This window comes from Herbidospora yilanensis (genome assembly GCF_001570565.1).
In the GTDB taxonomy this organism is placed as follows: domain Bacteria; phylum Actinomycetota; class Actinomycetes; order Streptosporangiales; family Streptosporangiaceae; genus Herbidospora; species Herbidospora yilanensis.
Genome location: NZ_BBXE01000017.1, coordinates 170,648 through 226,936, shown reverse-complemented (window position 1 = coordinate 226,936; position 56,289 = coordinate 170,648). Strand labels below are relative to the sequence as shown.

Genomic DNA, 56,289 nt, shown 5'->3' with positions numbered 1-56,289 from the left:
TCACCGCGCGCAGGGTGAAGTCGCCGCCGGTGAACGCCGCGAGGGCCGTGTCGAGCAGGCGGCGGATCGTGGCCTCGCCGCGGGCCTGCCTCACGCGACTCCCGACAGTTTCCCGGCCTGCTCCCACAACCGCGGGCCGAGGTCGCGGTCGACGGTCATCGGGATCTCCTCGAACTCGTTGTAATAGCGACCGGTCGTGGTCGCGGCGGTCAGCGCGACCACCGGGGCCGCGCCCTGGTCGGGAGTCTTCCAGAACCGCTTGGCCACTTTGAGCAGCAGCCCGACCGGCCCGCCCCGCGCGCCCAGGCCGGTGTTGATCACGCCGGGGTGCACGGCGTCGATCGTCACGCCGCGCGCCCGCCAGCGCTCCGCGAACAGCGGCAGCGTCTCGACGTTGCAGCGTTTGCTGTCGGCGTAGGTGCGCAGGGGATGGAAGTCCCGGCCGTAGGGGGTGCGCCCGGGGTCGATCCTCCCCTTCACGTAGAGGCCCGCGCTGACCTGCACGACCCGCGTGAGGCGGTCTTCGAGCAGCCGGTTCAGGGTGTACGGGGCCAGGTGGTTGATCGCGAACGACTCCTCCAGGCCGTCGGCCGTGAGGGTGAGCCGCGACGGCCACAGGCCCGCGTTGTGGACCAGCACGTCGATGTGCGGGCAGGCCTCCGCCAGCCGCTCGGCCACCTCGTGCATGCCCGCGACGGCCGACAGGTCGCCGACGACGAGATCGGCCTCGCCCGGCAGCGACCGGAGGGCCTGCTCTCCCCGCACGGCGTCGCGCGCGACGACGACCACCCGGTGTCCCTGCCGCGCCAGTTCGGCGCAGACGGCGTATCCGATTCCCCGGTTTCCTCCGGTCACCACCACGTTCATGGCGACAAATTAGAACAGTTCTCTAAATCTTCTTCAACAGGCCGTCGACGGCGGCCAGGGCCAGCGTCTTGTAGCCGACGGAGTCGAACAGCACGGTCACCCGGTCGGGCTCGGCGCTCATCACCGTCCCGGCGCCCCAGGCGGTGTGCTCGACCTTCGACTGGAGCGGGAAGGGGCCCTCGCCCACCTCCTCGACCACCCTGTGAGTCAGGCCGTGACAGGTGTCGCAGGTGCCGCAGGAGCGGCCGTAGGGCTGGCCGAAGTACTCCAGGAGGAACCGGCGGCGGCAGCCGGTCGTCTCGGCGTAGGCGCGCATCATGTCGAGGCGTGACTCGTCGACGCGGTGGCGGGCCTCGTCGAGCTCGACGGCCTTCTCCACGGCCCGCTCGGCGGTGAGCCGCCGCCGGGCCCAGCGCAGTTCGCCGGGGGCCAGCGCGCCCGCGCGCTCCAGCAGGTTGGCCAGCGCGGTCAGCCGGGTGGTGCCGACGCCGAGCAGGTCGCGCAGCTCCCCGGCCGGGACCGGCCCGCCGTGCTCGCGGACCAGCACCGCCACGCGCAGCAGGAGCTCGGGGTCGGCCCGGCCGCCGGTCTGGAACCGCCGCAGGCCCAGGTCCTCGGGGCGGTAGAACAGGACCGCCTCGGCGGGGCGGCCGTCCCGTCCGGCGCGGCCGATCTCCTGGTAGTAGGAGTCGGGAGACTCCGGCGGGCCCGCGTGCAGCACCCGGCGCACGTCGGGGCGGTCGATGCCCATGCCGAAGGCGGAGGTCGCCACGACGACGTCCAGTTCCCCGGCGGCGAACCGCGCGTGGGTGCGGTTGCGGTCGGCCGTCTTCAGCCCGGCGTGGTACGGCTCCGCCCGCCTGCCCTCCAGCAGCGCGCAGTACTCCTCGGCGTCGCGCCGGGTCGGCACGTAGATCAGCGTCAGCCCGTCGGCCGCCAGGGCGTGCTCGACCAGGGCCCGCCGCCGGTCGTCCTCGGAGGTGAACCGCCGGGCCGACAGGGTCAGGTTCGGCCGGTCGAAGCCGCGCACGATCTCCACCGGGTTCCGCAGCCCCAGCGACCGGACGATCTCGGCCCGCACGTTCGGCGCCGCCGTCGCGGTCAGCGCCACCACGGGCGGGTGACCGAGCTTCTCGATCACCTGGCCGAGCCGCAGGTAGTCGGGCCGGAAGTCGTGCCCCCACGACGACACGCAGTGGGCCTCGTCGATCGCGACCAGCGACGGCCGGGCCGCCGCCAGGCGCTCCACCACCTCGGGCTTGGCGAGCTGCTCCGGCGACAGGAACACGAACTCGGCCGTGCCGGCGGTGACCTGGTCGAGGCCCTTGTCGACCGACTGCGTGGAGTTGACCGCCACCGCGCCGGTGCCCGCCTTCAGCAGGCTCATCACCTGGTCGCGCTGCAACGCGATCAGCGGCGACACCACGACCGTCGGGCCGTCGAGCAGCAGGGCCGGCACCTGGTAGACGGCGGACTTGCCGCCACCGGTCGGCATCACCAGCAGCACGTCGCGCCCGGCGACCAGATGCCGCATGGCCTCCTTCTGGCCGGGCCGCAGCCCCTGCCAGCCGAACACGCGCCGGGCCGTCGACCCGAGCCGGAATCTCGCGAGCGCTCTCCTCATGGCCGCCCTCTATGCCCCGCGGCGGGCGGTTCAGGCCGGGCGGGGCGGGGTTCGTTCGGTGACGAGCGCCAGATCGGTCTCGACGGCGTGCGCGGTGGCCTGGAGATGGGCCAGCAGACCGGGCCTGACCCGGCCGGTCATAGCGACGTTCACCGCCGCGACCACCCGGCCGCCCCGGTCGCGGATCGGCACCGCCAGCGCCCGCAGGCCCTCTTCGAGCTCGTCCTCGACGATCGCGTGGCCGTCGGCGCGGGCCCGGCGGATCAGCGCCCGCAGCCGCTCGGGGTCGGTCACGGTGCGGGGCGTCAGCGCCACCGGCTCGCCGAGGTCGGCGTCGTCGGTCAGCAGGACCCGGCCCATCGACGTGGCGTAGGCCGGGAACCGGGTGCCGACCGTGATGTCGACACTCATGATCTTGTACGCCGGCGCGCGCGCCACGTAACGGATGTCGGTCCCGTCGAGCACCGCCAGCGAGGCCGACTCGCCCACCGCCTCGGCCAGCGCGGCCAGGTGGGGCGTGGCCAGCTCGCCCAGGGTCAGCGACGACAGGCGGGCGTAGCCGAGCTCCAGGACCTTCGGCAGGGCCACGAACCGGTTGCCCGCCTTCACCGCGTAGCCGAGCTCGACCAGGGTCAGCAGCGCCCGCCGGGCGGTCGCCCGCGCCAGCCCGGTGGCCTCGGCGACCTCCGAGAGCGTGCCGCCGAGCGCGGTGAGCACCGCCAGCCCCCGGGCCAGCGACTGGACCGGGGTGTCGCCGGGGATCTCGATCGGCGCCGGCGGCGACGGCGTGCGGGCGGCCAGGAGGTGTTCCATCCGGGCGGTGTCGAGCCGGGGGAGGGCCAGCGCGGCCAGCGACTCGACGGTGTGCCGGCTGCGGTGGGAGACCACGCTGACCGCGCACGCCACCCGGCCGCGCGAGCGCACGGGCACCGCGACCGCGATCAGGCCCGGCTCGATGAGCTCGTCGTCGCGGGCCCAGCCCGCGTCGAGCGCGGCCTTGACCCGGTCGCGGAACCCCGGCTCGGCCTCCTGGTCGGAGGCGACCACGGTCCGCGGCCGGGCCGCCCGCCAGCGGGCCCACCCGGCCTCGGTCCAGTCGGCGGCCAGCAGCGCGCCCGCCGCGCAGCGTTCGGCCGGCACCAGGTCGCCCACCCGGAAGGTCAGCGAGCGGCTGCGCCGCCGGGGGAGCTGGGTGACGAACCGGACCGCGGTTCCGTCGGCCACCGCCAGCGACACCGACTCGTCGAGGGTCTCGGCGAGCGCGCTCGCCTCGGGGCCCAGCGCGTCGGGCACGCCGCTGCCGGACAGATAGGCGTTCCCGACGGCCAGGACGCGGGGCGTCAGCCGTACCGACCGGTCGGCCCCGGCCGGACGGGCCAGGCCCAGCGCGACGAGGGTCGCCAGCACCCGGTCGACGGTCGAGCGGGCCAGCCCGGTGGCGCGCGTCAGGTCGCTCGGCCGGCACGGCTCTCCGCCGGCCATCGCCCGCAGCACGGCGAGCCCGCGCTCCAACGGCCCCACGACTGCCTCGGTCATTGACACACGTCCAAAGGGGGTAGCAAACTCCTGAACTACGTCAAATGTGAACAATAGTTCATCAGGCGAACAAGTCCACTCCGAGCAGGGAGAACATGGCGGAGATCCGAAGCCTGCGGGACGCGGTGGCCGGGCTCGTGCACTCCGGCGACACCGTGGCGATGGAGGGGTTCACCCACCTCATCCCGTTCGCCGCCGCGCACGAGATGATCCGGCAGCGGGTGAGCGATCTCACCCTCGTCCGGATGACCCCCGACGTCATCTACGACCAGCTCATCGGCATGGGCGCGGCCCGCAAACTGGTCTTCTCGTGGGGCGGCAACCCCGGCGTTGGCTCGCTGCACCGGTTCCGCGACGCGGTCGAGAACGGCTGGCCGCGCCCGCTCGAACTCGACGAGCACAGCCACGCCGGCATGGCCAACCGCTACGTCGCCGGGGCGTCCCGGCTGCCCTTCGCCGTCCTGCGCGGCTACCGGGGCAGCGACCTGCCGTCGCGGTCCGGGACGATCTCGACCGTGGTGTGCCCCTTCACCGGCGAGGAACTGGCGGCGGTCGCCGCGATCAACCCCGACGTGACCGTGATCCACGCCCAGCGCGCCGACCGCGACGGGAACGTGCAGCTCTGGGGGCTGGTCGGCGTCCAGAAGGAGGCCGCGCTGGCCGCGTCCCGGGTGCTCGTCACGGTCGAGGAGATCGTCGACGACCTGACGCCCGCCCCCGGCGCGGTGGTGCTGCCGTCGTGGACGGTCGACGCGGTGGCCGTGGCCCCCAACGGGGCCCACCCCTCCTACGCGGCGGGCTACACCGTCCGCGACAACGGCTTCTACCAGTCGTGGGACGCCGTCTCCCGCGACCGCGACGCCTTCCTGCGCTGGATGGACGAGAACGTCCTGGAGGGGGCCCGATGACCTGGACCTCCGACGAGCTGATGACCGTCAACGCCGCCCGCGCCCTGGCCGGGGCCCGGACCTGCTTCGTCGGCATCGGCCTGCCCAGCGCCGCCGCCAACCTGGCCCGGCGCACCACCGAGCCGGGGCTGGTGCTCATCTACGAGTCGGGCACCCTCGGCTCCAAGCCGTCGCGGCTGCCCCTGTCGATCGGCGACGGCGAACTCGCCGACACGGCCGACGCGGTGGTGTCCGTGCCGGAGATCTTCAACTACTGGCTGCAGGCCGGGCGGATCGACGTCGGCTTCCTCGGCGCCGCCCAGGTCGACCGGTTCGCCAACGTCAACACCACCGTCGTCGACCGGGGACCGGGCAGGCCGGAGGGCCGGCTGCCGGGCGCGGGCGGCGCGCCGGAGATCGCCGCAAGCTGCGGCAAGGTGCTGCTCGTGCTGCGCCACTCGACCCGCAACCTCGTCCGGCGGCTCGACTTCGTCACCACCGTCGGGCACGGCGACGGGCCCGGGTCGCGCGCCCGGCTCGGCCTGCCCGGCGCCGGTCCGGTCGCCGTGATCACCGACCTCGGGATCATGCGCCCCGACCCGGAGACCGCCGAGCTCACGCTCACCGACGTGCACCCCGGCACGACCCCGGAACAGGCCGTCGCCGCCACCGGCTGGCCCCTCGCCGTCGCCCCCGGCCTGCGCGTCACCGAACCCCCCACGGAGACGGAGCTGACCGCGTTGCGCCGCCTCGCCCAAGGAGCACCCGATGCCTGAACCGCTGACCCAGGAGACGATCTCCCGGGAGATCGCCGAGCTCCACGAGCTCGCCGCCAAGGCCGGCGGCGGCGACCACCCCTCGCGCGACTACCCGCCCTACCGCTCCAGCGGCCTGCGGCACCCGCACCGGCCGCTCGTCGCCCCGCCCGAGGCCTACACCGAGCTGCGCGGGCCCGTCTTCGGCGTCGCCGACGTCACCCCGCTCGACGCCGACCTCACCCGGCAGCACGCCGGGGAGCCGCTCGGGGAGCGCATCACCGTGACCGGCCGGGTGGTCGACCGCGACGGCCGCCCGGTGCGCGGGCAACTGGTGGAGGTCTGGCAGGCCAACGCCTCCGGCCGCTACCCGCACCAGCGCGACCAGCACCCCGCGCCGCTCGACCCCAACTTCACCGGCACCGGCCGCTGCCTGACCGACGCCGACGGCCGCTACGCCTTCACCACGATCAAGCCCGGCGCCTACCCGTGGAAGAACCACGTCAACGCCTGGCGACCGGCCCACATCCACTTCTCGGTCTTCGGCACGGCCTTCGCCCAGCGCCTGGTCACCCAGATGTACTTCCCGGGCGACCCCCTGTTCCCGTACGACCCGATCCTGCAGTCGGTGACCGACGACAAGGCCCGCGAGCGCCTCGTCGCCGCCTACGACCACGAGTCGTCCCGGCCGGAGTGGAGCCTGGGGTACAGATGGGACATCGTCCTCGACGGCCCGTCGGCGACCTGGATGGAGGAAGGCCGATGAGACCCACCCCTTCGCAGACCGTGGGGCCCTTCTACGGCTACGCCCTGCCCTTCCGCGGCGGCGGCGACCTGGTCCCGCCGGGCCACCCGGGCGCGATCTCCGTCCACGGGTACGTCTACGACGGCGCGGGCGCCCCGATCCCCGACGCCCTGCTGGAGTTCTGGCAGGCCGACGAGTCGGGGAACCTCGACGGGAGGCCGGGCTCGATGCGCCGCGACGAGGTCGACGGCTCGTTCGCCGGGCGCGACGGGGTCACGTTCACCGGTTTCGGCCGCGTGGCGACCGACCTCGACGGGCACTGGGCGCTGCGCACGGTCCGCCCCGGCGGGGCGCCCTACATCGCGGTGTGCGTGTTCGCCCGGGGCCTGCTGCACCACCTGTACACCCGCGTCTACCTGGAGGACGCCGGCGACGCCCTGCTGGCGTCGCTCCCCGGCGACCGGCGCGCGACCCTGGTCGCCGCTCCCGAGCGGGACGGGGTGTACCGGTTCGACATCCGCCTCCAGGGCGAGGGCGAGACGGTCTTCCTCGACCTGGGCTGAACCGGGAGGCTCTGGTGATCACGGGTGACGGGCTCCTCGGCCCGGCCTGGTCCGGCACCCCCGTCGACGGGGCGACCGCCGACCCGGCGGTGGTGCGCGCCCTGCTCGACGCGGAGGCGGCGCTGGCCCGCGCCCAGAACCGCCCGGACCTGGCCGAAGCCATCACCGCGCTCGCGGAGCAGCCGCCGGCGGGCCTCGGGCACAGCGGCGGGAACCCGGTGATCCCGCTGGTCAAGGCGTTGCCCGAAGGCGCCCACGACGGCGCGACCAGCCAGGACGTCATGGACACCGCGCTCATGCTGGTCGCGGCGCGGGCCCGGCGGCCGATCCTGCTCGACCTCGCCTCGGCCGCCGGGGCGCTGGCGGAGCTGGCCCGCGAGTACCGCGACACCCCCATGCCCGGCCGCACCCTCACCCAGCACGCCGTGCCGACGACGTTCGGCCTGAAGGCGGCGGGGTGGCGGTCGCTGGTGCTCGACGCCTACGAGCGGCTCGGCGCGGTGACCCTGCCCGCGCAGCTCGGCGGCGCCGGGGGCACCCTGGCCACGCTCTCGGTCCCGCTCATGGAGCGGTTCGCCCGCGAGGTCGGGCTGGCGGCGCCGGTGCTGCCCTGGCACGTGCTGCGCACCCCGGTCGCCGACCTCGCCGGGGCGCTGGCGTTCTGCTGCGGGGCGCTCGGGAAGATCGCGGCCGACGTCCTGGTCCTGTCCCGGACGGAGATCGGCGAGCTCACCGAGGGATCCGGGGGCGGCTCGTCGGCGATGCCGCACAAGAGCAACCCCGTCCACGCCACCCTGGTCGCCGCCTGCGCCCGCCAGGCCCCGGCCCTCGCCGCGACCCTCTACGGCTCGATGGCCGCCGAGGACGAACGCCCGGCCGGCGCCTGGCACGCCGAATGGGAGCCGCTCCGTACCCTGCTGCGCCTGGCCGGGGGAGCGGCCCGCCACACCGCCGCGCTGGCGGGCGGGCTCCGGGTCCACCCGGCCCGGATGCGGGAGAACCTGTCGCTCACGGGCGGCCTGATCGTCGCCGAACGCGTCATGGGCGCGTTGTCACGGCAGATCGGCGGGAAGGCGGCGCGAGGCCTCCTCGAAACCGCCTCCCGCGACGCGGCCCGCCTCCGCATGCCGCTCGGGCAGGCCCTGGAGCTCGCCTGCGCGAATGCCGAGATATCCGTCGAAATAGGTGAGCGATCGGAGAGTGCCGCGTCCCACGAGGAAGACCGGCGACCGGGCGCGGCCCGGCCGGGCGTGATCCGGCTCGACGCCGGGCTCTTCGACCCGACCGGCTATACCGGCGCGGCCGGGGAACTCGTCGATCGAGCTCTCGACCGTCGCCTCAAGGAGATCGCCGATGTTGAACTTCCGCGTTGACGGGCCCGCGCACGCGCCCGCGCTGATCCTCGGCCCGTCCCTGGGCACCTCGCTCCGCGTCTGGGACGCCCAGGCCGCCGCCCTGTCGCGGCACTTCAGGGTCGTCCGGTACGACCTCCCCGGCCACGGCGGCTCCGCGGTCGTCCCGGGAGCGACCTCGATGGAGTCGCTGGCCACGCTCGTCGCCGGCGTCGCCGACGCGGTGGGGGCGCACGCCTTCCACTACGGCGGGATCTCCCTGGGCGGCGCGATCGGCGCGTGGCTGGCGCTGCGGCACCCCGACCGGGTGCTCTCCCTGACGATGGTCTGCTCGGCCGCCAAGTTCGGCACCGAGGAGAGCTGGCACGAACGCTCGGCGCTGGTCCGGAACGAGGGCACCCGGGCCCTCGCCGACCTGGCGTGGGGCCGCTGGTTCACCGGGAACGCCGACAAGGCCGCCGCCCAGGCCATGATCGACGACCTGCTGGCCGTCGCCGACGAGGGCTACGCCGCGTGCTGCGAGGCCCTGGCGGGTTACGACGTCCGGGCCGAACTCCCGGCCGTCACCGCCCCGACCCTCGTCATCGCGGGCCGCGACGACCCCGCCGTCCCACCGGCCGTGGCGCGGGAACTGGCCGACGGCATCCCGGGCGCGGCCCTCCACGAGCTCCCCGGCGCCGCCCACCTGGCCCCGGTCGAGCGGCCGGGCGCCGTGGTCGCGGCGATGCGCGCCCACCTGCCCCAGGTCGACGGGATGGCGGTGCGCCGGGCCGTGCTGGGCGACGAGCACGTCGACCGGGCGGTCGCGAACACCACCGGCCTCACCGCCGACTTCCAGGACCTGATCACCCGCTACGCCTGGGGCGAGATCTGGACCCGCCCGGGTCTGGACCGCCGGACCCGGAGCTGCGTCACCCTCACCGCACTGGTCGCGGGCGGCCACCTCGACGAGCTGGCCATGCACGTCAGAGCCGCGATCCGCAACGGTCTCACGCCGGACGAGATCAAGGAAGTCCTCCTCCAGACCGCGATCTACTGCGGCGTCCCGGCCGCCAACGCCGCGTTCGCCGTCGCCCAACGCACGCTAGGGAGCCTGGAATGACCCACACCACGGTCGCGATCATCGGCGGCGGCCCGGCGGGCCTGCTGCTGGCCCGGATGCTGCACAACGCCGGGATCGACTCCGTCGTGCTGGAGAGCCGCGACCGCGCCTACGTCGAGCAGCGCCAGCGCGCCGGCATGCTCGAACAGGGCACGGTCGACGCGCTGCGCGACTGCGGCGCGGGCGCGCGCATGGACCGCGAGGGGCTCCCGCACAACGGCATCGAGTTGCGGTTCGACCGCCGGGCCCACCGCCTCGACTTCCCGGCCCTGACCGGCGGCAGCACCGTCATGATCTACGCCCAGACCGAGATCGTGAAGGACCTGGTCGCCCTCCAGCTCGACGAGGGCGGCCCGCTCCTGTTCGAGGCCCAGGCGACCGGCATCGGCGACGGCTACGTCACCTACCGCCACGAGGGCCAGGAGAAGACGCTGACCTGCGACTTCGTCGTGGGGGCCGACGGCTTCCACGGCATCTCGCGGGCCGCCGTGCCGTCGGGCCGGGTCTACGAGGCCGACTACCCCTACTCGTGGCTCGGCGTGCTGGCCGACGTCGCCCCCTCGACCGACGAGCTCATCTACGCCCACTCCCCGCGCGGCTTCGCGCTGCACAGCATGCGCTCCCCGACGGTCAGCCGCCTCTATCTCCAGGTCCCCAACGACACCGACCCCGCCGAGTGGGCCGACGAGCAGATCTGGGACGAACTCGACCTGCGGTTCGCGATCGACGGCGACTGGAAGCTGGCCCGTGGCCCGATCACCGCCAAGGCCGTCACCCCGATGCGCAGCTTCGTCACCGAGCCGATGCGCCACGGCCGCCTGTTCCTGGCCGGCGACGCCGCCCACATCGTGCCGCCGACGGGCGCCAAGGGCCTCAACCTGGCCGTCGCCGACGTGGTGGTGCTGGCGCGGGCGCTGGAGCACTGGCGGCGTACCGGCAGGGACGACCTGCTCGACGACTACGGCGACATCTGCCTGCGGCGGGTCTGGCGGGCCGAGCACTTCTCCTGGTTCATGACCACGATGCTGCACCTGGCGCCCGGCCAGTCCGACTACGACACCCGGCTCCAGCTCGCCCAGCTCCACCGCATCGCGACCTCCGAGGCCGCGGCGGCGGAGCTGGCCCTCAACTACACCGGGACGGTCTGAAACAGCGGGTGACTACGGGAGGAACGCGCAGAGCAGCCGGTCGTCGCCCTCCTGCCACACCGTGCCGATCTCGGCGAAGCCCGCCTTGGTCAGCGCGGTCACGTGGGTCTCCAGGTGGAGCGACTCCGAGCCGTGGTGCGCGGCCATCTCGCGGCGCTTCTCGCGGTCGGCGTGGAGGGCGGTGAGCACGGGGTCCCGCTCCACCGCCGTCCACCAGTCGGCCCAGTTCTCCGGGCGTCCCTCGGGAAACCGCCGGTCGGTGGCACGGCCGGCCAGGGCGCGCTCGAGCGCGGCCAGGCGGGTGCCGTCAGGGGAGGCCATCTGGTCGCCGTTGAGGAACACCCCGCCTGGCCGCAGCACCGTGGCCAGCTCCCGGTAGAGGCCGGTCAGGGGCCCGTCCGGGAGCCAGTGGAGCGCGGTCGTGCTGACCGCGGCGTCAGCGAGGCGGGGCAGCCCCGCGGCCGCGCTCCACCCCGGGACGCGCAGGTCGGCGTCGACGAACCGGAGCCCGTCGTAGGCGGCCCGCCCGAGCGCGGTGAGCAGCGGGTCGGTGTCGAAGCCGACCACGGTCGCCGCCGGCAGCCGCTCCCTGAGCCGGACGCCGAGCGACCCGGGCCCGCAGCCGAGGTCCAGGACGAGCGGATCGGGCCGCCCCGCCGACTCCACGACGGCGTCGATCAGGGTCGCGAAGCGCTCCTCGCGGGCGGGGTGGTAGCCCTCCTGCTGGCGGTCCCAGCGGTCGAGCCACTGCCGGGCGTGGTCACGGGTGAGTGTCACGGCCATCTCCCTTGTAACTGTCGTCTAGGCTTATGTCAGTTACCGTAATCACGAAGGATGTAACTGGTCAAGTGAACTTCAACAGTCACACCGACGCCGTTGTGGCCATGTTCGTGAGCCTGGTGAACGTGCTGACCCCGGGGGAGCGGCGGGGGCGGCCCTACGCCGTGCCGTCCGGGCCCGAACTGGCCGCCGAGGTGGCCGCGGCGCTGCGCGAGCGCGGCGAGATCCCCGAGTCCGACGTCGCCGAGCTGGCCGGCTACGCCGCCGACCTGCGCGCGGCCTTCTCCGGCGACCTCGACCACGCCTGCGCCGTGATCAACCGCGTGCTCGACGCCACCGACGCCCGCCCCCACCTCAGCGGGCACGACGGCGAGCCCTGGCATCTCCACTTCCACGGCACGACCGGCACCTGGGCGGCCAACTGGGCCGCGTCCGGGGCCACCGCGCTCGCGATCGTGCTGGGCGGGGAGTTCCGCGACCGTCTGGGGGTCTGCACGGCCGATCGCTGCGACCGGGTCTTCGTGGACGTCTCCCGCAACGGCACCCGCCGCTTCTGCTCCACGGCGTGCCAAAATCGTACGAAAACCGCTGCTTTCAGGGCGAGAGTGTGACTTTTCGTCATTCCGACGGGGTAACGACGACAGGAACGTTCCGCAAAGGGCGATACCGTCAGGGGCATGCGACTAGGTGTCCTCGACGTGGGTTCCAACACGGTGCATCTCCTCGTGATGGACGCACACCGTGGGGCCCGCCCCCAGCCGGCGTTCTCCCACAAGGTCGACATGAGACTCGCCGAACACATCGACGACCACCACCTCTCCCCGGAGGGCGCCGCCAAGCTCCGCGACTTCGTCGAGGAGGCGCTGCGCTTCGCCGAGGACAAGGGGTGTGAGGACCTCGTGGCCTTCGCCACCTCCGCCGTGCGCGAGGCCCGCAACGGCGAGGAGGTGCTCGCCGAGATCAAGGGCCAGACCCAGGTCGACATCCAGGTCCTGTCGGGCGCCGAGGAGGCCCGGCTGACCTTCCTGGCGGTCCGGCGCTGGTACGGCTGGTCGTCCGGCCGCCTGCTCGTGCTCGACATCGGCGGCGGCTCCCTGGAGATCGCCTCCGGCATCGACGAGGCCCCCGACGCGGCCGTCTCGCTGCCCCTGGGGGCCGGGCGGCTGACCCGCGACTGGTTCACCGGAGACCCGCCCGGCCCCGAGGAGATCCGCGCCCTGCGCCGCCACGTCCGGACCGAGATCGGCCGCCGCGTCGGCGACGTGACCCGCTACGGTCCCCCCGACCACGCCGTGGCGACCTCCAAGACCTTCAAGCAACTGGCCAGGATGGCCGGGGCCGCGCCGTCGAGCGAGGGCCACTACGTCCGCCGCAACCTCGGCCACGAGGCGGTCTCGACGTGGGCCGCGCGGATGGGCGAGATGACCGCCGACCGCCGGGCCGCCCTGCCGGGGGTGTCGGCGGGCCGGGCCGGGCAGTTGCTGGCGGGCGCACTCGTGGCGGATGCGACGATGGACCTGTTCCAGGTGCCGTCGCTGGAGATCTGTCCCTGGGCGCTGCGCGAGGGTGTGATCTTCCGGCGGCTGGACGTCCTGGGGGGTTCCGACCTCGCCCCTGAGTAAGGAATGAGAATGGTCATACCGGGCAAAACGGCCGCATGATCGAGCTACTGGGTGTCGCCGCCATGCTCGCATCGATCCTGGCGATGGCGATCGCGGCACTTCTTGTCATCTCCGTACTGATGCTGCTGGGTCTGGCCCTGATGGCACTGAGTACGAAAGTGCCCGTTCGCCGCGGCCATCGGGAAATATCCGGACACCAGTTAAAACCGTCTGAAAACAGTAGGTTCTTGGGGAGCCGACCTGACAGGAGCACCGGTGAACGACCCCAAGATCGACACGACCGTCCCCCATTCGGCCCGGATGTGGAACTACTGGCTGGGCGGCAAAGACCACTACGAGGTTGACCGGGTGGCGGGCGACCAGTTCGCCACGGCGTTCCCCGACATCGTGGCCATCGCCCGGTTGTCGCGTTACCTGCTGTCCCGCATCGTCCGCCACGTCAGCGCCGAGGGCGTCGACCAGTTCCTCGACATCGGCACCGGCCTGCCGACGGTCGACAACACCCACGACCTGGCCCAGCGCGTCAACCCGAAGGCCCGGGTCGTGTACGTCGACAACGACCCCCTCGTGCTCTCCCACGCCCGCGCCCTGCTCGTCGGCACACGCGAGGGCGTGACCGACTACATGGACGCCGACCTGCGCGACCCCGCCCGCATCCTGGCCGGCGCGGCCAAGTCGCTCGACTTCGACCGCCCGGTGGCCCTGATGCTGATGGGCATCCTCGGCTATGTGGGCCCCGACGAGGGCCCCTACGACATCGTCCGCACCCTGCTGGAGCCGCTGCCCTCCGGCAGCTACCTGGCCCTGTGGGACGGCTCCAACGTGGTGACGGGCGCGGCCCTCGACAAGGCCCAGGACGACCTCAACGAGGGGGCCGGAGCGCCGTACACGCTGCGGAACCTTGAGGAGTTCAGCCGCTTCTTCGACGGCCTCGACCTGGTCGAGCCGGGCATCGTGCCGATCACCCAGTGGCGGCCCGACCCCGACCCCTTCGGCCCGCCCTCAGCGGTCGACGCGCTGGTGGGCGTGGCCCGCAAGCCCTAGAGATCCGCTATGCAGCGCCGCAGGATCCCGCTCGTCGCGGTGGCCGGCTCCGCCTCGGTGCCGGCCTCGTTGAGCAGGTGCAGGTAGGGCTGCACCTCGTGGTCCTTGGTCAGGTACTGCGCGTCGCCGAGCCGCTCCAGGTAGACCACGTCGGGCAGGGCGCCCTGGGCCAGCCGCAGCAGGGTGACCGGCCCGATCCCGCGGGAGACGTAGCCGGATTCCAGGGGGACCACCTGGACGGTCACGTTCGGCAGCCGGTTCATCTCGTCGAGGTGGCGCAGTTGCTCGCGCATCACGGCCGGGCCGCCGACCGTGCGCCGCAGGGCCGCCTCGTCGACGACCGCCCACAGTTTCACCGGGGAGTTCCCGACCAGGATCCGCTGCCGCCGCATCCGCAGCTCGACGCGCTTGGCGACCTGGTCCTGGTCGTAGACGCGGTGGGCGTGGGAGACGACCGCGCGGGCGTAGGCGGGGGTCTGGAGGAGGCCGGGGACGAACTGGATCTCGTACGTGCGGATCAGCGCCGCGTCCTGCTCCAGGCCGAGGCAGGCCTCGAACCAGTGGGGTACGACCTCGCGCAGCGGATGCCACCAGCTCGGCTCGTTGGCCCGTCCGGCCAGGATCATGATCGACGACCGTTCCCTGTCATCGGTGACGCCGTAGAGGGTGAGCAGGTCGGCCACGTCGCGGGGCTTGAAGGTGGCCTGGCCCGTCTCCATGCGGCTGATCTTCGACGCGGAGGCCCGGATGGCGAAGCCGGCGTCTTCGCGGGTGATCTGCCGCGTCTCCCGCAGTTCCCGGAGCTGCGCGCCGACGAGCATGCGCAGCGCGGTCGGGCCGGAGGCGCGGACATCCTCGCCGGCTCCGTGGACAGGCGGCATCGCTTCGATCCCCCAGACGCTTACCGGCTTGAACGGACCCGGCGATAGTGCCATGCCAGACGCCACTCAGTATGACATTTCACGGCATTTACCGAGCTTGTCGGCAAATCAGTCACAAGATACCCGATGAATGCCGGAAATCTGTAGGGAGAATGCACGGTTTCTGACGCCCTATCCAAGAATCAGCGCCAGGACATCCGCTCTATCTCATTCGCGTTCTTCGGTGAGGGCTTCCAGCATCTCGGTGAGGTGGGCGATCTGCGTCTCCAGCCCCCTGATCCGCGCTTCGAGCTCCGCGAGTGTCACCTGCTGGTACGCGCTGGCGATCTGCCTGCTCATGGTGCCTCCGGCGGGCGGAATATCGACTCGCACGCCGGACGGCGCGCACATTCATCACGCTCTTCCCTGTATACCCCGCTTCGCACCTCGGGCAGGTAAAGTCTCCCGTCGCAGTAACCTGCGGTGATGAACGTCTGGCAGGTCCCCGCCAAAATCGTGGCCGCGAAGGCCGCCGGGACCCTGGTCTGCTTGCTCCTGGTCGTCTACGGCTGGCTCGCCGGCGACCTCCGCGCCCTCATCCTCGTGGGCGTCGCCACGGTCGTGCTGGCCGCCTTCACGGTCCGCGACGTCGTCGCCCGGGTCCGCCTGAGCGCCGACCAGGGCGGCATCACGGTGGTCGAGGGCTTCGCCGGCCGCCGCCGCATCGCCTGGGGCGACATCGAGCGCATCAAGGTCGACGAACGCGCCCGCTACGGCCTGCGGACCACCATCCTGGAGATCGACACGGGCGACGACGTCCACCTGTTCAGCCAGTACGACCTGGGCGAACCCGTCGTGCCGGTGGCCGAGACGCTGATGCGGCTGCGCCCGTGAGCGGGTCGTGACCGAAACGTCCCCATGTGTGATCATTGGCGCATGCGGATCGCCGAGATCGCCGGTACCGAACTGTTCGCCGAGGGCCCGCGCCAGATCGTCCGGGTGACCCTCGAAGAGGGCGCTCCGGCCGAGGTGGTGATCACCGGCGAGGCGACGGGATCCGCGACGGGCGCGGGCGTGGTCGAGGTGCCCGTCGAGACCGGGCGGGCGCCGGGCGAGACCGCCGCCGTCACCGTGCGGGCTGGCGGCGACGAGAAGACCGCCGAGTTCGTCGTGGCCGAGCCCGGCTGGACGGTCTGGATGGTCTCCCACTTCCACTACGACCCCGTCTGGTGGAACACCCAGGCCGCCTACACCACCACGTGGGACACCGCCGGCGACGCCGCCCAGGCCGGTCGTTCGGCCTTCCAGCACGCCGGCTTCGAACTCGTCCTGCTCCACCTGGAGACCGCGCGCAGGGAACCCGGCTACAAGTTCGTGCTCGCCGAGGTCGACTACCTCAAGCCCTTCTGGGACGCCCACCCCGAACACCGCGCCTACCTGAGGAGGCTCATCTTGGAGGGCCGCGTGGAGATCATGGGCGGCACCTACAACGAGCCCAACACCAACCTCACGAGCGCCGAGTCGACGATCCGCAACCTCGTCCACGGCGCCGGGTTTCAGCGCGACGTCCTCGGCGGCGACCCGCGCACCGCCTGGCAACTCGACGCGTTCGGGCACGATCCGCAGTTCCCCGGGCTGGCCGCCGCCGCGGGGCTGACGTCGAGTTCGTGGGCCCGGGGGCCGTTCCACCAGTGGGGGCCGATGCTGGGCGGCGGCGATCCGCGCCGGATGCAGTTCCCGGCCGAGTTCGACTGGGTCGCCCCGTCGGGCGACGGGGTGCTGACCCACTACATGCCCGGCCACTACAGCGCCGGGTGGTGGATGGACTCCGCGACGACCGTCGACGAGGCGGCGGCGGAGGTCTGCAAGTGGTTCCTCGCGCTGAAGCGGGTCGCGGCGACGCGCAACGTGCTGCTGCCGGTGGGCACCGACTACACGCCGCCCAACAAGTGGATCATGGACATCCAGCGGGAGTGGAACGCCCGCTACGCCTGGCCCCGGTTCGTCTGCGGGCTGCCGAAGGAGTTCTTCGCCGCCGTCCGGGCGGAGCGCGCGGAGTTCCTGCCGCAGACGCGCGACATGAACCCCGTCTACACCGGCAAGGACGTCTCGTTCGTCGACACCAAGCAGGTGCAGCGCCGGGCCGAGGTCGTGGTCGCCGACGCGGAGAAGTTCGCCACCCTCGCCGCCGTCCGGAACCGGGCCGGCTATCCGTTCGCGCTGATGGACAAGGCCTGGCGGCAGCTCGTCTACGGCGCCCACCACGACGCGATCACCGGGTCGGAGTCCGACCAGGTCTACCTCGACCTGCTGACGGGGTGGCGGGAGGCGTACACGATCGGTTCGACGACCCTCGACGGCGCGTTGCGGGTGCTCGGCGCGGGGCTGAGCGGGGTGGTGGTCTGGAACCCCTCGTCGTGGCCGCGCACCGACGTCGTGCGGGCGCGGCTCACGCTCCCGCCCGGCTGGCGGGGGATCGCCGAACCCGTGGTGGTCGAGAACGCGGTCGTCGACGGCGACGGGTTCCTCACCGAGGCCGACGTGGTGTTCCTGGCCGAGGACGTGCCGCCGCTCGGATACCGGACCTTCTCCTTCACGCCCGGCGTCAACGCCGGATGGTTGCCCGCCGGGGGCACGTCGATCGCCAACGACACCCACGCCATCACCGCCGACCCCGCGCGGGGCGGCGGCGTGTCGAGCTGGGTCACCGGCGGACGTGAGCTGCTCCAGCCCGGCCAGGTGGGCAACGAGCTGGTCGTCCACGACGAATATCCGGCCCATCCGAAATTCCACGAAGGCCCCTGGCACCTGGTGCCCAAAGGGACCAGGACGAGAAGCTCCGAGAGCGCCGCCGAGGTGGTGGCCGAACGGTCGGCCGCCGGGGAGCGGCTCGTCGTGCGCGGGGCGTTCGGGCCGGTCGCGTACGTGCAGGAGATCACCATCTGGCACGGCCTCAGACGCGTCGACCTGGTCACCCGCCTCGACTTCGACGGCGCCGACCAGCTCGTCCGGCTCCGCTGGCCGGTCGCGATCGACCACGCGCTGCCCGTCAGCGAGGTCGGGAACGCCGTGGTCGGCCGGGGTTTCGCGCTCATCGACGCCGACACCGCCGACCACCCGTGGACCCTCGACAACCCCGCCCACAACTGGTTCGCCCTCTCCGCCACCTGCCGGATCGGCGGGCGCCCCATCGGCGTGGCCGAGATCGTCGCCGGGCCCGACGTGCCGGTGGCCGCCCTGCGGGCGCTCGCGGTCGCGCTCGTGAAGCAGGGCGTCACGGCCACGGTCTCGCGCGCCGACGGCCCCCGCTACGGCGACCTCGCGGTCGACTCCAACCTGCCCGACGTCCGGATCGCGGTCGGCGAGACGCCCTGGCCGAAAGGCTGGCATCCGGCCGCCAGGCCGCTCACCGAGGTCTGGGTGCCGAGCGCCGACCTCACGGCCGTCGACGCCCTGCCGGTCCTGTCGATCGGCGCGGGCGACGTCGGCGCGCTGATCGACGACCTGGCCGACGCGGTCGTCGAGGTCGCGGGGGAGTCCTACGAGCCCTACACGGTCGGGCTGATCAACCGGGGCGTGCCCGGCTTCGCGGTCGAGCCCGGCGGCGCCCTCAACCTGTCCCTGCTCCGGTCGTGTACGGGCTGGCCGTCGGGCATCTGGATCGACCCGCCCCGCCGGACCGTCCCCGACGGCAGCAACTTCCAGCTCCAGCACTGGACCCACGCCTTCGAGTACGCCCTGGTGGCCGGCCCCGGCGACTGGCGGGACACCGGGCTGGTCCACGAGGGCCACGACGTCAACCACCCGCTGATCGCCCGCGACCAGGGCGTGCGGGGCGAACCCGCCGCCGGGTCGCTGCTCGACGTGCCCGCCGGCCTCGTGCTGACCGCGCTGAAGCCCGCGGGCAACCCGATCGCGACCGGCCGGCTGCCCGGCGCGGTCACCGGAATGACGATGCGGCTGTACGAGCCGCATGGGCGTACCGGACAGCTCGACCTGCCCGGCTGGCGGCGGACCGACCTCCTGGAGACCCGCGAGCTGCCCGCCGGGCCGGTGACCGGCATGGACGTGGTGACCCTCACCCGCGACGCCGACGGCGGCGGCGCGGTCCCCGGCGCCGAGCCGTTCCAGCCGGTCTTCACCCGCTACTGGCTGCACAACACCGGCCCCGCGCCGGTCGGCAACCTGCCGGTCGCCGTGCACCTCACCGAGGAGACCGTCACCGTGGCGTCGTCCCTGGTGGAAGGCGTGGCCGAGGGGGTGGTCACGCTCGACGGCGGGCAGACCCGCGCGTTCACCCTGGCGCCGGGCGCCTTCCGGGCCTGGCCCAACGAGGGCTGGACGACGGCCCGGCTGGAGTTCGACGGCCAGACCTTCGAAGACCGCCTCGGCCCGGCGAGGCTCGACGCGACGACCGAGACCCCGCACCTCGCGCTGCGCGCGGGCGAGCGGTCGGAGATCGTGATCCGGCTGACCTGCGACGCCCCGGTCCAGGCCCAGCTCATCAGCCCGTGGCACACCTACGACCTGCTCCCCGTCTGGAACACCGGCGTGGGCCCCGGACGGCACGAGCTCCGTTTCCCGGTCGTCGGCGGGCACCTGCCCGGCCGGTGGTGGGCCCTGGTCAAGCTCGGCTCCGCCGGACGGGTCCACTACACCGAGCCGGTGACCGTCGAGGTGCTCCCGTGATCGCCGCGACCGTGGGCGAGGAGACCGTCTCGGCCGCCGAGGTCGAGGAGCGCCTGACCACCCTGTACGCCGGCCCGCTCGCCGCCCGGCTCCCGCACCCCGGCTCGCCCGAGGGCCGCAACCTGCGCCGCTGGCTGGTCCAGCTCATGACCATGGAACGGGTGGTCGCCCAGGAATGCGACCTCGGAGGGGAGGCCGTTCCGGTGGCGCTGCCGGTCGCGCTGCGCACGGGGGGAGTCGTCGCCGCCGTCCTGGCCACCCCGGCGGGCCGGGCGCTGTTCGAGCGGGTCCACGCCGACGTCCCGCCGGAGGAGGTCCGCGGCTACTACGACCGCAACCGCGACCGCCACCCCGGCCGGTTCGAGGAGGAGTCGCCCCGGATCGAGGCGCATCTCGTCCACGCCAGAAGAGAGGCCCTGTTCGCCCGGTGGCTGGAGGCGCGGCACCGCGAGAAGGTCACGTTGATGCCCGGTTACGAGCATCCCGGCGACCCGCGCCAGCCGGATGCGACACACCGTCACTGACTCGTGCATTTCATGACTCGCCGGGCCGCCGGATGGGCAATGATCCCAGCATGGGACGGCAACTCAGCGCGCTCGACGCACAGTTCTTGAACTTCGAAACGGCCACGAACGTGGCGCACATCGCCAGCCTGGCGGTTTTGGAGGACGCGTCGGTCACCCGCGCCGGGATCATCGGCCTGCTCCGCTCCCGGCTCCACCTGGCGCCCCCGCTCAAACGCCGGCTGGTCCGGGTGCCCTTCGGCCTCGACCACCCCTATTGGGATGAGTCGCAGGACGTCGACTTCGACTACCACGTACGCGAACTGGCCCTCCCGGCCCCCGGCGACGACCACCAGCTCGCCGAGCAGGTGGCCCGCCTGCACGCCCGCAGGCTCGACCGCCACCGGCCGCTGTGGGAGATGTACCTGATCCACGGCCTCCAGGGCGGCCGCTCGGCCGTCTACACCAAGGTCCACCACGCCGCGATCGACGGCATCGCCGGCGCCGAGGTGCTGGCCACCCTCATGGACGTCACCCCCGAACCCCGCGAGGTGCCGCCCTCCGAGGAGCCCTCGGTCAGGGCGCCCGAACCGGCGATCATGCTGAGCAGGGGCGTCGAACGTTTCCTCGACAGCCCGCAGGCGCTGCTCCGGTTCGTGGCCGGCGCGATCCCCAGGCTCGACGAGATCCCGGTGGTCTCGCAGATCCCCGGCACCGGCATGGTGTCGCGCTTCATCCGCGGCGCGGGCTGGCCCGGCGACACCGGCTCGGTCCTGCCCGACCTGCCGAGGCTGACCGTCCCCGCGACGCCCTTCTCCGGCCCGATCTCGCCCCACCGCCGCTTCGCCTTCGGCCGGCTGCCGCTCGACGAGGTGAAGAAGATCAAGAACGAGCGCGGCGTCACCGTCAACGACGTCGTCCTGGCCGTGGCCGCCACCGCGCTGCGCCGCTGGCTCTCCAAGCGCGACGAACTCCCGGTCGAGCCGCTGGTCGTGGGCATCCCGTTCTCCTCGAACGTCCGGCCCGAGCTCGGCAACCAGGTGCTGCTGGCCACCACGACCCTGCCCACCGACGTCGCCGACCCGGAGACCCGGCTGCGGATGATCAGCGCCAACATGGCCACGGTGAAGGAGCGTTTCTCGGTCGCCCCGGCCCGCTGGCTGCTCGACTTCAGCCAGGCCATGCCCGCGGCGCTGAGCGGCCTGGCCGACCGGGCGGCGTTCCGGCTGGCGTCGGGCACGGTGTCGGCGATGAACCTGATGGTCTCGAACGTGCCGGGACCGCAGTTGCCGCTCTACATCCTCGGATCGAGGATCGTCGCCCACTACCCGCTGTCGGTGATCACCGACGTGAGCGGCGGCATGAACATCACGGTGTTCTCCTACGACGGGTTCCTCGACGTCGGGATCGTGGTCGACCGCGAGATGGTCCCGGACGTGTGGGACGTCATCGACTACATGAGAGACGCCCTGGCCGAACTCTGATCCGGGGCGAGCGCGGCCTCCGCCAGTTCCCGCCAGTCGCGCCGCGCTCCCTCGTCCACCGCCTCGCCGAACCCCCGGTCGCCGAGGCGTTCGCGGATCGCGGCGGCGATCCTGGCGACGTCCGGCAGCGAGTGGTCGGGGGTGCCGCGCACCGCCTCGGCCGCGCCGAGCAGCCGGGCGGCCTGCCGGTGCTCGCCCCGGCGGAGGGCGAGGTCGGCGATGCCGATCAGGACGGTGGCGATCAGTGGCGGATATCCGCCGGCCACGGCCACGCGGAACGCCTCGGCCCGGTGGCGGCGGGCCTCGGCGAGGTCGTCGGCGAGGCCGCCGTGCACGTCCATGGCCAGCGCGCGGACCCAGCCGGTCGGGTCGTCGTCGCCCAGCAGCGCCCCGGCCGAGGCGAGCTGCCGCAGGGCCTCCTCGGCGTCGCCGCGCCAGCGGGCGAGCTGGCCCTTGGCGACGGCGAGTTCGGCCAGCACGTTGGGCCAGGCGATGCCGCCCGCGCGGCGCTGCGCCTCGGCCATCGCGGCGGCGCTGCGCTCCTCGTCGCCGAGCAGCCAGTAGAGCTGGGCCTGCCGGGCCCGCAGGCCGACGACGTCCTCGATCGCGCCGACCTCGGTCAGCGCGGTGACCGCCTCGTCGTAGTGGGCGCAGGCCCGCTCGAACGAGCCGCGCATGGCGAGCCGGTCGGCCACGAACGCCAGCGCCGACGAGACGCCCCACCGGTCGCCGACCTCGCGGAACCCGGCCAGGGCGATCTCGCCGTCGGTGTCGACGCCGGTCTCGTCGCCGCCGACCGTGAGCCGCAGCCGGGCCCGGCTGAGCCTGGCCTGCGCGCGCACCCACGGGTCGTCGTCGAGGACGAGCGGGTCGAACGCGGACAGGAACTCCGACGGCTCCCGCAGCATGCGCTCCAGCGGCTCGATGAACCCGAGCATGGGGTGGCGGTAGCCGCCGTGCCGGGCCAGCCGGTGGGCCTCCAGGATCCACTTCTCCGCCTGGAAGTGGTCGCCGCCGAGCCCCGAGGTGACGAACACCGTGACGATCGTGTACACCAGCGCCCGCACCTCGTCGGACACCTCGCCCGGCATCGAGGCCGCCGCCACGCTCAGCTCCGTGCCCTCGGCCCGGTGCCCGCTGAGATACCAGTACCAGCCCGCCGCCGCGGCCAGCCGCATCGCCTCCTCGGACCGGCCGTCGGCGATGGCCCCGCGCAGGGCGGCGGAGAGGTTGTCGTGCTCGGCCTCCAGCGTGGCCAGCCAGTCGAGCTGCTCGGCCCGCCGGAGATGCGGGTCGGCCGTCTCGGCCAGCTCGGTGAAGTAGGCCAGGTGCGCCCGGCGGGCCGCGTCGGTCTCCCCGGCCTCGGCGAGCCGGTCGGCGGCGTACTCCGCGATGACGCCGAGCATGCGGTAGCGGGGCGCGCCCGCGCCGTCGGCGAGCACCAGCGACTTCTCCACCAGGGCGGTCAGCAGCTCCTCCTCGCCGCAGACCCGTACGGCCGCCTCCAGGCTCGCCCCGCCCGCGAACACCGACAACCGCCGCAGCACGCCGCGTTCGGCGTCCGACAGCAGGTCCCAGCTCCAGTCGACGACCGCGCGCAGCGTCCGGTGCCGGGCCAGCGCGGTCCGGCTGCCGCCGGTCAGCAGGCGGAACCGGTCGTCGAGCCGGTGCGCGAGCTGGTCGACCGACATGGTGCGCAGCCGGGCCGCGGCCAGCTCGATCGCCAGCGGCATCCCGTCGAGCGCCCGGCAGATCCGCGCCATCGCGGCGAGGGTGGCCTCGTCGGCGCCGACGTCCTGGCGCACCAGGGCGGCGCGGTCGCGCAGCAGCCGCAGCGCGGGCTCGGCCGCGAGCGGCTCGACCTGCCGCGACACCTCGCCGGTGATGCCGAGCGGTTCGCGGCTGGTGGCCAGGACGCGCAGCCGCCGGCACTCGCCCAGCAGCCGGTCGGCGAGCGCGGCGGCGGCCTCGATGACGTGCTCGCAGTTGTCCAGGACCAGCAGGATCTCGCGGTCGCGGAGCGCGGTGACGAGCCGGTCGACGGGCTCCCCGGCCCGCACCCCGCCGAGCAGGGCCTGGTCGCGCAGCCCGATCGCGGTGAGCGCGGCCTGCGCCAGGTCGGCGCCCGGCCGGAGCGGGGCCAGCTCGACCAGCCACACCCCGTCGGGCAGGCCGGGCAGCATGCTCCGCGCGGTCTCGGTGGCGAGCCGGGTCTTGCCGGCGCCGCCCATCCCGGTCAGGGTGACCAGCCGGTGGCCCGCGGCCAGGGCGGCGACCGCGGCGATCTCGTCGTCCTCGCCGACGAAGCTCGTCAGCTCGGCGCGCAGGTTGGTGGCCCGCCGCTCGCCGCCCGCCTCGCCGCGCAGGACGGCGGTGTGCAGGGCGGTCAGCTCGGCCGACGGGTCGACGCCCAGTTCCTCGGCGAGCCGCTCACGGGTGCGCTGGTAGAGGGTGAGCGCCTCGGCGCCGCGTCCCGCCTCGGCGAGCGCCCGCATCAGCGCCGCGACGAACCCCTCCCGCAGCGGATGGGCGGCGACCAGGCCGGTCAGCTCGGTGACCAGCTCCGATCCGTGGCCCAGGCGCAGGTCGGCGTCGATCCGGTCGCCGAGCGCGGCGAGATGGAGCTCGTCGAGCCGGGCCGCGGCGGCGTCGAAGGTCTCGCTGCCGCGCGGCGCGACGTCGGCCAGGGCCGGGCCGCGCCAGAGCGCCAGGGCCGATCGCAGCAGTTCGGCCCGCATCGGGGGTTCGGCGGTCCGGGCGCGGGCGACCAGGTGCTCGAACCGGGCGACGTCGACGGCGTCGGGGGCCACGGCCAGCCGGTAGCCGCCGGAGTCGGCCTCGACCACGCCGTCGGGCAGCACGCGGCGCAGCCGCGACACCAGCGCCTGCACGGCGTTCACCTCGTCGGCGGGTGGCCGCTCGCCCCAGATCCAGTCGACCAGCCGCGAGCGCGTCACGATCCGGCCGGGCTCCAGGGCGAGCGCGGCCAGCAGGGCCCGCAGCCGGGCCCCGGGAACCTCCACCACGGCACCGGCACCGTTCCGGACCTCGAACGGCCCGAGCAAGTCAACACGCACAGGGCAGTATCGCCCAGAACGGGACCAAGCCACTCGCAAGGGTGCTACAAGTCGCGATCTCTACCGTCGGGTTCCATGAAGAAGACGCTGATCGCCGCCGGTCTGACCGCCCTCGCCCTCGCGGCCGGAAGCCCCGCCGAGGCCGCCGCCGGCATCCACTGGGGCCCGGTGAACTCCACGAACGGCCGCGCCCAGGCCGACGTCCGGATCACCCCGTTCACCGCCGAGACCTTCGTCGTGTACGGCAAACTGCGCGACCGCTCGCCGTCGCACTGCGCCTACATCCGGGCGCGTTTCCACTACACGGGCGGCGGCACCGGCTGGAGCAGGGCGAAGACGACGTGCTCGTCGGCTTCCTTCCGGCTCGGCTCGGACGGTCAGATCAGGCGCGTGGACGTGAAGGTCTGCCTGTACGCCGCCAAGAAGACCTCGCGCTGCTACGTCGAGAAGATCACGCCGGAGATCATCGCGAACTGGCCTCAGTAGGCGAAGTAGGTCCCGTCGCCGGACTTCCCCGGCACCGCGCCCACACATCGGTAGGAGTGGTCGCCCGCCTGGAACGCCTCCTGGGTCGGCGGCAGCACGCTGGGCGACCACCGGTCGGCCGTCACCTTCCGCGCCGTGCCCTGCCGGGACGCCAGCAGCGTCGCCATCGAGCAGAGCTTGGCGACCGTGGGGTGCTTCTCCAGGGTGTTTCCGTTCCAGGTGACGGCGTCCGGGGGCATCGGCGCGATGGCGTAGGTCTCCCACGCGTGCTGCGCCTCGCACCCCACGCGGGGGGCGGTGACCGACCCGGCCAGGCTGAGGATGCTCTCCCAGCACTCGGGCACCCGCACGCAGGCGGCGCCCGCGACGGCCTTGGCCGCCGCGCAGTTCTCCGTGAACGTCGCCACGTTCGCCGGGATGCCGGCCGGTTTCGGCGCGGCGCCGGACCCCGCGGGCGTCCCGTCGTACGTCGCCGGCGGGTCGGCGGTCTGCCCCTCGATCACCCAGTAGGCGATGCCCCCGCCCAGCAGTAACGCGAAGAACACCGCCGCGATGACGAACCCGACCGGTGAGGTCCGCCGCACCGGCGGGGGCGCCGGCGGGCGGTAGGCGGGCGGCCGGGTGGAGGCGTGGTGCTGCGCCGGGCCGTGCTGCGGGTTGAGGGTGGCGGGCCCGCCGACCCGGACGTCCTGGAACGGCGGACGCGGCGGAGGCGGCTGGTAGGGCGGGGGAGCGGGCACCGGCGCGACCGGGCGCGCGGCGGTCGCGTTGCCGTCGGGGTCGAGCGCGGCCAGGGCGTCGCGGAGCTCGGCGGCGGTCTGGGTGCGCTGCGCAGGGTCGGTGACGAGGGCGTGCCGGAGCACGTTCAGCAACCCCTGCGGCACCCCCGGGACGTCGGGCACCGGCTGCCGGTGCAGCGCCATGATGACCGCGATGTTGGCCACGCCGGTGGCCGGGAACCGGGGCGGCCGCCCGTTCAGCAGCGCGTAGAAGGTCGCGGCGAGCGAGTAGACGTCGCCCTGCGCGGTCGGCTCCACCAGCTCGAACGCCTCCGGCGGCGCGTAGGCCGGGGTCAGCGACTCGCGCGTGACCGACAACTCGGCGCCCTCGCCCTTGGACGGCATGGTGGCCAGCCCGAAGTCCGACAGCGCCACCTGCCCGTAGCCGTTCATCAGGATGTTCGCCGGCTTGATGTCCCGGTGGAGCACCCCGTGGGCGTGCGCGGCGGCCACGGCGTCGGAGATCTTGATCCCGATGTCGCGCACCTCGCGTACCGGGAAGGGACCCCGCTCCTTGAGCCGGTCGGCCAGGCTGCCGCCGGGGCACAACTCCAGCACCATGAACGGACGCCCGTCGCCGAGCACCCCCGCGTCGTAGACGTCGGCGACGTTGGGGTGCCCCGACAGGGCCCCGGCCGAGGTGACCTCGCGCATGAAGCGCCGCCGGTCACGGTCGTTGACCAGCACCCTGTTGTCGATCTTCAGCGCGACCTCGCGGCCGACGGCGAGCTGCCGGGCCCGGTACACGATGCCGAACCCGCCCTGGCCGAGGATGCCGAGCACCTCGTACCCCTGGACGAGCGGGGCGCTCGCCTCACTCATGACCCGGGACATTACCGTACAAGTTCACTCTCCGAAGCGGGACAACCGCCCTTTGGACCGGGCGTGCCGCAGCGTCGCGGTGTAGAGCCACAGGGCCACCCCGACGTAGACGACGTCGAGCCCGGCGGCCAGCGCGAGCGTGTCCCACGGCACCGGATCGCCCCCCAGCACCGCCCGCATGCCCTCGAACACGTGGCTGGCCGGAACGGCGGTCGCCAGCCACTGCAACGGCTCGGGCAGCACCGAGACCGGATAGAAGACGCCCGCGACCGGCTGGAACACGAACACCAGGCTCCACGCGATGACCTGCGCGCCCTCGCCGAACCGCAACACCGCCGAGATCGCCACCAGCGCCAGCGCCCACCCGAGCACGAGCAGCACCGCCATGAACGGGATCAGCCCGATCCCGACGCCGAACAGCCCGAACCCGTAGAGCACGTACGCCAGCGTCACCATCACCGCCAGCCCGCCCGCGATCTTGATGAGCGAGAAGAGGATCAGCCCCGTGACGTACTCGCCCGGCGTCACCGGGGTGACGTGCAGGTTGATGAGGTTGCGGCTCCAGACGTCCTCCAGGAACCCGATCGACACCTCGTTGGAGGCCCGGTGCAGCACCTGCCAGAGCAGGACCGCGCCGAGCAGCGCCGACACGATGAACGGCACCTTGTTCGCCTGGAGGAACAGGGTGACGTACCCCCACACCACCAGTTCGATGACCGGCCAGAAGAGGATCTCGAACACCCGGATCGGGCTGCGCCGCATCGCGGCCAGGTCGCGGTAGACCACCCCGGCGACGCGCCGCCACCGGGCCTGCGTGCTGTGCGCTTCGAACGCGATCGCCGTCACGCCGGCACCCCCTCGCGCGCGACCTTGAGGAACACCTCTTCGAGGTCGACGACCCCGAAGTGGGCGGCGAGCTCGGCGGCCGACCCGCTGGCCACGATCCGCCCCGCCGACAGGAAGTGGACGGTGTCGCACATCCGCTCCACCTCCCGCATGTTGTGCGAGGTGATGAGCAGCGCCTTCCCGGTCTCCCGGGCGACCGAGACGAGCAAATTCCTGATCCGCTCCCCGGCGTCGGGGTCGAGCGCCGCGGTGGGCTCGTCGAGGATCAGGAGCTCGGGATCGTTGAGCAGCGCCTTCCCGAGCTGGACGCGGGTGTGCTGCCCCGACGACAGGTCGGCCGTCCGCCGCTTCAGCAGCGGCCCGATCTCCAGCAGCTCGGCGACCTCGGCGACCCTGGCGCGGGGATCGCGGAGCCCGTAGAGCCGGGCGAAGGAGTTGAGCACCTCCCGGACGTGCAGCACCCCCGGCAGCCCGAGATAGCCGGCCGAGAAGTTGACCCGGCTCAGCACCTCGGTCCGGTGCCTCTGCAGATCGAGCCCGAACATCGTGACCGAGCCGGAGTCGGGGGTGACGAGCCCGAGCAGCATGTGCAGGGTGGTCGACTTGCCGGCCCCGTTGGGCCCGAGCAGCCCGGTGATCTCGCCCTGGCCGACGGTGAGACCGACCCCGTCGACGGCCTGCACCGGCCCGAAGCGTTTGGTCAGGGATTGGGCTTCAAGGATGGCCACCGGCCCACGATCCGTTGGCGGACACCCCTGCCGCAACGCATTTTCGCCGACCGGACCTCTCCCGCCGCCGAACTCCTTTCTGTTACGGCTCCCGCCCGCCGTGCCGCCGACCGACCACAGGGAGCGATACTGACAAGATCCACGAACCCCCGGGATTCACCGCCGCGACGGGGATCATCCCCGGCCGGACGTTCCGGGCGGGCCGGAGGAAGTGCGCCTTCGCGCTGTCCTCGGTCGACGGCCCGGTCTTCGTCGGCGCCACCTGCTGGCTTTGAGCAGAGAGTCACACGAGGCGATGCCCGTAGTGATCGGCGAACGGCGTGAGGTCCGGTTCGCCGAACCGCAGCCGCATCGCGTCGAACAGGTCGACCTTGTCCGCGCCGAACCGGGCGATCCGGGCCGCGAAGGCGGCGGGGGAGAAGAACGCCGGCGGGTCGGACTTGCTGTGGAACTTGTCGGCGTACATGACGAGCGCCTCCTCGCCCGTCTCGGCCACGTAGTCGCCGAGGGGGATCGGCAGGTTCTGCGCCACGATGTCGGCGCGGCGCAGGCCGACCCCCGTGTGGCAGGAGGCGAACCGGCGGATCCGCTCGGGCCAGCCGGCCTCGGCGAGCAGCTCGTGGCCGAGCACCCCGTGGCGCACGTAGTGTGCGCCGCGCAGCCGGTAGACGCCGATGTCGTGCAGCAGGCAACCGGCCCTGACCAGGTCGGCGTCGAGGTCCTCCGCGGATCGGGCGAGCAGTTGCTCCGCGATCGCCCACACGATCTCGCAGTGGGTGAAGACGACCTCGAACGCTTCGGGGGAGGGCGCGTGCTCGCGGTGCAGCTCGCGAATCTCGCGATCCGTGGGAATCACCCCCAGACCCTATTCACCGGTGCAGCCCGCGTAGCACCGGCAGGCCGCTTCCGGCGTCGAGGACGATCCGGTCGCCGAGCGGCCGGGTGAGCGTCACCTGGGCCGTGGCCACCTTGAGGATGGCCGGGCACACCTCGTCACCGGTGGGCGTCGACGCCACGCCGACCACCACCACCCGGCCGGTCTCGTGGACGGGCAGCCCCGTCACGTTCTCGCAGACGCCGAAGCCGTAGCGGACGGTCAGCGCCGCGGGCCCGCCCGCGACGAGGTCGTACGCGTGGACCTGCTCGATCTCGCCCTGGGCGCGGCGCGGCCGTTCGGTGACGGCCGACGGGTCGACGGCCACCCGGACGAAGGGCTGGTCGACCCCTTCGACGGCGTACCGCCAGGCCGGGACCCGGACCTCGCCCCGGCTGGTCTCCACGGGCACCTCGCCCAGCGTCACGCCGGTGATCACGAGAGGCCGGCACCCGCGGGCCGGGCAGGGGTCTTCGATGAGATGGGTGGCGCCGGCGAACTTCGTGTACTCGGCCGCCGCCGAGACGAGCGGAAGGTGGGACACCGATCCGTCGGGCCAGCGCACCGCCGCGGGGGAAGGGGCCCGCGTCGGCAATGTGGTGGCCAGCCGCCAGATCCGGTTGTGGGCGCTCTGCCCGGCCCAGTGGGGGACGCGCCCGACACGCGCCCAGCCCTGCGGGTTCAGCACCTCCAGCGGCACGAACCCCGTGCGCCAGGCCCGGTCGGCGGCCGACCCCTGCCACCTTGCCGCCACGTCGCGGGCCCGCCCTTCGAATCCGCCGGGGAGGCCGGGGAAGTCGCAGGAGACCAGCAGGAGCACCAGCGACAGCCGAACGAGCAGGGTCCGCGTCATCGGGCAACCCTAACCCGGCCGACCGACAAGATCCACAAGTCAGATGTTCGGAACATCCAGATGGTCGGAGTATGATTTCCGGGTGCTGACCCTCCACTCACTCCGCTGCGCCGGTTCCACGACGCTCGCGCGGCTGGCCGAGGTCGCCGGGCGTGCCGAGGCCGACGTCGAGTCCGAGCTGATCGACCTGGCCGTGGCCGGGCTGGTGACGTTCGAGCCGGGGCCCTTCGGCGGGTGGGGGATCACCCCGGCGGGCCGGGCCGTCCACGCGACCTGGATCGCCGACGAGCTGGCCGCCGCCGGGACCGAGGCGGCCGTGGCCGCGGCGCTCGACCGGTTCCTGCCGTTGAACGCCGAGTTGCTCGACCTGTGCGAGGCGTGGCAGCTCCGGCCCGACGTGCGGGTGCTCGGGCTGCTCGGCGATCTCGACCGGCGGGCCGGGGCCGTCTGCGCCGACCTGACCGAGGCGCTGCCCCGGTTCGGGCGCTACCGCGTGCGGCTCGCGGAGGCGCTGGCGCGGGTGCGCGCGGGGGAGACCCGCTACGTGACCGACGACATGGCGTCCTACCACGTCATCTGGTTCCAGCTTCACGAGGATCTGCTGCTCACGCTCGGCATCCCCCGGTGAGGTGGGTGCGCTCCCTGTCGTCCGGGGAGCCGGTGGAGGTGATCGGCGGGAAGGCCCACGGGCTGGGGACGTTGCGGCGGCTCGGGCTGGCCGTGCCGGCCGGATTCGTGATCGGCGCCGACGCCTGCCGCGCCTACCTGCGCGACGGCCGCCTGCCGGGCGGGCTGGCCGGTGAGGTCTCGGCCGCCGTCGCGGGGCTGGCCGCGCGCGAGGTGTCGGTGCGGTCGGGTGCGAGCGTGTCGATGCCCGGCATGATGACGACCGTCCTCGGCCTGCCCGCCGACCCGGTCGAGCCCCTGCTCGACGCCGTCGCCGAGGTCTTCGCGTCGTGGCACACGCCGCGGGCGCGGACGTACCGGGAACTGAACGGCATCCCCCACGACCTCGGCACCGCCGTGACGATCCAGGCCATGGTGTACGGCGACCGCGACCCCCGCAGCGGAACGGGTGCCGCCTTCACCCGCGACCCGACGACGGGCGCGGCCGTCCCCTTCGGCGACGTCCTGTTCGGGCGGCGCGGCGACGCGGTGGTCTCGGGCCGGGAGCCGGCCCTGCCGCTGGGCGACCTGGCCGGGCGGGAACCCCGGGTGTGGGCCGGGCTGACCCGCGCGATGACGCGCGTCGAATCCCACTACCGCGACGCCTGCTACCTGGAGTTCACCTACGAGAGCGGCGACCTGTGGTTCCTCCAGGTGCGTCCCGGCCGGTTCACCGGCGCCGCCGCCGTCGTGGTGGCCGCCGACCTGGCCGACGAGGGCGTCATCGGGCGCGACGAGGCGCTGCTGCGGGTCGCGCCGGAGGACCTCCGGCGGGTGGCCCGCATCGCCGGTCCCGCCGACGTCGTCGCCCGGGGGCTGGGCGCCTGCCCGGGGGTGGCGACCGGACGGGTCGCCACCAGCGCCGAGGCGGCGGTCCGGATGGCCGCCGCCGGGCCCGTCGTCCTGGTGCGCCCGGAGACCTCCCCCCTCGACCTGCGCGGCATGGCGGCCGCCGCCGGGATCGTCACGGCCCGAGGCGGCCCGGCCAGCCACGCGGCCGTCGTCGCCCGCGCGATGGGCCGACCGGCCGTGGTCGGCGCAGCCGGGCTGGTCGTGTCGGCGGGTTCGGTGCGCGCCGGCGGGCGGGCGATCCCCGAGGGCGCCCTCGTCACGATCGACGGGACCAGCGGAGACGTGGCGCTGGGCGAGCCCGCCGTGACCACGGAACTCGCCGACGCCCACGTCCACCGCCTGCTCGGCTGGGCCGACGAGGTCTCGGGCGGCGCCTCCGACCGGCCCGGGGCCGAACGCCTGCGGGCGGCCCACGCCGTCCTCAGACAGTGAAATGGTCATTTTCGTCCCTTGTGTCGCGTGCTGCTCCGGAAGGGCGGGCAGATCTCCGGACCAGGCGCCGCCACTGAGGGGACACCGTGAACAAGAAGGAAAACCCGGTCGCCAAGGCCGTCGACAAGGTCATCGACGCGATCTCCGACCACGGCGGGGCCGAGATCCCCGGCCGGCCCGGCAGCGCGCCTCCGCAGGTCGCCGAACCGGTCGAGCCGCGCGGGCCGCTGCCGCCCAAACCCGACCAGCGCGGCCCCGACCCGTTCACGGCCACGGGGCAGCCCTCGGGTGACACCACCGAGACGCGGGCGCAGGGCGGCGCCCACCTGACCACCGCGACGGGGACCCGCCTGCCCGACACCGACCACTCGCTCAAGGCGGGCCCGCGCGGGCCGGTGCTGCTGCGCGACCACCACCTGCGCGAGAAGATCACCCACTTCGACCACGAGCGCATCCCCGAGCGGGTCGTGCACGCGCGCGGCGCGGCCGCCCACGGCGTCTTCCGCGGCTACGGCACCGCCTCGAAGGTCACCAAGGCCGCCTTCCTGGGCAAGGACGTGGAGACGCCGGTCTTCGTGCGCTTCTCCACCGTGCTCGGCTCGCGCGGTTCGGCCGACGCCGTGCGCGACACCCGGGGGTTCGCGACCAAGTTCTACACCTCCGAGGGCGTCTTCGACCTGGTCGGCAACAACATCCCGGTCTTCTTCATCCAGGACGCCATCAAGTTCCCCGACGTCATCCACGCCGGCAAGCCCCACCCCGACCGCGAGATCCCGCAGGCGCAGAGCGCCCACGACACGTTCTGGGACTTCGTCTCGCTGCACACCGAGGCGACCCACCACACGTTGTGGAACATGTCCGACCGGGGCATCCCGAGGTCGTACCGGATGATGGAGGGGTTCGGGGTCCACACCTTCCGCCTCGTCGCCGCCGACGGCGGCACCGCGCTGGCCAAGTTCCACTGGAAGCCGAAGGCGGGCGTGCACTCGCTGGTCTGGGAGGAGGCGCAGATCGTCAACGGGGTCGACCCCGACTTCCACCGCCGCGACCTGGCCGACGCCATCGAGGCGGGCGCCTACCCGGAGTGGGAGTTCGGCGTCCAGATCTTCCCCGACTCCCCGGACCAGACGTTCGAGGGCATCGACCTGCTCGACCCCACGAAGATCGTGCCCGAGGAACTCGCGCCGGTGCAGCCGATCGGCCTGCTGACGCTGAACGCCAACCCGGTCAACTTCTTCGCCGAGACCGAGCAGGTCGCCTTCCACGTCGGCCACCTCGTGCCCGGCATCGACGTGACCGACGACCCGCTGCTCGCGGGCCGCCTGTTCTCCTACCTCGACACGCAGATCAGCCGCCTGGGCGGCCCGAACTTCGTCCAGCTCCCCATCAACCGGCCGCACGCCCCGGTCAACGACATGCTGCGCGACGGCATGCACCAGACCGCCGTGCACACGGGGGTCGCGCCCTACCGGCCGAACTCCCTCGACGGCGGCTGCCCGTTCCAGGCGCCCGGCGGCTACGTGGAGGTCCCGGTCCCCGTCGAGGCTGCGGCCCGCGGCCGGGTGGCGCCCGCCTCCTTCGACGACCACTTCAGCCAGCCGCGCCTGTTCTGGCTGAGCATGTCGCCGGTGGAGCAGGCGCACATCATCGCCGCCTACACCTTCGAGCTGAGCAAGGTGTTCGAGCAGGCCATCAGGGAGCGCCAGCTCCAGGTGCTGGCGCGGATCGACCCCTACCTGTGCGAGCAGGTGGCGCTCGGCCTCGGCCTGCCGGTCCCCGAGGGCAAACCCGAGGTGTACGTCGAGCCGAGCCCCGCGTTGTCGCAGGTCGGCCGCCAGTGGCCGACGACGGGCCGGATCATCGGCATCGTCGCGGGCGACGACCTCGACGCCCTGCGGACGGTCCGCCAGACCGTGCTCGACGGCGGGATGGTGCCGCTGGTGATCGCGCCCACGGGCGGCGTCCTGCCCGGCCCGGGAGACCCGATCTCGGTCCAGCGCACCTTCGCCGCCGCCCGCTCGGTCGAGTTCGACGCGATCGTCGTGGCGGGCGCGCCCGCGCCCGGGGCCGACGCCATCGGCGCCCGTGACGCCAAGGCGGGCCTGAGCGGCCACGTCGACCCGCGTGTCTCGCTGATGCTGAACGAGGCCTACCGGCACGGCAAGCCGCTGGGCGGCTGGGACGGCGCGGCCGACGCCTTCGCCTCTGCGGGCATCCCGCCCGGCGCGCCCGGCGTGGTCGTCGGCGACGCGGGCCCGGCGGTGCTGGGCGAGGTCGTCACCCTGCTGGGCGGCCACCGCGTCTGGTCGCGTTTCCCCGCCTCGCTGGGCCCGAACGCCTGAGGGGGCTAGATGTCGAGGTCCTCGACGGCCGGGCTGCCGCCGAGATCGGTGATCATGGCGTAGAACTCGTCGGGGACCTTGCCGCGCAGTTGCTCGAAGGTCTCCAGCACCTCGATCGTCGACTCGCCCTGGATGAACCCCCAGTCGGAGTCGGCCAGCCCGAGGTAGGTGCGCAGCGCCTCACGGGAGAACAGCCCCGTCAGCCAGTTGTCGGCGTCGCGGGTCATGCTGTCGGTCCACTCGGGGGAGCGCTCGACGTGCAGGACGTACTTGCCCTTGCGCGACCGGTAGACCCGGAACATCTCGTTCCGCTGCCCGGCCGTGCGCCCCCACTCGCCGAGCAGGATCCCGGAGAAACGCTGCTTGCGCACCGCCGCCCCCTGCCCGACCTTCACGATGATCTCGTCATAGCCCTCCTCCCGCCCCTCCTCCATCTCGACGTAGCGCCGCAACGCGGTGCTGATCGCGGCCGAGAGCTTGCCTCCGGCGAGCTCGGTGGCCCGCTGGAAGAGCGGCAGGTCGTCATCCGAGACGTAGATCGTCTTATTGGGCATCGTCGGCCTCCTCCGTATGCACATGAGCATACGTATGCGGCATGGGCCGCCAGATCCTGATCTCCGTCGCCGGGAGGCGTTCGGGGAAGGCGCCCTCGCCGAGCAGCGCCCGCAGGTCGTGTTCGAAGGCGGCGAGCCGGTCGCCGAACAGGTGCGGCGCGGCGTCGGAGCGGGAGAAGGTCCAGGCCACGAGGTCGTCGGCCGTGCGGGTGACCGTCTCCCCGGCCGGGACGACGACACGTTCGGCCGCACCGAACCCGGCCCGCGCCAGGACGAGGTCCTCCCGCCCCGGCGTCCCGTTCACGAGCACCCCCCGCCCCGCGCGGCGCACCGGGCCGAGATAGCGGCGGACCAGCTCGCCGATCTCGCCGTAGACGGGCGGGGGCGGGCCCTGGACCTCGCCGATGTGCACGAACGCGCCCCCGGGCGGCAACATCCGCAGGACCGTCGCGGCGACGCGGTCGCGGTCGGTCCAGTGGAACGACTGGGCGAACACCACCGCCTGGAACACGCCCAGGTCACCGGGCAGGTCCTCGGCCCGCCCGGCCACCCAGCGGACGTTGCGCACACCCCGGCGCTCCGCCCGCCGGCGGGCCTCGGCCAGCATGCCGGGGTCGGGGTCGAGACCGATCGCCTCGCCGACGAACGGGGCCGTCGCGAGGGTGACGATCCCCGGGCCGCAGCCGACGTCGAGCAGCCGGCTCCGGCCGTCGAGGCCGAGGGCGGCGGCCAGCGTCCCGGCGTAGCCGGGGGCGTAGGGGAGCCGGCCGCGTTCGTAGTGGGCCGCGGTGCCCTCGAACAGGGTCTCGTCCCAGCGCCAGCCGTCAGCCATGCGACCACGGTAACGGCCGGGTGAGCCCGAGCGGCCCGCTGATCGACTTTCCGCTCGTTCGGTGGTGCCCCACGGGAATCGTTGCCCTGCAAGAGCCGGCCGGGGCGCTGAGGGGATCAGGCCACCGCGGGCCTGGCCGGGGGTGGCGGCTCCGGCGGGGACGCGGGCGGGCCCGAGTCGGGGGAGCGGCCCTGCGCGTTGCGGATCAGGGCCACGATCACCGAGGTCACCGGGGCCGCGAGGAACGCCCCGATGATGCCCGCGACGACGCTGCCGACCGTCAGGGCCACCAGGATCACCGCACCCGGCAGGTCGAGCGCCTTGCCGTAGATCATCGGGGCCAGCACGTGGCCCTCCAGCTGCTGCACGAGGATCGTCACCGCGATCACGATCAGGGCCACCAGCCAGCCCTTGGCCACGAAGGCCACCACCGCCGCCAGCAGGCCCGCGAACAGCGCGCCGATGACCGGCAGGAACGCCCCGACGAACGTCAGCACCGCCAGCGGCAGCGCGATCGGCACGCCCAGGATCCACAACGCCATGCCGATGAAGAAGGCGTCGACGAAGCCGACCACCGCGACCCCCCGCACGTAACGGCCGACCGTGTCGAAGACGATCCTGCAGGTGGTCATGATGTGGTCGCGGCTGCCGCGCGGGGCCAGGTCGGCGACCCAGCGGACCAGGTGGTCGCCGCCGTGGACCAGGTAGACCGCCAGGATCAGGGCCAGCACGCCGCCGACCACGATCTCGCCGATGGTCTTGACCCCCGTGAGCGCCCCGGAGAAGATCTCCTCGCCGCGCCGGGACAACTGCGTCTGGACGTCGGTGACGAGTTCCTGGATGCGGGCCCGGTCGAAGCCGAAGCTCGCCGCGGTGCCCTGGAGGTCGGCGACCACCTTGCCGACGCTGTTGCTCAGCTCGGTGAAGCCGTCGATCGTCGGGGGGACCAGCAGCGCGATGAAGCCCGCCAGCACCGCGATCACCCCGATGAACGCGAGCAGCGTGGACAGGGCGCGGTTCAGCCCCAACCGGCGCAACCGGCGCGCCGGGGGCATCATCAGCGCGGTGATGAAGATCGCGAACACGACACTGATCGCGACCGTCCTGACCTGGTAGACGATCCACAACACGACCGCCGTCAGGGCGATCAGGATGAGGATCCGTCCCGCCGTCGCGCTGGCCCTGCGCAGGCCGTCCCCTGATGCCGCCGGATCTGCCATCGGCGTTCCCTCCCCGTCACGATCGGTGCCCGCCGATGATCCCAGAGAACCCGGGCGGTCGTCATGGGCCGGCGATCAGGTCGAGCCGGCCGGCTCCAGGTCGTCCTTCACCTCGGGGTCCCCGGCGTCGGCGGTGTAGTCGCGCGGCCGGGTCCCGTCCACGCCCTCGGACGAGCCCAGGCGGCGGGCGGCCACCGTCACCAGGGCGGCGACCACCAGGTTGACGATCAGCGCCAGGAACCCCGCGTAGATCGTCATCGGGGTGTCGAGGCCGAGCTTGCTCAGCGGGAACGCCGAGCCGCCGAAGTGGGCGTGGTCGTTGGCCGGGTTCGAGATGTTGTAGAGCAGCACCATCCCGGCCGTCATCCCGGCCGTCCAGCCGGCGATCAGCCCCACCCGGTGGAACCAGCGTGTGAACAGCCCGAGCGCCACCGACGGCAGCGTCTGCAGGATGATCACCCCGCCGATCAGCTGCAGGTCGATCGAGAACTGCGGGTCGATCAGCAGGATGCACAACACCGCGCCGACCTTGACGACCAGCGAGGTCAGCTTGCTGACCCGGGCCTCCTGCGCGTCGGTGGCGTCGCGCCGGATGTACTCCTTGTAGATGTTGCGGGTGAACAGGTTGGCCGCCGCGATCGACATGATCGCCGCCGGGACCAGCGCGCCGATGCCGATGGCCGCGAACGCGACGCCGGTGAACCAGTCGGGGAACATGCGGTCGAACAACTGCGGCACGACCGTGTTCACGTCGGTCCCGATCGGGGTGATCCCGGCCGCGATGGCCATGTAGCCGAGCAGCGCGATGAGCCCCAGCAGCAGGCTGTAGGCCGGCAGCGCCGACATGTTGCGCTTGATCACGCCACGCGACCGCGAGGCCAGCACCCCGGTCACGCTGTGCGGGTAGAGGAACAGCGCCATCGCCGACCCCAGCGCCAGGGTGACGTACTGGAGCTGGTTGTTGGCGTTCAGCAGGATCCCGTCGCCGGGCGCGGGGGTGCCGGCGAACTTCGCCTCGGCCGCGTCGAAGATCGACCCGAACCCGCCGAGCCGCGCCGGGATGTAGATGACCGCGACGAGGATCACGACGTAGATGAGGATGTCCTTCACGAACGCGATCAGCGCCGGCGCCCGCAGCCCGCTCTGGTAGGTGTACGCCGCCAGGATCGCGAACGCGATGATCAGCGGCAGGTCGCCGGTCACGCCCATCGTCTTCAGCACGGCCTCGATGCCGATGAGCTGGAGCGCGATGTACGGCATCGTCGCCACGATCCCGGTGATCGCCACCAGCAGCGCCAGCGTCGGCGAGCCGAACCGCACCCGCACGAAGTCGGCGGGCGTCACCAGCCCGTGGACGTGGGAGACCGACCACAACCGGATCAGCACCAGCATGACCAGCGGATAGGTGATGACCGTGTAGGGCACCGCGAAGAACCCGGTCGCCCCGGCCCCGAAGAGCAGCGCCGGCACCGCCACGAACGTGTACGCCGTGTAGAGGTCCCCGCCGACCAGGAACCACGTGATCCACGACCCGAAGTTGCGCCCGCCCAGCCCCCACTCGTTGAGCGAGGCCAGGTCGTCGGCCCGCCGCCACCGCGCGGCCACGAAGCCCATGCCGCTGACCAGCAGGAACAGGGCGGTGAAGATGACGATCTCGGTGATGTGCTCGTTCATCGGCGGGTCACCCGGTAGACGATCAGGGTCGCCGACACGCTGATGACCAGGAAGGCGAGCTGCAGCCAGTAGAACAGCGGCACGCCGAACAGCCGGGGATCCTCATGGTTGAACAGGGCCGGTATGAGCGGGACGACGACGGCCGGCAACAACACCCAGTTCCAGCGGCTGCGGTCCGATCTGGGGGAACGTGGATCCGTCAACGGACTCTCCTTCCGACAGGTTGTCGATTGGAGCGTAAAGTGACGCGTGTCACAGGTGGAGCTCCCATCGACGAGCGGCAGGCTGGACGCGCCGAGCGGTCGCACGCCGGCGCGTCGTGGCGGACCATTCGCCCGACATGCGGAGTGCGGCGTGTTATTGTGTGCCGCATGCGAATTCCTCAGCAGCAGTGGTGGCGCCGCTAGCAGGCGGCCCTCAGCTCAGGTTTCTCGCGAATCGAAACAGGCCGCCCCGGGATTGGGCGGCCTTCTGTGTTTCCGCCCCCGGGGCATGAGTGGATCAAGGGGCGACAGTGGAGACCAGCGGTTACACCACGGCGGGCGGCATCGGGGTCGAGCGCGTGGTGCGCGCCGTCCCCGAGGCGGCCCTCGACGAGATCGTCGACTCGCTCGGCACTCGCCGGGGCGGGGCGTTCTCCTCGGGCATGGACTATCCGGGCAGGTACAGCCGATGGGCGTTCGGCTACGCCGATCCCTGCCTGGAGCTCGTCGCGCGGGGCCGCCGCATCTCGGCCCGCGCGCTCAACGACCGGGGCGCCGTCGTGCTCCCCGCCGTCGCGGCCTGTCTCCGCGCCGCCGGTGAGGTCGTCGGCACGCCCACCGCCACCTTCACCGAGGTCGAGGTGCGCGAGTCCGACGAGTGGCTGCCCGAGGAGATGCGCTCGCGCCGGCCCACGGTCTTCACCGCGATCCGCGAGGTCATCGCCGCGTTCAAGGGCGACGACCAGCACCTGGGCCTCTACGGCGCGTTCGGCTACGACCTGGCCTTCCAGTTCGAGCCGATCCGCTACCGGCTCGACCGCCCCGACGACCAGCGCGACCTGGTCCTCCACCTGCCCGACCGCCTCGTGGTGATCGACCGGGTGAAGGAGACCGTGCTGGAGTACTCCTACGAGTTCGCCTACGAGGGCCGCGAGACGAAGGGCCTGCCGCGGACCGGCGACTCCCGCGAGCTGGTCGAGGCCGCCGACATCCCGGCCGACCCGGTCAGGGGCGCCTACGCCGACGTCGTGGCCAAGGCGAAGGAGAAGTTCCGGCGCGGCGACCTGTTCGAGGTCGTGCCCGGCCAGGTCTTCCACGCCCCCTGCGACGACCCGCCCGCCTTCTACCGGGGGCTGCGCACCAGCAACCCGGCGCCGTACGAGTTCATCCTCAGCCTCGGCGACGGCGAGCACCTGGTCGGGGCCTCGCCGGAGATGTACGTCCGGGTCACCGGCGAGCGGGTGGAGACCTGCCCGATCTCCGGCACCATCGCCCGGGGCGCCAACCCGGTCGAGGACGCCGAGGCGATCCGCACCCTCCTGTCCAGCGTGAAGGAGGAGTCGGAGCTGACCATGTGCACCGACGTCGACCGCAACGACAAGTCGCGCATCTGCGTGCCCGGCTCGGTCAAGGTCATCGGCCGCCGCCAGATCGAGATGTACTCCCGGCTGATCCACACCGTCGACCACATCGAGGGCTACCTGCGCCCCGAGTTCGACGCCCTCGACGCCTTCCTCACCCACATGTGGGCGGTGACCGTCACGGGCGCGCCGAAGACGTGGGCGATGCAGTTCATCGAGGACCACGAGGCCACCACCCGCCGCTGGTACGGCGGCGCGGTCGGCTTCATCGGCTTCGACGGCTCGATGAACACCGGCCTCACGCTGCGCACCGCGCAGATCCGCGACGGCGTGGCGACGGTCCGGGCGGGCGCGACGCTGCTGTTCGACTCCGACCCCGACGCCGAGGAGCGCGAGACCGAGCTCAAGGCCAGCGCCCTGCTGGGCGCGCTGGCCGCGGTCGGCCGGGGCGAGGTCGCGCGGGAGGCCGTCGCGGCCGAGCAGCCGGGCGAGGGCCACACGGTGCTCCTCGTCGACTACGAGGACTCGTTCGTCAACACCCTGGCCGACTACTTCCGCCAGCAGGGCGCCAAGGTCGTCACGCTGCGCCACGGCTTCCCGCTCGCGATGATCGAGGAGGTCGCGCCGACCCTGGTCGTGTTGTCGCCCGGCCCCGGCTGGCCGGCCGACTTCGGCACCGACCGCCTGATCGCCGCCCTCTACGAGCGGAACCTGCCGGTCTTCGGGGTCTGCCTCGGCCTGCAGGCCATGGTCGAGCAGGCGGGCGGGCAGCTCGACCTGCTGCCCTACCCGGAGCACGGCAAGCGCGGGCAGGTCAAGCGCGAGGGCGACAGCGCGCTGCTCGACGGGCTGCCCGAGGCGTTCACCGCGGCCCGCTACCACTCGGTGCACGCCAAGCACCCGGGCGTGCAGGGCTTCATGGTCACGGCGGCGACCGCCGACGGCGCGGTGATGGCCATCGAAGACCCCGTCAACCGGCGGTTCGGGGTGCAGTTCCACCCCGAGTCGATCCTCACCACCGAGGGCGGCGCGGGCGCGAAGATCATCGCCAACGTGCTCAGGCTGGCCCGGTAAAGATCGCACCGATCGCCTGACCGCCCGGCGTCCCCGGCCCTAAAGTCCTGTCCCTGTCGTAACGAGGGGGACGAGGGAATGACGCCGGTGCTGCCGGGTCCGGTCCGGGCGGCGCTGGCGGCGCCCCTGGTCGACCACCACTGCCAGGGGGTGCGCCGCGACGACCTGGTCAGGGCCCAGTTCGAGACGCTGATCACCCGGGCGGGCCATCCCGCGCCGCCCGGGACGACCCATTTCGACACCCCCGAGGGTGTGGCGATCCGGCGCTGGTGCGCGCCCGTCCTGGGGCTCGAACCGCACGCCCCGGCCGCCGTCTACCTGGCCCGGCGGGCCGAACTCGGCGCGGCCGAGGTCAACCGCACGCTGCTGCGGGCCGCCGGGGTCGTCGCCTTCCTCGTCGACACCGGCGCCGAGGCCTCGCCCGACCTGCTGTCGGTGGCCGAAACGGGACGTCTCGGTGGCGCGGCCTCCGACGAGATCGTCCGGCTGGAACGGGTCGAGCAGGACGTCGCCGAGGAGGGGCTGAGCGCGCCCGCCTACCTCGACCGGCTGCGGACCGAGGTCGCCGCGCGGGCCTCCCGGGCGGTCGGGTTGTCGACCGTGATCGGCTACCGCTGCGGGCTCGACGTCGATCCGGTGCGGCCGGCGCGCGGGGCCGTGCTGGCGGCGGCGGGACGGCGGGCCGCCGAGCCCAAGAAGCCGCTCACCGACCCGGTGCTGCTGCGCCACCTGCTCTGGACCGGCGTCGAGGTCGCGCGGGAGCGGGCGATGCCGTTGCAGATCCCCTGCGGCCACTCGGGGGTCGAGCCCGGGGTGCTGCACCGGTCCGACCCGACCGCGCTGGCCCCCTTCATCCGGGTGCTCGGCCCGCTGGGGGTGCCGGTCATCCTGCTGCACTGCTCGCCGTACGAGCGGGCGGCCGCGTTCCTGGCCGCCACGTTCCCCCACGTGCACGTCGACGTCCGCGACGGGCTCGCCGAGGTGCTCGGCCTGGCGCCGTTCCACAAGATCATGTTCGGTTCGGGCGGCTGGGGCGTCGCCGAGACCGTCTACCTGGGCGCGCTGCGGCACCGCACCGTCCTGGCCCGCGAACTGGCCGCCCGCATCGACGCGGGCGACTGGTCGGGCGGAGACGCGGAACGGGTCGCGGGGATGATCGGGTCGGGGAACGCTCGTCGGATCTACCGACTCTAAATCCTCTTCAGGTAGGAGGAACCGGCAGATCTCGGCAGAAAGACTTGAAACGCCATGACTGCCATAGAGATCCGCAACCTCAGCAAGTCGTTCGGCGCCGTCCGCGCCGTCGACGACGTCTCCTTCACGGTGGAAGCCGGCACCGTCACGGGCTACCTCGGCCCCAACGGCGCCGGCAAGACCACCACCCTGCGCTCCCTGCTCGGCCTGGTCACCCCCGACTCGGGGGAGGCCCTGGTCAACGGGCGGCGGTACGCCGGCCTCGACCACCCGCTCAACGAGGTCGGCGCGGTCCTGGAGGCCACCAGCTTCCACCCGGGCCGCACCGCCCGCGACCACCTGCGCATCATGACCACCGCGGCGGGCCTGCCGGCCTCCCGGCCGGATGAGGCGCTCGAACAGGTCGGGCTCGCCGACGCCGCCAGGAAGCGGGTCGGCGGCTTCTCCCTCGGCATGCGCCAGCGGCTGGCCCTCGCCGGCGCGCTGCTCGGCCAGCCGAAGATCTTCATCCTCGACGAGCCCGCCAACGGCCTCGACCCGGCGGGCATCCAGTGGCTGCGCGGCTTCCTGCGCCACCTGGCCCACGACACCGGCGCGGCCGTGCTGGTCTCCAGCCACGTGCTGGCCGAGGTCGAGCAGACCGTCGACAACGTGGTGATCATCGCCAAGGGCCGGCTGGTCCGCCAGGGCAGCCTGGCCGAGCTCACCGGCAATGGCGGCGGCGCGGTCCGGGTGAAGACCAAGGACGACTTCGCCCCCGCCCTGCGCGCCGCCGGCGCCGAGGTCGAGGAGGTCGAACCGGGCGTGCTGAAGGTCAGGGGCTTGGACGCCGAGGAGATCGGCCGCCTCGCCCTCGACCAGCGGGTGCTCCTCACCGAGGTCGCCCACGAGCGCTCCGACCTGCAGAGCGTCTTCCTCGAACTGACCGGCGAGGGGGCCGGGGCATGACGAACCTGATCCGCGCGGAGCTGCAGAAGCTCTTCACCACCCGCCTGTGGTGGGCGATGGCCCTGGTCATGCTCGCCCTGACCTCGCTCGGCCTGGTGTTCCTGATCACCACGGCCGGGGCGCCGGCGCCCAACGGCCAGCCCGCCCTGCCCGCGCTCGACGACCCCGCGTGGTTGCCGCTGGCCCTCAGCAACGCCAACGGGAACATCTTCACGATGATCCTCGGCATCGTGCTCATGACCGGCGAATACCGCTACCAGACGATCACCGGCACGTTCCTGACCACGCCCAAGCGCGGCCGGGTCATCGCCGCCAAGCTCGGCGCGGGCGTGATCATCGGCGCCTTCTTCGCCGTCGTCTCGTTGCTGTTCACCGCCGTCGTCGCCGTCACCGCCGTGCTGATCGGCGGCGGCGCCGTCGACCTGACGGCGAATCGCATCCCGCAGCTCGCGGTCGGGGTGCTGGCCACGATGATCCTGTACGCCCTGTTCGGCATCGGCCTCGGCGCGCTGGTGCGCAACCAGGTGGCCGCGCTGATCGGGGGCATCGTGTGGGCGTTCGTGATCGAGTCGGTCCTCAGCTCCTTCCCCGCCCTCCAGACGGTCGGCAAGTGGTTGCCCGGCGGGGCGGCGCAGGCGCTGATGAGCATCGACTTCGACACCGGCCTCGGGGAGTCGAACCTGCTGCCCGCCTGGGGCGGCGCGCTCGTCCTGATCGGGTACGCCCTGCTGTTCGCCGTCGTCGCCAACCTCACCACCACACGGAGGGACATCACCTGAGCACCGGTCCCGGAGACCGGGCCGCCGTCACCGGCCCGGTCTTCTGGGCGGGTCCCGCGATCGGTAGAGTGCGTCGTCATGGTGAAACTGCAGAGTGACGTGACCGTTGAGCTGGTGAAACACAGCGCGTCCGACTCGGATGTGCTATGGGCGGCCCGGGTCTCGACGGCGGGGGAGCAGTCGCTTGAGGAGATCCACAAAGACCCCGAGCGGTCGAAGGGCCTGATCAACTTCCTGATGCGCGACCGGCACGGGTCGCCGTTCGAGCACAACTCGATGACCTTCTTCATCAGCGCGCCGATCTTCGTGTTCCGCGAGTTCCACCGCCACCGCGTGTGGTCCTACAACGAGGAGAGCGGCCGCTACCGGGAGCTTCAGCCGGTCTTCTACGTGCCCGGCCCCGACCGCAAGCTGGTTCAGGAGGGCCGCCCCGGCAAGTACGTGTTCGTCGACGGCACCCCCGAGCAGCACACCCTGGTCTCCGAGACGATGGAGGAGTCCTACCGGGCCTCCTACGCGGCGTACCAGAAGATGCTGGAGGCCGGCGTGGCCCGCGAGGTGGCGCGGGCGGTGCTCCCCGTCGGGCTGTTCTCCTCCATGTACGCCACCTGCAACGCCCGCGCGCTGATGCACTTCCTGTCGCTGCGCACCAAGGACGAGCGCGCCGCCGTGCCGTCGTTCCCGCAGCGCGAGATCGAGATGGTGGCCGAGAAGATGGAGGCCCTCTGGGCCGGGCTGATGCCGCTCACCCACGCCGCCTTCAACGCCAACGGGCGCGTCTCCCCCTGATTTGAGTACCGGGGTGCTCAGGCGCCCCGCCGCCGGGCGGCTCCATTCTGCGACCACGAGCATCGCGGAAGGAGCACCCCGAAATGAGGAGACTGCAGGCCGCCCTGACCGGGTTACTGGTCGTGGCGGCCTTTCTCGTGGCACCCCCGGCCCACGCCGCGACCGTCAGGGTCACGGTCCACCTCTACCGCGTCGTCGAGATCTCCTGCGACGAGGGCGCCGGTGAGGCGTGCACGAACGACTACTACCCGAAGTTCAAGATCGGCGGTGAGGAGCTCTACGACGGCAAGGACGACTTCTGCTGCGCCCATGGAGGCGACTTCCGCACCAACTGGGTGCACTCGGCCGACGTCGACACGAGCCAGAACCCCGTCGACATCCACATGGAACTGTGGGACCAGGACGACCTCACCGCCGACGACCCCATCGACTGGGGCGCGCCCGGCGACCACGTCGACCTGAAGTTCGATTTGAACACGTGCGTCTTCACCGGCGGCGGGCTGACCGCGCAACAGGGCGCGGACGTCACGTCGCTGGCGGGGGAGAGCGAGCAGAGCGCCGTCGACTCGGCCCGGGGCTACTTCACCATCACCACCCCCGACTGCCTCCAGAAGGCCAAGACCACCGACGGCGACGGCGACGGCCTCATGGACGTCTGGGAGGCCCCCGGCCACGGCGTCGACGCCGACGGGAACGGCACCGTCGACCTGCCCCTGGGCGACATGGGCGCGCTGCCCTACCGCAAGGACCTGTTCGTCGAGGCCGACCACATGGAGGGCGCGGATCCCCGTCCGGGGGCGATCACCGACGTGGTGAACGCGTTCGCCGCCGCCCCGGTCGACCAGTACGAACCCGGCAAATACCGGGGCGTCAACCTGCACGTCCTCAGCGGCGAGCAGGTGCCCCGGATCGACGTGGTGAAGTTCAACGACTCCGGGCCGGGTGACCTCGACGACTTCAACGACCTCAAGAGCGGCAAACCCGACGTCGCCTGCGACGGCCACTTCGGCACCGCGGCCGACCGCGCGAGCCCGAACTGCGCGAACATCCTGAACGCGCGCCGCCAGGTCTACCGCTACATGATCTTCGGCCACCAGTACGAGGCCGACCCCGACTCCTCGGGCCAGGCCGAGATCGACGAGGTCACCCTCCAAGGCGGCAACGACTTCATCGTCACCGTCGCCACCTGGGACTTCGACGACGACGCCGACCGGCAGGTGATCGAGGGCTCGACGTTCATGCACGAGCTCGGCCACACCCTGAGCCTGGGCCACGGCGGCGGCGACCACGTCAACTGCAAGCCCAACTACCTGAGCGTGATGAACTACGCCCTCCAGTTCCCGCGCCGCGACCCGGACCGCCCGCTCGACTACAGCAGCGCCGCCAAGGGCACCGCCTTCGGCGTGCCGCTGAAGGAGACGGCACTCGACGAGAACAAGCGCCTCCACGCGACGCCGGACCCGGCCCGCAAGACGATCTGGGGACTCGGCGGCAAGTGGCGGCTCGACGACGCCAACGACCAGCCCATCGACTGGAACGGCAAGGACGGGGACACCGAGACCGGGGCCGAGGCCGACATCAACTGGATCGACTCCATCGGCGAGCCGGGCAAGGGCTGCAACATCCAGCAGAAGACCGAGCTGAAGGGCCACGACGACTGGGCCGGCATCCAGTACGACCCCCGGCTGAACGTCGGCTTCTTCGCCGACGGCGTGCGGCGGAACCTGCCGAGGGAACTGACCGAGCGCGACCTCAAGGCGATGACGCAGCAGGCCGACCTGAAGCTCACCAAGACGGCCGACCGCGCGTCGGCGGCCGGCGGCGACACCATCTCCTACACCGTGGGAGTCACCGACCTCGGCCCCGGCCCCGCCAGGTCGATCGAGGTCGCCGACACCCTGCCCGACGGAACGGTCCAGCGCCGGACGCTGCCCGACCTGGCCGCCGGCGCGACCACGACCACGCCGTTCACCTACCAGGTGCCCTGTGCGGTCGCCGACGGCACCGTGATCACCAACACCGCCACGGTCACCGGCACCGACGCCGAGGGCGTGCCCGACCCGTCGCGGACCGACAACACCGCCGCCGCGACGACGACCGCGCGGGCGCCCAGGCTGACCGTGTCGCAGACGGCGACCCCGTCGGTCGGCGCGGGCGAGGCGATCACGTACACGATCACCTACGCGAACGCGGGTGGTGACGCCGCCTCGGACGTGGCCGTCACGGCCACCGTGCCGAAGGACGTCTACTACAGCAAGCCGCTCGACCTGGGCGCCGGGCCGAAACCGGCCACGGTGACCCTGAACGCCGACGGCACCAGGACCCTCACCTGGAACCCCGGCGACCTGGCCGCGAACTCGGGCGACCGGGCGATCGTCTTCACCGCCCGGCCGACCCTGCTCGCCCTCCCGGGCGCGACCTTCGCGGGTGGCGTGTCCATCTCGTACCGGAACGGAAGCGGGGCCTGTTCGTTCGCGCCGGTCACCGCCTCGTCGTCGACCACGGTCACCGCGGTCGCGCCGAGCCGTGACCCGATGCTGCGGGCTCTGTGGGCGCTCCGCGACGACCTGCGGACGCCCGAGACGCTGGCCAGGGTGCAGGCCACCGACACCCGCTGGGACGGCGCCGACGGGTCGGCGCCCGACGGCAGGTTGTCGCAGCAGGAGGCGGACGCGGTGTTCTTCCCGCCGGTCACGCAGCCGCGCACGCTGCGCGCCGACCTGCTGGCCGCCCTGCTCAACACGGCGACCCGCAGGATCAACGCCGGCACCGTCGTCAGCACTCCGACGATCAGGGCCCTCGGCCTCGGCACGGTCGGCGACGCCGTCCGCTACGCCCAGGCCACGCTGGCCCAGCCGCCGTCGCCGCCGAACCTGGTGCGGTACGCCAAGACCGGAGTGGTCCTCACCGAGGTGAACGCCGGGATCGCGGAACGGTACTAACCCAGCGCGGGGAGGACGTAGACCTCGGCGCCCGGGGGGAGCTCGCAGTCGAGCCCGCCCAGGCGCCGGGCGTTCTCGCCGCACACGAAGATGCCGATGTGCCGGCGCAGGACGCCGTATTCGTCGCGCAGCCGCCCCTCCAGATCCGGGTGGGTGCGGCGCAGCGTGTCGAGCGCGCCCCCGAGGGTCGGGGTCTCCGACTCCCCGGGCGCCACGGCGAACACGCGCACCTGGGTGTCGTCACCGATCCAGTGGCGCAGGGTGGTGGGCAGCACGAAGGTCACCAGGGTGACCGGCCGGGCTCTCATCCGTTCATCGTGCCAGGCCCCGAGCGTCCGCGGGTGCGGTTCAGGGTTCGCCCTGGATCGCGTCCCGGTGGATGGACGACAGCGGCACCCCGCTGTCGAGCAGCCGCCGCACGGTCGCGTTGACCATGGACGCCGGCCCGCACACGTACACCTCGTGGCCGGTCCACGAGCTGATCCTCGGCACCACCTCGTCGAGGTCGCCCCGCATGCCCGTGTACGACTCGTCCTGCGACACCACCGGCAGCACGCTCAGCCACGGGAAGCCCGACTCCATGCGGCGCAGGTCGGGCAGGTCGTAGAGCTCGGCGGCCCGGCGGGCGCCCACGATCATGGAGATGTTGGGCCGCCGTCCCGAGGAGATGACCTGCTCGACGATGGCCTTCAGCGGGGCCAGGCCGGTGCCGCCCGCCACACAGAGGATGTCGCGCCCGCCGTCGGGTGGTGCCATGGTGCCGACCGGCGGGCCGAGGAGGAGCTGGTCGCCCACCTTGGTGTACTGCGCGAGCGCGGTGCTCACCCAGCCGCCCGGCAGGGTGCGCACGTGCAGTGTGATGGTGTTGTCGGCCCGGGGCGCGTTGGCGATGGAGTAGGTCCGCCAGACGCGGGGCCAGCGGGCGACCTGCACGTTGACGTACTGGCCCGGCACGAAGTCCATACGCTGGCCGGGCCGGAGCGTGATGACGGTGATGTCGGGCGCGCGGCGGTCGTGGTCGACCACCTCGGCCAGCCACCAGGCGGGGTTCTTGCCCGCGTCGGCGTCGGCCGCCCCGATCATCGCGTCGGCGGCGGCGGTGTAGGCGGCCACCCAGGCCGCCTCGATCTCCGCGTTCCAGATCTCGGCCGCGAAGCGTTTGATGGTCGCCAGCAACGCGTTGCCGACGGCGGTGTAGTGCTCGGCGACGACCCCGTACTTACGGTGGTCACGTCCGAGTTGTCCCAGATAACCCCCCAGGCTGTCCGGGCTGTCCAACATCCAGACGATCCGGGTCAGCGAGCCGAACAGACGGTCTCGCGTGATGTCCATCGCCGGGGGGAACATGCCCCGGAGATGCGGACTCTGCGCGAACAGGCGGCCGTAGAAGTACGCGGCTGCTCGCTCCGCGACAGGCTCGACGACGGAGAAACTCTCTTTGACGAGGCGCGGATTCAACGACATGTAATGGTCCCACCCTGAGTGACCGGAACAGGTTCTTCCGGTCTGCCGATCCACCTCCCTGACGGTTCCGGGTGAACGAGCGTGGCGGCCCCCCGGCACAACCTTCGCTCATTTGGGAGTCTTCCACTCTGAGATGCACGTCACAACTGATTCATCCCAAAGGAGACTCTTGGTAGTCGACAGGTCATCCTCCGTGAGCACAGGTCTCGACATTTTCGGACAAGAAACGCGAATGTCATTCGTGTTGTTGCGCGGGGACATGACTGATACGTGGGATACGTGACAAAACCGAAATCAAGTGCGCCATGATGGGCATGCCGTCGCGCGCAACCTACTGGAGACTCCATGGCCCGTCCGATCATCGGCATCACCAGCTACCTTGAGGCCGCCCGCTGGGGCGCGTGGGTGCGGGAGGCCGTGGTCTCCCCGCAGGGATACTCGCGGGCCGTGGAGAAGGCCGGGGGCGTCCCGGTCGTGTTGCCCCCGCTGCTGCCCGCCAACGTCGACGACCATCTGCGCGGACTCGACGGCGTCCTGCTCGCGGGCGGCATCGAGGTCGACCCCGCCCTCTACGGCGAGCCGCGCGAGTCGCGCGTCGACGAGCCGCAGGCCCACCGCGACCGCTTCGAGATCGCCCTGGCCAAGGCGGCCGTGGCGGCCGGCAAGCCGGTGCTCGCGGTCTCGCGCGGCATGCACGTGCTGAACGTGGCGCTCGGCGGCTCGCTGATCCCGTGGTTGCCCGACGTGGTGGCGCACGAGCGCCACACCGGCGCGCGGCACACCGTGATCATCAGCGTGTCCAGCAAGATCGGCAAGGCGGTCGGCGACCGCCTTGAGGTGAACGCGCCGCACCACCAGGCGGTGAAGAAGCTCGGCCAGGGACTGCTCGCGGTGGCCTGGGCCGACGACCAGATCGTGGAGGGCGTCGAACTCCAGGGGCACCGCTTCTGCGTGGGCGTGCAGTGGCACCCGGAGCGCGGCACCGACAACCGCCTGCTGGAGGCCCTGGTCGAGGCGGCCCGGCCCTTCTGACCACATGTCCGGCATGACGGGGCCGGACGTTCCCGGGCGATACGTGAGGCGCGGCCACCCCGAGAGGGGGGCCGCGCCTCACGTCGTCAGCTCACCCTGTCGTCAGCTCACCCAGGGGCCGCAGTCCCACGAACCCGGCTGCGACGAGCCGAGGCCCCAGCAGGCGTGGAAGCGCTCGCTCCCGTCCGACGGCCGTGAGGGGACGGTCGCGGTGTTCAGCTCGACGTACCCGTTCCAGAGGGCGCTCTTGACCTGGGTGTCGGTGGTCAGCCAGCCGTAGCTGCCCCACAGTTGCCGCTCGATCTTCACCCAGAACGGGGCGCAGCACTTCTCGTTCCCGCTCACCGTCAGGTGCGCGGAGCGGGTGGAGCAGCTGGTGCCCCGGACGTGGGTGCTGATGGTGCCGTCCCAGTTGTAGCTGCCGGAGACGGCCGAGCTGCATCCCGCCTGCGCCGACGACGCGGTGGTGAGGGACAGGGCCACGCCCACGAGGAGGGCGACCGCGGCCGAGATCAGGGATCGTGTGATTCGCATGGCCGTCAGACTCGGTCGGCGCCGCGCCCGCCGGTAAGACCTTTGCGCCGCGATGCAAGGGCTGCTCAGCCGCCGTCGAGGAGGCGGCGCCCCAGCGGGGTGAGGCCGTGCAGGACGGCGGGCCCGCGCCGGGTGCTGGTGATCAGGCCCGCCTGCCGGAGGGTCTTGGTGTGGCGGCTCATCGAGGCGAGCGAGGTGTGCAGCCGCGTGGCGAGCTGGGTGGTCGAGGCGCTGTGCCGCAGCGCGGCCAGCACGGCGGCGCGCGTCGGGCCCATCAGCCCGGCCAGCGATTCGCCCGTCCCGACGGGGACGGTCCGGTGCTCGGCCGCGATCGGGTAGACCAGGACCGGCGGCAGGTCCGGGTCGGCGAGCGACACCGGCGTCCGGTCGCAGAAGAACGACGGGACGAACCGCAGCCCCCGGCCGCCGAGGTGGAGGTCCCGGTCGGCGGGGTAGCGCACCTCCAGCACCGGACGCCGCCAGCGCATCATCGGCGCGAAGCCGCGCAGCAGGGCCTCGACGCCCCCGGCGAGCAGCGTGCCCGTCCGCGCCGCGACGTCGGCCTCGACCCTCGCCCGGATCAGGTCGTCGTGGGCGCCGACCGCGGCGCGGTGGAAGTCGCCCAGGGCCCGCGCCAGCTCGGGCAGGGTGGCGGGGAGCCGGCGCGCGGCGGTGTCCAGTTCGCGCCAGAGCCGGCGCGGGTCCGTCGCGCGGACGGCGTCCAGGCCCGCGTCGAGCCCGGCCGCCGACTCGGCGGGGGTGAGGAGGTCGGGCACGTAGCGACCGCGCGGGGCGAGCCCGGCGAGGAACGCCGCGCCGGGCCGCATCAGGGCCGTCAGGTCGGGGCGGGCGCGCAGCCGCGCCGTCCACGGCCGCAGGTGGATCGGCGGGGTGGTCTCACCCAGCCGGAAGTGGCTCAGCAGGACCTCCCACAGCGGGTCGGCGACGGTGCTCAGGCGGGTCCGCGCGATGTCCTCGGCGGTGAAGTGGATGCGCAGCACCCGCCGAGTGTCGGCGGCCCGTCTTGACACCGGCTTGCCGCTCTGACCTGCGCATATACCTCACCTATACCGTCGGCTCCGATCGTGGCGATCATGACTGACGGGGGTTGGGAGTTCCGGCTGCTGGGTCCGGTCGAGGTGTGGCGGGGCGGCGGGCGCGTCACGCTCGCCCGGCGCGCGCAGCGCTGCCTGCTGGGCCTGCTGCTGCTGGAGGCGGGCCGGGTCGTCCCGGTGAGCCGGTTGCTGGAACTGCTCTGGGACGACGACCCGCCCGCCCACGCCCGGGGCGTGCTGCACAGCCACGTCGCCCGGCTGCGCGGCGCCCTCGACCCCGACCGCACGGGCTCGCGGGGGTTCCGGCTGCTGCTGCGGGGCGACGGCTACGTGGCCGAGACCGACGTGGCCGCCGTCGACGTGCACCGGTTCCGCGACCTGGTCGCGCGGGCCCGCCTGGCCGGTCCGGGGGGCCGGGCGCGCCTGCTCCGCGACGCGCTGGCGCACTGGCGGGGCCCGCTGCTCGCCGACTCCGCCACCGACCGGGTCCGCGATCGGCTGGGGGTGGGCCTGGAGGAACTGCGGTTGTCGGCGGTCGAGTCGTGCGTGGAGGCCGAACTGGAGTGCGGGCGGCACCGTGACCTGCTCCCGGAGCTCGCCGACCTGGTGCGGCAGCACCCGCTGAGGGAGCGGCTGATCCGCGCGTACATGCTGGCCCTCTACCGCGACGGCCGCCGCCCCGACGCCCTGGCGGCCTACCGCAGGGCGCGGGGGGACTTCGCCCGGGAACTCGGCCTCGAACCGACGAGCGACCTCGGCGAGGTGCACGACCGGATGGTGCACGCCGACCGGTCGCTCGACCTGCCGCTCCCGGGGCCCCGACGGCCGGCCGGGCAGGCCGTCGCGTGGTGGTGACCGTTCTGTCACCCGGTGTCATCCGGCGAGCTGGACCACGTAACTCACGGCCGTCACCGTCGCGGTCGTCCCGAGCAGCAGCGTCAGCACCCGTTCCCCCGCGCGCCGGGCTACGGCCGCGCCGAGCAGCGCCCCGGCGACCCCGCCGAGCCCGGTCGCGATCCCGACGTGCCAGACGGGCGCGGCCGGCGGCGTGCCGATGTGGAAGGCGTCGAACAGGCTGTACGCCACCAGCCCGCTCAGCGACGTCGACAACGTCGACGTGAGGGCGAGCGGGGCGGCCCGCGCCACGCTCTGGCGGGCCGCCGCCACCAGCACCGGCGCGAGCATCGACCCGCCGCCGATCCCGATCGTGCCGCCGACCGCCCCGGTCACCAGCGCCAGCACCGCCAGCGGCAGCGCCCGGAGCGGCGGCGGATCATCGTCCCGGACGCGCGTCCCGCGCACCGCCCTGACCAGCAACTGCACGCCCAGCGGTGCGAGCACCGCGATCACCAGCAGGCGGAACCGCGCCGGATCGGCGAACAGCGTCACCCGCCCGTAGGCCCCCGCCACCGCCGCCGGCACGCAGACGCCCGCCACGACGAGGAGCTCGGCCGCCCGCCCGCGGAACCCCGGCGTGCGCAGCAGCGCCAGGGGCGTCGACATCGTGTTGAAGACGAGGTTGGTGGCGCTGACGGCGGGCCCGCTCACCCCCAGGACGCTCGACTGCAGCGGCAGCAGGAACACCGCTCCGGAGACCCCGACCGGCGTGCCGAGCGCCGCCACCAGGAACCCGGCCAGCAGCGCCGGCACGATCTCGGCCATGTCCCCCCCTATTGTCCGTGAACATAGTAGGGAATAACTGAAATCATCGATAAGGGTCGGTGACCTCGCGGAGGCGTTCCAGGGCCCGGCGCAGCGCGGCGGTGTCGGACTCGCCCAGGTGGGCCACCCACTCGGCCTCGACCTCGGCCTCGACCTTCCGCGCGATGGCGACCCCGGCCCACCCGGCCTCCGACAGCCGCACCAGCCGCGCCCGCGCGTCGGCCGGGTCGGGCACCCGTTCGACGTAGCCGGCCTTCTCAAGCTGGTTCACGAGGAATGTAGCCGTCTGTTTGGTGACCCCGGCCTGCTCGGCCAGGTCGCCGATCCGCGTGCCGTCGGGGCCGACGCGGGCCAGGATGCGGCCCTGGGCGACGGTGAACGCGTATCCCGCCTCCTCGACGGCCGCGACCACGCGGGCCTCCATGGCCCGGTAGGGGAAGTAGCAGAGCAGGGCGAGATTCATGGACGCACCCGTTGACAGTAGTCAGATTCTCGAACCATATTGGTTCGAGAATCGAATCATATCCACGGGAGTCCTCATGGACGAACAGGCCGTCTGGCACGCCATCGACGAGGAACGCCGCTCCCTGGCCCTCTTCCTCGACGAGCTCACTGAGGAGGAGTGGGAGACGCCGTCGTTGTGCGCGGGCTGGCGGGTGCGCGAGGTCGCGGCCCATCTCACCCTGGCCCACGTCCGGCCGGGCATGGCCGTCTGGGAACTGCTCAAGGCCCGGGGCAGCCTCGACCGCATGATCCACAACACCGCCGTCCAGGCGGCGCGGCGTCCCGTGGAGTCCTATGCCGAGGGCATCCGGGCGATGATCGGCTCGCGCCGCAAGGCCCCCGGGATCAGCCACCTGGAGCCCCTCATCGACGCCCTGGTCCACGGCCAGGACATGGCCGTCCCGCTGGGCCGCGACCGCCCGATGCCGGTCGAGGCCGCGATGGCGGCGGCCGACCGCGTCTGGGCGATGGGCTACCCGTTCGGCGCCAGGAAGGCCTTCGCGGGCGTGGAACTGGCCGCGACCGACTGCGTGTGGCGCGTGGGCTCCGGCCGGCGCGTCGAGGGCCCGATCGCGGGACTGCTGCTGCTGATCACCGGCCGGGGGGCCGTTCACCCGGGCATGGCGGCCACGCGGGAGAAGAGGGCCTGAGGAGGCGAAGCTAGGGTGCGGTGCATGACACTGCACGACCGCGCCCGCGCGTACCTGGATCGATTCCCCCCGGCCGTCGACTACGTCCCGCCGACCCTCGCCGAGATCCAGGAGAGCCGTCCCGTCGACGGCGACGCCGAGGGCCGGAGCCCGCGGATCCCCCTCCATGAGGTCACCGACACCGCGATCGCCGGGGTGCCGGTCCGGATCTTCCGCCCCGCGCCCGGCGACCTCCCGGTCGTGGTCTACATCCACGGCGGCGGGTTCGTCTTCGGCGGCGCCGACGTCGACGACCCGATGTGCCGCGACCTCGCGGTCCAGACGGGGGCGATGGTCGTCTCGGTCGACTACCGGCTCGCGCCCGAACACCCGTTCCCGGCCGCCGTCGACGACTGCTGGGCCGTGGTGGAGGCGGTGCTGCGCGACCACGCGACGGTCGCGGTCATGGGGGAGAGCGCGGGGGCCAACCTGGCCACCGTCTGCGCCGCCCTGGCCCGCGACGCCGGGTCGGCCCTCACGCACCAGATGCTCGTCTATCCGTGCACGGAGATGCGCACCGACACCCGGGGCTTCGCCGACGAGGGCCACCACAACCTGGAGACCGCCCGCGTGGCCTGGCTCTTCGACCAGTACGCCGGCGACGCCGACCGCGCCGACCCCCGCTTCGCCCCCGCCCTGCTGAAGGACAAGACCGGCCTGGCCCCGGCCACCGTCATCACCGCCGAGCACGACCCGCTGACCGCCGAGTGCGAGCGCTACGCGGCCGAGCTCGGCGCGGAGTACCGCTGCTTCGCCGGCTCCCTGCACGGCTTCTTCGGGCTGCCCGGCTTCTTCCCCGAGGCGGCCGAGGCCAGGAGGTACGCCGCCGGCCGCCTCAGAGCGTCGTTCTAGAACGACCGGGGCAGCCCCAGCACCTGCGTGGCCAGGTAGTTGAGCAGGAGTTGCTCGGTCACCGGGGCGACCAGGCCGATCCGGGCGTCGGCGAGCAGCCGGGCCACCGGATACTCCAGCGAGTAGGCCATGCCGCCGTGGGTCTGGAACGCCGCGTCGGCGGCCTCCCAGAACGCCTGGGAGGCGGTCAGCTTCGCGATGTTGGCCTCGGTCCCGCACGGCTCGCCCCGGTCGAAGAGCCACGCCGCCTTGTAGAGCATGAGCCGGGCCAGCTCGATCTTGGCCTTCACCGCCGCCAGCGGGAACGCGATGCCCTGGTTGGCCCCGATGGGCCGGCCGAACACCTCGCGCTGCCGGGCGTACTCGACGCCGACCCGCAGGGCGACCTCGGCCCCGCCGAGCGCGGCGGCCCCGAGGAGGATCCGCTCGGGGTTGAGGATGTCCCACAACACGACGGCCCCGCCGTGCACCTCGCCGACCACGTTGCGGGCGGGCACCCGCAGGTCGTCGAAGAACACCATGTTGGACGGCGTCGTGTTCGCCCCCATCTTCGGGATCGGCCGATAGGTCAGCGTGCCCGCCGCGACCGCCTCGGGCACGTTGACCAGC

53 protein-coding genes (2 of these 53 only partly in view) are annotated in these 56,289 nt (G+C 72.7%); 28 read left to right on the top strand and 25 right to left on the bottom strand.

What is annotated here, in order from left to right; all coding sequences use genetic code 11:
* The 4 genes in view from AW273_RS10745 to AW273_RS39310 are tightly spaced (at most 30 nt apart) and all read right to left on the bottom strand, a layout consistent with a single transcriptional unit that may run on beyond the window.
* A protein-coding gene (locus AW273_RS10745; RefSeq protein ID WP_062347788.1) for a TetR/AcrR family transcriptional regulator crosses the window boundary here: on the bottom strand, positions 1-94 show its beginning. 479 nt of this gene lie to the left of the window's left edge; only the first 94 of its 573 coding nucleotides appear in the window; its start codon is at positions 92-94; the stop codon falls past the left edge of the window.
* On the bottom strand, positions 91-867 hold the full coding sequence (locus AW273_RS10740) for an SDR family NAD(P)-dependent oxidoreductase (RefSeq protein ID WP_062347786.1): 777 nt from the start codon (positions 865-867) through the stop codon (positions 91-93). Before AW273_RS10740 ends, AW273_RS10745 begins: the two co-directional genes overlap by 4 nt.
* Before the next feature lie 22 nt (positions 868-889).
* Positions 890-2,491 (bottom strand): RecQ family ATP-dependent DNA helicase, encoded by a 1,602-nt coding sequence (locus AW273_RS10735; protein ID WP_062347784.1) that lies wholly within the window; start codon positions 2,489-2,491, stop codon positions 890-892.
* A gap of 30 nt (positions 2,492-2,521) precedes the next feature.
* The gene (locus tag AW273_RS39310) at positions 2,522-4,027 is read right to left on the bottom strand and encodes an IclR family transcriptional regulator domain-containing protein (protein WP_062347782.1); all 1,506 of its coding nucleotides are present in this window, start codon (positions 4,025-4,027) and stop codon (positions 2,522-2,524) included.
* Between the two features lie 95 nt (positions 4,028-4,122).
* On the opposite strand from AW273_RS39310, the gene AW273_RS10725 reads away from it, so the two are divergent.
* The 7 genes from AW273_RS10725 to AW273_RS10695 are packed head-to-tail and all read left to right on the top strand — an operon-like array spanning position 4,123 to position 10,579.
* Positions 4,123-4,935: a CoA transferase subunit A gene (locus AW273_RS10725; protein ID WP_062347780.1), complete on the top strand. Its 813-nt coding sequence runs from the start codon at positions 4,123-4,125 to the stop codon at positions 4,933-4,935.
* Positions 4,932-5,690, top strand: coding sequence for a CoA-transferase subunit beta (locus AW273_RS10720; RefSeq protein ID WP_062347778.1), 759 nt, complete (start codon positions 4,932-4,934; stop codon positions 5,688-5,690). The genes AW273_RS10725 and AW273_RS10720 overlap by 4 nt, the downstream gene beginning before the upstream one ends.
* Entirely contained in the window at positions 5,683-6,435 is a 753-nt protein-coding gene (gene pcaH, locus AW273_RS10715) for a protocatechuate 3,4-dioxygenase subunit beta (RefSeq protein WP_062347776.1), read from the top strand. Before AW273_RS10720 ends, pcaH begins: the two co-directional genes overlap by 8 nt.
* A complete protein-coding gene (pcaG, locus tag AW273_RS10710) occupies positions 6,432-6,977 on the top strand; it encodes a protocatechuate 3,4-dioxygenase subunit alpha (protein WP_198168104.1) in 546 nt (181 codons plus the stop codon). Before pcaH ends, pcaG begins: the two co-directional genes overlap by 4 nt.
* Positions 6,978-6,991: 14 nt before the next feature.
* Positions 6,992-8,350: a lyase family protein gene (locus AW273_RS10705; RefSeq protein WP_232327273.1), complete on the top strand. Its 1,359-nt coding sequence runs from the start codon at positions 6,992-6,994 to the stop codon at positions 8,348-8,350.
* Entirely contained in the window at positions 8,331-9,431 is a 1,101-nt protein-coding gene (gene pcaDC / locus AW273_RS10700) for a bifunctional 3-oxoadipate enol-lactonase/4-carboxymuconolactone decarboxylase PcaDC (RefSeq protein WP_062347773.1), read from the top strand. Before AW273_RS10705 ends, pcaDC begins: the two co-directional genes overlap by 20 nt.
* Entirely contained in the window at positions 9,428-10,579 is a 1,152-nt protein-coding gene (locus tag AW273_RS10695) for a 4-hydroxybenzoate 3-monooxygenase (protein WP_062347770.1), read from the top strand. Before pcaDC ends, AW273_RS10695 begins: the two co-directional genes overlap by 4 nt.
* Before the next feature lie 12 nt (positions 10,580-10,591).
* Here AW273_RS10695 and AW273_RS10690 read toward each other — a convergent pair whose 3' ends face one another.
* Complete coding sequence (locus AW273_RS10690; RefSeq protein ID WP_232327271.1) at positions 10,592-11,356, bottom strand: class I SAM-dependent methyltransferase; 765 nt, start codon at positions 11,354-11,356, stop codon at positions 10,592-10,594.
* Positions 11,357-11,427: 71 nt separating this feature from the next.
* Between AW273_RS10690 and AW273_RS10685 the strand changes: the two genes are divergently transcribed.
* The 3 genes from AW273_RS10685 to AW273_RS10675 all read left to right on the top strand — a co-directional run bounded on the left by AW273_RS10685 (position 11,428) and on the right by AW273_RS10675 (position 14,025).
* Positions 11,428-11,970 (top strand): CGNR zinc finger domain-containing protein, encoded by a 543-nt coding sequence (locus AW273_RS10685; protein WP_062347765.1) that lies wholly within the window; start codon positions 11,428-11,430, stop codon positions 11,968-11,970.
* 66 nt (positions 11,971-12,036) lie between these two features.
* A complete protein-coding gene (locus AW273_RS10680; RefSeq protein ID WP_062347762.1) occupies positions 12,037-12,981 on the top strand; it encodes a Ppx/GppA family phosphatase in 945 nt (314 codons plus the stop codon).
* A gap of 255 nt (positions 12,982-13,236) precedes the next feature.
* On the top strand, positions 13,237-14,025 hold the full coding sequence (locus AW273_RS10675; protein ID WP_269750235.1) for an SAM-dependent methyltransferase: 789 nt from the start codon (positions 13,237-13,239) through the stop codon (positions 14,023-14,025).
* On the opposite strand, the gene AW273_RS10670 is transcribed toward AW273_RS10675, so the two are convergent.
* Positions 14,022-14,906, bottom strand: a complete 885-nt coding sequence (locus AW273_RS10670) for a helix-turn-helix domain-containing protein (RefSeq protein ID WP_062347758.1) — start codon at positions 14,904-14,906, stop codon at positions 14,022-14,024. The two genes, AW273_RS10675 and AW273_RS10670, sit on opposite strands and share 4 nt — an antisense overlap.
* Before the next feature lie 207 nt (positions 14,907-15,113).
* Entirely contained in the window at positions 15,114-15,245 is a 132-nt protein-coding gene (locus tag AW273_RS39065) for a hypothetical protein (protein ID WP_269750234.1), read from the bottom strand.
* 126 nt (positions 15,246-15,371) lie between these two features.
* Between AW273_RS39065 and AW273_RS10665 the strand changes: the two genes are divergently transcribed.
* The 4 genes from AW273_RS10665 to AW273_RS10650 are packed head-to-tail and all read left to right on the top strand — an operon-like array spanning position 15,372 to position 21,561.
* The gene (locus AW273_RS10665; protein WP_062347756.1) at positions 15,372-15,779 is read left to right on the top strand and encodes a PH domain-containing protein; all 408 of its coding nucleotides are present in this window, start codon (positions 15,372-15,374) and stop codon (positions 15,777-15,779) included.
* A 42-nt stretch (positions 15,780-15,821) separates the two neighbouring features.
* Positions 15,822-19,574, top strand: a complete 3,753-nt coding sequence (locus AW273_RS10660; protein WP_062347754.1) for a glycoside hydrolase family 38 N-terminal domain-containing protein — start codon at positions 15,822-15,824, stop codon at positions 19,572-19,574.
* On the top strand, positions 19,571-20,098 hold the full coding sequence (locus tag AW273_RS10655; protein ID WP_062347752.1) for a DUF7158 domain-containing protein: 528 nt from the start codon (positions 19,571-19,573) through the stop codon (positions 20,096-20,098). The genes AW273_RS10660 and AW273_RS10655 overlap by 4 nt, the downstream gene beginning before the upstream one ends.
* Positions 20,099-20,148: 50 nt before the next feature.
* On the top strand, positions 20,149-21,561 hold the full coding sequence (locus AW273_RS10650; protein ID WP_062347750.1) for a WS/DGAT/MGAT family O-acyltransferase: 1,413 nt from the start codon (positions 20,149-20,151) through the stop codon (positions 21,559-21,561).
* On the opposite strand, the gene AW273_RS10645 is transcribed toward AW273_RS10650, so the two are convergent.
* Entirely contained in the window at positions 21,531-24,587 is a 3,057-nt protein-coding gene (locus AW273_RS10645) for an AfsR/SARP family transcriptional regulator (RefSeq protein WP_232327269.1), read from the bottom strand. The genes AW273_RS10650 and AW273_RS10645 overlap by 31 nt on opposite strands.
* A gap of 126 nt (positions 24,588-24,713) precedes the next feature.
* Here AW273_RS10645 and AW273_RS10640 point away from each other — a divergent pair, with 126 nt between their 5' ends.
* On the top strand, positions 24,714-25,124 hold the full coding sequence (locus AW273_RS10640) for a hypothetical protein (RefSeq protein ID WP_062347746.1): 411 nt from the start codon (positions 24,714-24,716) through the stop codon (positions 25,122-25,124).
* On the opposite strand, the gene AW273_RS10635 is transcribed toward AW273_RS10640, so the two are convergent.
* The 5 genes from AW273_RS10635 to AW273_RS10615 all read right to left on the bottom strand — a co-directional run bounded on the left by AW273_RS10635 (position 25,118) and on the right by AW273_RS10615 (position 30,026).
* A complete protein-coding gene (locus tag AW273_RS10635) occupies positions 25,118-26,725 on the bottom strand; it encodes a serine/threonine-protein kinase (protein ID WP_062347992.1) in 1,608 nt (535 codons plus the stop codon). The two genes, AW273_RS10640 and AW273_RS10635, sit on opposite strands and share 7 nt — an antisense overlap.
* A 24-nt stretch (positions 26,726-26,749) precedes the next feature.
* Positions 26,750-27,571, bottom strand: coding sequence for an ABC transporter permease (locus AW273_RS10630; RefSeq protein ID WP_062347744.1), 822 nt, complete (start codon positions 27,569-27,571; stop codon positions 26,750-26,752).
* Positions 27,568-28,299 carry an ABC transporter ATP-binding protein gene (locus AW273_RS10625; protein ID WP_062347741.1) on the bottom strand — a complete coding sequence of 244 codons (732 nt, stop codon included), beginning with the start codon at positions 28,297-28,299 and terminating at the stop codon, positions 27,568-27,570. The genes AW273_RS10630 and AW273_RS10625 overlap by 4 nt, the downstream gene beginning before the upstream one ends.
* A 283-nt stretch (positions 28,300-28,582) precedes the next feature.
* Complete coding sequence (locus tag AW273_RS10620; RefSeq protein ID WP_062347739.1) at positions 28,583-29,155, bottom strand: HDIG domain-containing metalloprotein; 573 nt, start codon at positions 29,153-29,155, stop codon at positions 28,583-28,585.
* 13 nt (positions 29,156-29,168) lie between these two features.
* Positions 29,169-30,026, bottom strand: a complete 858-nt coding sequence (locus AW273_RS10615) for a hypothetical protein (RefSeq protein WP_062347737.1) — start codon at positions 30,024-30,026, stop codon at positions 29,169-29,171.
* An 82-nt stretch (positions 30,027-30,108) separates the two neighbouring features.
* On the opposite strand from AW273_RS10615, the gene AW273_RS10610 reads away from it, so the two are divergent.
* The 3 genes from AW273_RS10610 to AW273_RS10600 all read left to right on the top strand — a co-directional run bounded on the left by AW273_RS10610 (position 30,109) and on the right by AW273_RS10600 (position 34,318).
* Positions 30,109-30,654 carry a transcriptional regulator gene (locus tag AW273_RS10610; RefSeq protein WP_232327267.1) on the top strand — a complete coding sequence of 182 codons (546 nt, stop codon included), beginning with the start codon at positions 30,109-30,111 and terminating at the stop codon, positions 30,652-30,654.
* A gap of 5 nt (positions 30,655-30,659) precedes the next feature.
* The gene (locus tag AW273_RS10605; RefSeq protein ID WP_232327266.1) at positions 30,660-31,976 is read left to right on the top strand and encodes a PEP/pyruvate-binding domain-containing protein; all 1,317 of its coding nucleotides are present in this window, start codon (positions 30,660-30,662) and stop codon (positions 31,974-31,976) included.
* Positions 31,977-32,062: 86 nt separating this feature from the next.
* On the top strand, positions 32,063-34,318 hold the full coding sequence (locus AW273_RS10600) for a catalase (protein ID WP_062347730.1): 2,256 nt from the start codon (positions 32,063-32,065) through the stop codon (positions 34,316-34,318).
* Positions 34,319-34,323: 5 nt separating this feature from the next.
* Here the strand turns inward: AW273_RS10600 and AW273_RS10595 are convergent, their stop codons facing one another.
* From AW273_RS10595 to AW273_RS10575, 5 genes are all read right to left on the bottom strand, one after another.
* Complete coding sequence (locus tag AW273_RS10595; RefSeq protein ID WP_062347721.1) at positions 34,324-34,872, bottom strand: EXLDI protein; 549 nt, start codon at positions 34,870-34,872, stop codon at positions 34,324-34,326.
* Positions 34,862-35,704 carry a class I SAM-dependent methyltransferase gene (locus tag AW273_RS10590; RefSeq protein ID WP_062347719.1) on the bottom strand — a complete coding sequence of 281 codons (843 nt, stop codon included), beginning with the start codon at positions 35,702-35,704 and terminating at the stop codon, positions 34,862-34,864. Before AW273_RS10590 ends, AW273_RS10595 begins: the two co-directional genes overlap by 11 nt.
* A 116-nt stretch (positions 35,705-35,820) precedes the next feature.
* Positions 35,821-36,924: an AI-2E family transporter gene (locus AW273_RS10585; protein WP_062347717.1), complete on the bottom strand. Its 1,104-nt coding sequence runs from the start codon at positions 36,922-36,924 to the stop codon at positions 35,821-35,823.
* 75 nt (positions 36,925-36,999) lie between these two features.
* The gene (gene mctP, locus AW273_RS10580; RefSeq protein ID WP_062347714.1) at positions 37,000-38,598 is read right to left on the bottom strand and encodes a monocarboxylate uptake permease MctP; all 1,599 of its coding nucleotides are present in this window, start codon (positions 38,596-38,598) and stop codon (positions 37,000-37,002) included.
* Positions 38,595-38,801: a DUF3311 domain-containing protein gene (locus tag AW273_RS10575; RefSeq protein ID WP_062347712.1), complete on the bottom strand. Its 207-nt coding sequence runs from the start codon at positions 38,799-38,801 to the stop codon at positions 38,595-38,597. Before AW273_RS10575 ends, mctP begins: the two co-directional genes overlap by 4 nt.
* A gap of 311 nt (positions 38,802-39,112) precedes the next feature.
* On the opposite strand from AW273_RS10575, the gene AW273_RS10570 reads away from it, so the two are divergent.
* From AW273_RS10570 to AW273_RS10545, 6 genes are all read left to right on the top strand, one after another.
* Positions 39,113-41,236, top strand: coding sequence for an anthranilate synthase component I (locus AW273_RS10570; RefSeq protein ID WP_062347710.1), 2,124 nt, complete (start codon positions 39,113-39,115; stop codon positions 41,234-41,236).
* Positions 41,237-41,314: 78 nt separating this feature from the next.
* Positions 41,315-42,430, top strand: a complete 1,116-nt coding sequence (locus AW273_RS10565) for an amidohydrolase family protein (protein WP_062347708.1) — start codon at positions 41,315-41,317, stop codon at positions 42,428-42,430.
* 54 nt (positions 42,431-42,484) lie between these two features.
* Positions 42,485-43,378, top strand: coding sequence for an ABC transporter ATP-binding protein (locus AW273_RS10560; protein ID WP_062347705.1), 894 nt, complete (start codon positions 42,485-42,487; stop codon positions 43,376-43,378).
* The gene (locus AW273_RS10555; RefSeq protein ID WP_062347703.1) at positions 43,375-44,157 is read left to right on the top strand and encodes an ABC transporter permease; all 783 of its coding nucleotides are present in this window, start codon (positions 43,375-43,377) and stop codon (positions 44,155-44,157) included. Before AW273_RS10560 ends, AW273_RS10555 begins: the two co-directional genes overlap by 4 nt.
* A 78-nt stretch (positions 44,158-44,235) precedes the next feature.
* Entirely contained in the window at positions 44,236-44,946 is a 711-nt protein-coding gene (thyX, locus tag AW273_RS10550; protein WP_030453578.1) for an FAD-dependent thymidylate synthase, read from the top strand.
* Positions 44,947-45,029: 83 nt separating this feature from the next.
* Positions 45,030-47,888, top strand: a complete 2,859-nt coding sequence (locus AW273_RS10545; protein ID WP_062347701.1) for a CLIPPER-2 domain-containing protein — start codon at positions 45,030-45,032, stop codon at positions 47,886-47,888.
* On the opposite strand, the gene AW273_RS10540 is transcribed toward AW273_RS10545, so the two are convergent.
* Positions 47,885-48,196 carry a ubiquitin family protein gene (locus AW273_RS10540; RefSeq protein ID WP_062347699.1) on the bottom strand — a complete coding sequence of 104 codons (312 nt, stop codon included), beginning with the start codon at positions 48,194-48,196 and terminating at the stop codon, positions 47,885-47,887. The genes AW273_RS10545 and AW273_RS10540 overlap by 4 nt on opposite strands.
* A gap of 40 nt (positions 48,197-48,236) precedes the next feature.
* Complete coding sequence (locus AW273_RS10535) at positions 48,237-49,352, bottom strand: globin domain-containing protein (RefSeq protein ID WP_062347697.1); 1,116 nt, start codon at positions 49,350-49,352, stop codon at positions 48,237-48,239.
* 345 nt (positions 49,353-49,697) lie between these two features.
* Between AW273_RS10535 and AW273_RS10530 the strand changes: the two genes are divergently transcribed.
* On the top strand, positions 49,698-50,384 hold the full coding sequence (locus AW273_RS10530) for a gamma-glutamyl-gamma-aminobutyrate hydrolase family protein (protein ID WP_062347695.1): 687 nt from the start codon (positions 49,698-49,700) through the stop codon (positions 50,382-50,384).
* Between the two features lie 102 nt (positions 50,385-50,486).
* Here AW273_RS10530 and AW273_RS10525 read toward each other — a convergent pair whose 3' ends face one another.
* Both AW273_RS10525 and AW273_RS10520 read right to left on the bottom strand, forming a co-directional pair.
* Positions 50,487-50,918 (bottom strand): hypothetical protein, encoded by a 432-nt coding sequence (locus tag AW273_RS10525; RefSeq protein ID WP_062347693.1) that lies wholly within the window; start codon positions 50,916-50,918, stop codon positions 50,487-50,489.
* A 65-nt stretch (positions 50,919-50,983) separates the two neighbouring features.
* Positions 50,984-51,919 (bottom strand): ArsR/SmtB family transcription factor, encoded by a 936-nt coding sequence (locus tag AW273_RS10520; protein WP_063909905.1) that lies wholly within the window; start codon positions 51,917-51,919, stop codon positions 50,984-50,986.
* A 93-nt stretch (positions 51,920-52,012) separates the two neighbouring features.
* Here AW273_RS10520 and AW273_RS10515 point away from each other — a divergent pair, with 93 nt between their 5' ends.
* The gene (locus AW273_RS10515; protein ID WP_157555682.1) at positions 52,013-52,828 is read left to right on the top strand and encodes an AfsR/SARP family transcriptional regulator; all 816 of its coding nucleotides are present in this window, start codon (positions 52,013-52,015) and stop codon (positions 52,826-52,828) included.
* 18 nt (positions 52,829-52,846) lie between these two features.
* Here AW273_RS10515 and AW273_RS10510 read toward each other — a convergent pair whose 3' ends face one another.
* A complete protein-coding gene (locus AW273_RS10510; protein WP_062347684.1) occupies positions 52,847-53,635 on the bottom strand; it encodes a TSUP family transporter in 789 nt (262 codons plus the stop codon).
* 43 nt (positions 53,636-53,678) lie between these two features.
* On the bottom strand, positions 53,679-54,098 hold the full coding sequence (locus tag AW273_RS10505) for a MarR family winged helix-turn-helix transcriptional regulator (RefSeq protein WP_062347682.1): 420 nt from the start codon (positions 54,096-54,098) through the stop codon (positions 53,679-53,681).
* Positions 54,099-54,174: 76 nt separating this feature from the next.
* Here AW273_RS10505 and AW273_RS10500 point away from each other — a divergent pair, with 76 nt between their 5' ends.
* Together AW273_RS10500 and AW273_RS10495 are read left to right on the top strand one after the other, a co-directional pair.
* Complete coding sequence (locus AW273_RS10500) at positions 54,175-54,789, top strand: maleylpyruvate isomerase family mycothiol-dependent enzyme (protein ID WP_062347681.1); 615 nt, start codon at positions 54,175-54,177, stop codon at positions 54,787-54,789.
* A 24-nt stretch (positions 54,790-54,813) separates the two neighbouring features.
* The gene (locus tag AW273_RS10495; RefSeq protein ID WP_062347679.1) at positions 54,814-55,680 is read left to right on the top strand and encodes an alpha/beta hydrolase; all 867 of its coding nucleotides are present in this window, start codon (positions 54,814-54,816) and stop codon (positions 55,678-55,680) included.
* Here AW273_RS10495 and AW273_RS10490 read toward each other — a convergent pair.
* Positions 55,677-56,289, bottom strand: partial view of an acyl-CoA dehydrogenase family protein gene (locus AW273_RS10490; protein WP_062347677.1) — the 3' portion only. 569 nt of this gene lie beyond the right edge of the window; 613 of the gene's 1,182 nt are visible here — the last part of the coding sequence; the start codon falls outside the window, past its right edge; it ends in the stop codon at positions 55,677-55,679. The genes AW273_RS10495 and AW273_RS10490 overlap by 4 nt on opposite strands.

What these genes read in the sequence shown, in the direction of transcription:
- pcaG (WP_198168104.1), top strand. Translation starts at nt 6,432, where the DNA reads ATGAGACCCACCCCTTCGCAGACCGTGGGGCCCTTCTACGGCTACGCC.
- AW273_RS10525 (WP_062347693.1), bottom strand. Translation starts at nt 50,918, where the DNA reads ATGCGAATCACACGATCCCTGATCTCGGCCGCGGTCGCCCTCCTCGTG.
- AW273_RS39065 (WP_269750234.1), bottom strand. Translation starts at nt 15,245, where the DNA reads ATGAGCAGGCAGATCGCCAGCGCGTACCAGCAGGTGACACTCGCGGAG.
- AW273_RS10740 (WP_062347786.1), bottom strand. Translation starts at nt 867, where the DNA reads ATGAACGTGGTGGTGACCGGAGGAAACCGGGGAATCGGATACGCCGTC.
- AW273_RS10565 (WP_062347708.1), top strand. Translation starts at nt 41,315, where the DNA reads ATGACGCCGGTGCTGCCGGGTCCGGTCCGGGCGGCGCTGGCGGCGCCC.
- thyX (WP_030453578.1), top strand. Translation starts at nt 44,236, where the DNA reads ATGGTGAAACTGCAGAGTGACGTGACCGTTGAGCTGGTGAAACACAGC.
- pcaDC (WP_062347773.1), top strand. Translation starts at nt 8,331, where the DNA reads ATGTTGAACTTCCGCGTTGACGGGCCCGCGCACGCGCCCGCGCTGATC.
- AW273_RS10535 (WP_062347697.1), bottom strand. Translation starts at nt 49,352, where the DNA reads ATGTCGTTGAATCCGCGCCTCGTCAAAGAGAGTTTCTCCGTCGTCGAG.
- AW273_RS10560 (WP_062347705.1), top strand. Translation starts at nt 42,485, where the DNA reads ATGACTGCCATAGAGATCCGCAACCTCAGCAAGTCGTTCGGCGCCGTC.
- AW273_RS10720 (WP_062347778.1), top strand. Translation starts at nt 4,932, where the DNA reads ATGACCTGGACCTCCGACGAGCTGATGACCGTCAACGCCGCCCGCGCC.
- AW273_RS10670 (WP_062347758.1), bottom strand. Translation starts at nt 14,906, where the DNA reads ATGCCGCCTGTCCACGGAGCCGGCGAGGATGTCCGCGCCTCCGGCCCG.
- AW273_RS10585 (WP_062347717.1), bottom strand. Translation starts at nt 36,924, where the DNA reads ATGGCAGATCCGGCGGCATCAGGGGACGGCCTGCGCAGGGCCAGCGCG.
- pcaH (WP_062347776.1), top strand. Translation starts at nt 5,683, where the DNA reads ATGCCTGAACCGCTGACCCAGGAGACGATCTCCCGGGAGATCGCCGAG.
- AW273_RS10530 (WP_062347695.1), top strand. Translation starts at nt 49,698, where the DNA reads ATGGCCCGTCCGATCATCGGCATCACCAGCTACCTTGAGGCCGCCCGC.
- AW273_RS10510 (WP_062347684.1), bottom strand. Translation starts at nt 53,635, where the DNA reads ATGGCCGAGATCGTGCCGGCGCTGCTGGCCGGGTTCCTGGTGGCGGCG.
- AW273_RS10500 (WP_062347681.1), top strand. Translation starts at nt 54,175, where the DNA reads ATGGACGAACAGGCCGTCTGGCACGCCATCGACGAGGAACGCCGCTCC.
- AW273_RS10615 (WP_062347737.1), bottom strand. Translation starts at nt 30,026, where the DNA reads ATGACGCGGACCCTGCTCGTTCGGCTGTCGCTGGTGCTCCTGCTGGTC.
- AW273_RS10665 (WP_062347756.1), top strand. Translation starts at nt 15,372, where the DNA reads ATGAACGTCTGGCAGGTCCCCGCCAAAATCGTGGCCGCGAAGGCCGCC.
- AW273_RS39310 (WP_062347782.1), bottom strand. Translation starts at nt 4,027, where the DNA reads ATGACCGAGGCAGTCGTGGGGCCGTTGGAGCGCGGGCTCGCCGTGCTG.
- mctP (WP_062347714.1), bottom strand. Translation starts at nt 38,598, where the DNA reads ATGAACGAGCACATCACCGAGATCGTCATCTTCACCGCCCTGTTCCTG.
- AW273_RS10515 (WP_157555682.1), top strand. Translation starts at nt 52,013, where the DNA reads ATGACTGACGGGGGTTGGGAGTTCCGGCTGCTGGGTCCGGTCGAGGTG.
- AW273_RS10660 (WP_062347754.1), top strand. Translation starts at nt 15,822, where the DNA reads ATGCGGATCGCCGAGATCGCCGGTACCGAACTGTTCGCCGAGGGCCCG.
- AW273_RS10505 (WP_062347682.1), bottom strand. Translation starts at nt 54,098, where the DNA reads ATGAATCTCGCCCTGCTCTGCTACTTCCCCTACCGGGCCATGGAGGCC.
- AW273_RS10680 (WP_062347762.1), top strand. Translation starts at nt 12,037, where the DNA reads ATGCGACTAGGTGTCCTCGACGTGGGTTCCAACACGGTGCATCTCCTC.
- AW273_RS10595 (WP_062347721.1), bottom strand. Translation starts at nt 34,872, where the DNA reads ATGCCCAATAAGACGATCTACGTCTCGGATGACGACCTGCCGCTCTTC.
- AW273_RS10695 (WP_062347770.1), top strand. Translation starts at nt 9,428, where the DNA reads ATGACCCACACCACGGTCGCGATCATCGGCGGCGGCCCGGCGGGCCTG.
- AW273_RS10735 (WP_062347784.1), bottom strand. Translation starts at nt 2,491, where the DNA reads ATGAGGAGAGCGCTCGCGAGATTCCGGCTCGGGTCGACGGCCCGGCGC.
- AW273_RS10545 (WP_062347701.1), top strand. Translation starts at nt 45,030, where the DNA reads ATGAGGAGACTGCAGGCCGCCCTGACCGGGTTACTGGTCGTGGCGGCC.
- AW273_RS10640 (WP_062347746.1), top strand. Translation starts at nt 24,714, where the DNA reads ATGAAGAAGACGCTGATCGCCGCCGGTCTGACCGCCCTCGCCCTCGCG.
- AW273_RS10650 (WP_062347750.1), top strand. Translation starts at nt 20,149, where the DNA reads ATGGGACGGCAACTCAGCGCGCTCGACGCACAGTTCTTGAACTTCGAA.
- AW273_RS10540 (WP_062347699.1), bottom strand. Translation starts at nt 48,196, where the DNA reads ATGAGAGCCCGGCCGGTCACCCTGGTGACCTTCGTGCTGCCCACCACC.
- AW273_RS10495 (WP_062347679.1), top strand. Translation starts at nt 54,814, where the DNA reads ATGACACTGCACGACCGCGCCCGCGCGTACCTGGATCGATTCCCCCCG.
- AW273_RS10635 (WP_062347992.1), bottom strand. Translation starts at nt 26,725, where the DNA reads ATGAGTGAGGCGAGCGCCCCGCTCGTCCAGGGGTACGAGGTGCTCGGC.
- AW273_RS10555 (WP_062347703.1), top strand. Translation starts at nt 43,375, where the DNA reads ATGACGAACCTGATCCGCGCGGAGCTGCAGAAGCTCTTCACCACCCGC.
- AW273_RS10590 (WP_062347719.1), bottom strand. Translation starts at nt 35,704, where the DNA reads ATGGCTGACGGCTGGCGCTGGGACGAGACCCTGTTCGAGGGCACCGCG.
- AW273_RS10725 (WP_062347780.1), top strand. Translation starts at nt 4,123, where the DNA reads ATGGCGGAGATCCGAAGCCTGCGGGACGCGGTGGCCGGGCTCGTGCAC.